The organism is Pseudomonas sp. SWRI179, assembly GCF_014268705.1.
GTDB classification, from domain to species: domain Bacteria; phylum Pseudomonadota; class Gammaproteobacteria; order Pseudomonadales; family Pseudomonadaceae; genus Aquipseudomonas; species Aquipseudomonas zanjanensis.
In genome coordinates this window covers 1-57,078 of sequence record NZ_JABWRA010000034.1, presented here as the reverse complement: position 1 = coordinate 57,078, position 57,078 = coordinate 1, and the positions used below count along the sequence as shown (strand labels likewise).

52 protein-coding genes (1 of these 52 only partly in view) are annotated in these 57,078 nt (G+C 60.8%); 20 read left to right on the top strand and 32 right to left on the bottom strand.

The features are described 5' to 3' along the window. Positions 1-532, top strand: partial view of a hydrolase gene (locus tag HU767_RS19155; RefSeq protein WP_186730234.1) — the 3' portion only. 467 nt of this gene lie to the left of the window's left edge; 532 of the gene's 999 nt are visible here — the last part of the coding sequence; its start codon lies beyond the left edge, outside the window; it ends in the stop codon at positions 530-532. 188 nt (positions 533-720) lie between these two features. Here HU767_RS19155 and HU767_RS19150 read toward each other — a convergent pair whose 3' ends face one another. Beyond that, on the bottom strand, positions 721-1,575 hold the full coding sequence (locus tag HU767_RS19150) for a sulfurtransferase (RefSeq protein WP_186730233.1): 855 nt from the start codon (positions 1,573-1,575) through the stop codon (positions 721-723). 34 nt (positions 1,576-1,609) lie between these two features. Continuing rightward, positions 1,610-2,281 carry a TetR/AcrR family transcriptional regulator gene (locus HU767_RS19145; RefSeq protein ID WP_060740184.1) on the bottom strand — a complete coding sequence of 224 codons (672 nt, stop codon included), beginning with the start codon at positions 2,279-2,281 and terminating at the stop codon, positions 1,610-1,612. Between the two features lie 149 nt (positions 2,282-2,430). On the opposite strand from HU767_RS19145, the gene HU767_RS19140 reads away from it, so the two are divergent. The 5 genes from HU767_RS19140 to HU767_RS19120 all read left to right on the top strand — a co-directional run bounded on the left by HU767_RS19140 (position 2,431) and on the right by HU767_RS19120 (position 7,282). Further along, complete coding sequence (locus tag HU767_RS19140) at positions 2,431-3,861, top strand: coniferyl aldehyde dehydrogenase (protein ID WP_186730232.1); 1,431 nt, start codon at positions 2,431-2,433, stop codon at positions 3,859-3,861. 27 nt (positions 3,862-3,888) lie between these two features. Further along, the gene (locus tag HU767_RS19135) at positions 3,889-4,434 is read left to right on the top strand and encodes a twin-arginine translocation pathway signal protein (protein ID WP_186730231.1); all 546 of its coding nucleotides are present in this window, start codon (positions 3,889-3,891) and stop codon (positions 4,432-4,434) included. 148 nt (positions 4,435-4,582) lie between these two features. Next, positions 4,583-6,178, top strand: coding sequence for a GMC family oxidoreductase (locus HU767_RS19130; protein ID WP_186730230.1), 1,596 nt, complete (start codon positions 4,583-4,585; stop codon positions 6,176-6,178). 239 nt (positions 6,179-6,417) lie between these two features. After that, on the top strand, positions 6,418-6,897 hold the full coding sequence (gene coaD, locus HU767_RS19125) for a pantetheine-phosphate adenylyltransferase (RefSeq protein ID WP_003177462.1): 480 nt from the start codon (positions 6,418-6,420) through the stop codon (positions 6,895-6,897). Between the two features lie 133 nt (positions 6,898-7,030). Next, positions 7,031-7,282 carry a YfhL family 4Fe-4S dicluster ferredoxin gene (locus HU767_RS19120; protein WP_003195146.1) on the top strand — a complete coding sequence of 84 codons (252 nt, stop codon included), beginning with the start codon at positions 7,031-7,033 and terminating at the stop codon, positions 7,280-7,282. A 163-nt stretch (positions 7,283-7,445) separates the two neighbouring features. On the opposite strand, the gene HU767_RS19115 is transcribed toward HU767_RS19120, so the two are convergent. The 3 genes from HU767_RS19115 to HU767_RS19105 are packed head-to-tail and all read right to left on the bottom strand — an operon-like array spanning position 7,446 to position 9,478. Then, complete coding sequence (locus HU767_RS19115; protein ID WP_186707546.1) at positions 7,446-7,766, bottom strand: multidrug transporter; 321 nt, start codon at positions 7,764-7,766, stop codon at positions 7,446-7,448. A 53-nt stretch (positions 7,767-7,819) separates the two neighbouring features. Continuing rightward, positions 7,820-8,632 carry a bifunctional DNA-formamidopyrimidine glycosylase/DNA-(apurinic or apyrimidinic site) lyase gene (gene mutM / locus HU767_RS19110; RefSeq protein WP_186707547.1) on the bottom strand — a complete coding sequence of 271 codons (813 nt, stop codon included), beginning with the start codon at positions 8,630-8,632 and terminating at the stop codon, positions 7,820-7,822. A 30-nt stretch (positions 8,633-8,662) separates the two neighbouring features. Further along, a complete protein-coding gene (locus tag HU767_RS19105; protein ID WP_186730240.1) occupies positions 8,663-9,478 on the bottom strand; it encodes an HDOD domain-containing protein in 816 nt (271 codons plus the stop codon). Positions 9,479-9,879: 401 nt separating this feature from the next. Between HU767_RS19105 and HU767_RS19100 the strand changes: the two genes are divergently transcribed. The 3 genes from HU767_RS19100 to ilvD all read left to right on the top strand — a co-directional run bounded on the left by HU767_RS19100 (position 9,880) and on the right by ilvD (position 14,601). Beyond that, positions 9,880-11,076 carry a class I SAM-dependent rRNA methyltransferase gene (locus HU767_RS19100; protein ID WP_003206543.1) on the top strand — a complete coding sequence of 399 codons (1,197 nt, stop codon included), beginning with the start codon at positions 9,880-9,882 and terminating at the stop codon, positions 11,074-11,076. A 211-nt stretch (positions 11,077-11,287) separates the two neighbouring features. Further along, entirely contained in the window at positions 11,288-12,493 is a 1,206-nt protein-coding gene (locus HU767_RS19095; protein ID WP_186730229.1) for an MFS transporter, read from the top strand. 266 nt (positions 12,494-12,759) lie between these two features. After that, positions 12,760-14,601, top strand: a complete 1,842-nt coding sequence (ilvD, locus tag HU767_RS19090) for a dihydroxy-acid dehydratase (RefSeq protein WP_186707549.1) — start codon at positions 12,760-12,762, stop codon at positions 14,599-14,601. A 235-nt stretch (positions 14,602-14,836) separates the two neighbouring features. Here the strand turns inward: ilvD and HU767_RS19085 are convergent, their stop codons facing one another. Continuing rightward, a complete protein-coding gene (locus HU767_RS19085; RefSeq protein WP_186730228.1) occupies positions 14,837-15,892 on the bottom strand; it encodes a haloacid dehalogenase-like hydrolase in 1,056 nt (351 codons plus the stop codon). 242 nt (positions 15,893-16,134) lie between these two features. Between HU767_RS19085 and HU767_RS19080 the strand changes: the two genes are divergently transcribed. Then, positions 16,135-17,526: an L-cystine transporter gene (locus tag HU767_RS19080; RefSeq protein WP_186730227.1), complete on the top strand. Its 1,392-nt coding sequence runs from the start codon at positions 16,135-16,137 to the stop codon at positions 17,524-17,526. 114 nt (positions 17,527-17,640) lie between these two features. On the opposite strand, the gene HU767_RS19075 is transcribed toward HU767_RS19080, so the two are convergent. Continuing rightward, positions 17,641-18,153, bottom strand: a complete 513-nt coding sequence (locus HU767_RS19075) for a dihydrofolate reductase (protein ID WP_186730226.1) — start codon at positions 18,151-18,153, stop codon at positions 17,641-17,643. Positions 18,154-18,239: 86 nt separating this feature from the next. Between HU767_RS19075 and HU767_RS19070 the strand changes: the two genes are divergently transcribed. Together HU767_RS19070 and HU767_RS19065 are read left to right on the top strand one after the other, a co-directional pair. Further along, positions 18,240-19,607, top strand: a complete 1,368-nt coding sequence (locus HU767_RS19070) for a DUF2868 domain-containing protein (RefSeq protein ID WP_186730225.1) — start codon at positions 18,240-18,242, stop codon at positions 19,605-19,607. Then, on the top strand, positions 19,600-20,973 hold the full coding sequence (locus HU767_RS19065) for a GTPase/DUF3482 domain-containing protein (protein WP_186730224.1): 1,374 nt from the start codon (positions 19,600-19,602) through the stop codon (positions 20,971-20,973). Before HU767_RS19070 ends, HU767_RS19065 begins: the two co-directional genes overlap by 8 nt. Before the next feature lie 197 nt (positions 20,974-21,170). On the opposite strand, the gene HU767_RS19060 is transcribed toward HU767_RS19065, so the two are convergent. Together HU767_RS19060 and HU767_RS19055 are read right to left on the bottom strand one after the other, a co-directional pair. Beyond that, complete coding sequence (locus HU767_RS19060; protein WP_186730223.1) at positions 21,171-21,662, bottom strand: DUF523 domain-containing protein; 492 nt, start codon at positions 21,660-21,662, stop codon at positions 21,171-21,173. Between the two features lie 2 nt (positions 21,663-21,664). Next, positions 21,665-22,297: a 2OG-Fe(II) oxygenase gene (locus HU767_RS19055; RefSeq protein ID WP_186730222.1), complete on the bottom strand. Its 633-nt coding sequence runs from the start codon at positions 22,295-22,297 to the stop codon at positions 21,665-21,667. A gap of 153 nt (positions 22,298-22,450) precedes the next feature. On the opposite strand from HU767_RS19055, the gene HU767_RS19050 reads away from it, so the two are divergent. Continuing rightward, positions 22,451-23,194 carry a DUF2059 domain-containing protein gene (locus HU767_RS19050; RefSeq protein ID WP_186707557.1) on the top strand — a complete coding sequence of 248 codons (744 nt, stop codon included), beginning with the start codon at positions 22,451-22,453 and terminating at the stop codon, positions 23,192-23,194. A gap of 131 nt (positions 23,195-23,325) precedes the next feature. Here HU767_RS19050 and HU767_RS19045 read toward each other — a convergent pair whose 3' ends face one another. Continuing rightward, a complete protein-coding gene (locus HU767_RS19045) occupies positions 23,326-24,273 on the bottom strand; it encodes an alpha/beta hydrolase (protein WP_186730221.1) in 948 nt (315 codons plus the stop codon). A 108-nt stretch (positions 24,274-24,381) separates the two neighbouring features. On the opposite strand from HU767_RS19045, the gene HU767_RS19040 reads away from it, so the two are divergent. Then, complete coding sequence (locus tag HU767_RS19040; RefSeq protein ID WP_186730220.1) at positions 24,382-24,960, top strand: DUF6436 domain-containing protein; 579 nt, start codon at positions 24,382-24,384, stop codon at positions 24,958-24,960. Between the two features lie 40 nt (positions 24,961-25,000). On the opposite strand, the gene serS is transcribed toward HU767_RS19040, so the two are convergent. Genes serS through HU767_RS19020 form a run of 4 tightly spaced genes read right to left on the bottom strand, consistent with a single transcriptional unit; the run spans position 25,001 to position 29,093 of the window. Continuing rightward, a complete protein-coding gene (gene serS, locus HU767_RS19035) occupies positions 25,001-26,302 on the bottom strand; it encodes a serine--tRNA ligase (protein WP_186730219.1) in 1,302 nt (433 codons plus the stop codon). Between the two features lie 44 nt (positions 26,303-26,346). Beyond that, a complete protein-coding gene (locus HU767_RS19030) occupies positions 26,347-27,363 on the bottom strand; it encodes an AEC family transporter (RefSeq protein WP_186730218.1) in 1,017 nt (338 codons plus the stop codon). A 31-nt stretch (positions 27,364-27,394) separates the two neighbouring features. Continuing rightward, complete coding sequence (locus HU767_RS19025; protein ID WP_186707562.1) at positions 27,395-28,384, bottom strand: KpsF/GutQ family sugar-phosphate isomerase; 990 nt, start codon at positions 28,382-28,384, stop codon at positions 27,395-27,397. Further along, complete coding sequence (locus tag HU767_RS19020; protein WP_186730217.1) at positions 28,377-29,093, bottom strand: hypothetical protein; 717 nt, start codon at positions 29,091-29,093, stop codon at positions 28,377-28,379. Before HU767_RS19020 ends, HU767_RS19025 begins: the two co-directional genes overlap by 8 nt. Positions 29,094-29,347: 254 nt before the next feature. Between HU767_RS19020 and HU767_RS19015 the strand changes: the two genes are divergently transcribed. Further along, positions 29,348-31,753 (top strand): penicillin acylase family protein, encoded by a 2,406-nt coding sequence (locus HU767_RS19015; protein ID WP_186730216.1) that lies wholly within the window; start codon positions 29,348-29,350, stop codon positions 31,751-31,753. Positions 31,754-31,857: 104 nt separating this feature from the next. After that, positions 31,858-32,199, top strand: coding sequence for a carboxymuconolactone decarboxylase family protein (locus tag HU767_RS19010; RefSeq protein WP_014340738.1), 342 nt, complete (start codon positions 31,858-31,860; stop codon positions 32,197-32,199). Positions 32,200-32,535: 336 nt separating this feature from the next. Here the strand turns inward: HU767_RS19010 and HU767_RS19005 are convergent, their stop codons facing one another. The 8 genes from HU767_RS19005 to HU767_RS18970 all read right to left on the bottom strand — a co-directional run bounded on the left by HU767_RS19005 (position 32,536) and on the right by HU767_RS18970 (position 41,700). Beyond that, complete coding sequence (locus HU767_RS19005) at positions 32,536-33,423, bottom strand: ABC transporter permease subunit (RefSeq protein WP_186707565.1); 888 nt, start codon at positions 33,421-33,423, stop codon at positions 32,536-32,538. Continuing rightward, a complete protein-coding gene (locus tag HU767_RS19000; RefSeq protein WP_186707566.1) occupies positions 33,420-34,340 on the bottom strand; it encodes an ABC transporter permease subunit in 921 nt (306 codons plus the stop codon). The genes HU767_RS19005 and HU767_RS19000 overlap by 4 nt, the downstream gene beginning before the upstream one ends. Continuing rightward, positions 34,337-35,479, bottom strand: a complete 1,143-nt coding sequence (gene potA / locus HU767_RS18995) for a polyamine ABC transporter ATP-binding protein (RefSeq protein ID WP_030138093.1) — start codon at positions 35,477-35,479, stop codon at positions 34,337-34,339. Before potA ends, HU767_RS19000 begins: the two co-directional genes overlap by 4 nt. Positions 35,480-35,539: 60 nt before the next feature. Continuing rightward, the gene (locus tag HU767_RS18990) at positions 35,540-36,637 is read right to left on the bottom strand and encodes an extracellular solute-binding protein (RefSeq protein WP_186730215.1); all 1,098 of its coding nucleotides are present in this window, start codon (positions 36,635-36,637) and stop codon (positions 35,540-35,542) included. Positions 36,638-36,822: 185 nt separating this feature from the next. Then, entirely contained in the window at positions 36,823-37,920 is a 1,098-nt protein-coding gene (locus tag HU767_RS18985) for a polyamine ABC transporter substrate-binding protein (protein WP_186707600.1), read from the bottom strand. Positions 37,921-38,101: 181 nt separating this feature from the next. Further along, positions 38,102-39,466 carry an aspartate aminotransferase family protein gene (locus HU767_RS18980; protein WP_186730214.1) on the bottom strand — a complete coding sequence of 455 codons (1,365 nt, stop codon included), beginning with the start codon at positions 39,464-39,466 and terminating at the stop codon, positions 38,102-38,104. A 58-nt stretch (positions 39,467-39,524) separates the two neighbouring features. Next, entirely contained in the window at positions 39,525-40,883 is a 1,359-nt protein-coding gene (locus HU767_RS18975; protein ID WP_053126367.1) for a glutamine synthetase family protein, read from the bottom strand. 40 nt (positions 40,884-40,923) lie between these two features. Next, positions 40,924-41,700 carry a gamma-glutamyl-gamma-aminobutyrate hydrolase family protein gene (locus tag HU767_RS18970; protein WP_186707569.1) on the bottom strand — a complete coding sequence of 259 codons (777 nt, stop codon included), beginning with the start codon at positions 41,698-41,700 and terminating at the stop codon, positions 40,924-40,926. Positions 41,701-41,978: 278 nt separating this feature from the next. Between HU767_RS18970 and HU767_RS18965 the strand changes: the two genes are divergently transcribed. Further along, positions 41,979-43,355 carry a glutamine synthetase family protein gene (locus tag HU767_RS18965; RefSeq protein ID WP_014340747.1) on the top strand — a complete coding sequence of 459 codons (1,377 nt, stop codon included), beginning with the start codon at positions 41,979-41,981 and terminating at the stop codon, positions 43,353-43,355. Positions 43,356-43,641: 286 nt separating this feature from the next. Next, positions 43,642-44,277, top strand: a complete 636-nt coding sequence (locus tag HU767_RS18960) for a TetR/AcrR family transcriptional regulator (RefSeq protein WP_186730213.1) — start codon at positions 43,642-43,644, stop codon at positions 44,275-44,277. A 227-nt stretch (positions 44,278-44,504) separates the two neighbouring features. Here the strand turns inward: HU767_RS18960 and HU767_RS18955 are convergent, their stop codons facing one another. From HU767_RS18955 to HU767_RS18925, 7 genes are all read right to left on the bottom strand, one after another. Further along, on the bottom strand, positions 44,505-44,720 hold the full coding sequence (locus tag HU767_RS18955; protein WP_003177394.1) for a TOBE domain-containing protein: 216 nt from the start codon (positions 44,718-44,720) through the stop codon (positions 44,505-44,507). A 25-nt stretch (positions 44,721-44,745) separates the two neighbouring features. Then, on the bottom strand, positions 44,746-45,552 hold the full coding sequence (ssuB, locus tag HU767_RS18950; RefSeq protein WP_186730212.1) for an aliphatic sulfonates ABC transporter ATP-binding protein: 807 nt from the start codon (positions 45,550-45,552) through the stop codon (positions 44,746-44,748). After that, a complete protein-coding gene (gene ssuC, locus HU767_RS18945; protein ID WP_186707572.1) occupies positions 45,549-46,331 on the bottom strand; it encodes an aliphatic sulfonate ABC transporter permease SsuC in 783 nt (260 codons plus the stop codon). The genes ssuB and ssuC overlap by 4 nt, the downstream gene beginning before the upstream one ends. 7 nt (positions 46,332-46,338) lie before the next feature. Then, entirely contained in the window at positions 46,339-47,487 is a 1,149-nt protein-coding gene (ssuD, locus tag HU767_RS18940) for an FMNH2-dependent alkanesulfonate monooxygenase (protein ID WP_186707573.1), read from the bottom strand. 24 nt (positions 47,488-47,511) lie between these two features. Next, entirely contained in the window at positions 47,512-48,477 is a 966-nt protein-coding gene (locus HU767_RS18935) for a sulfonate ABC transporter substrate-binding protein (protein ID WP_186730211.1), read from the bottom strand. An 89-nt stretch (positions 48,478-48,566) separates the two neighbouring features. Then, positions 48,567-49,160, bottom strand: coding sequence for an NADPH-dependent FMN reductase (ssuE, locus tag HU767_RS18930; protein WP_186707575.1), 594 nt, complete (start codon positions 49,158-49,160; stop codon positions 48,567-48,569). Between the two features lie 325 nt (positions 49,161-49,485). Then, positions 49,486-50,124 carry a peroxiredoxin gene (locus HU767_RS18925; protein WP_046063206.1) on the bottom strand — a complete coding sequence of 213 codons (639 nt, stop codon included), beginning with the start codon at positions 50,122-50,124 and terminating at the stop codon, positions 49,486-49,488. A 334-nt stretch (positions 50,125-50,458) separates the two neighbouring features. Here HU767_RS18925 and HU767_RS18920 point away from each other — a divergent pair, with 334 nt between their 5' ends. Then, the gene (locus tag HU767_RS18920; protein WP_186730210.1) at positions 50,459-50,854 is read left to right on the top strand and encodes a nucleotidyltransferase domain-containing protein; all 396 of its coding nucleotides are present in this window, start codon (positions 50,459-50,461) and stop codon (positions 50,852-50,854) included. Between the two features lie 142 nt (positions 50,855-50,996). On the opposite strand, the gene HU767_RS18915 is transcribed toward HU767_RS18920, so the two are convergent. From HU767_RS18915 to argE, 3 genes are all read right to left on the bottom strand, one after another. Then, on the bottom strand, positions 50,997-52,319 hold the full coding sequence (locus HU767_RS18915) for an OprD family porin (RefSeq protein WP_186730209.1): 1,323 nt from the start codon (positions 52,317-52,319) through the stop codon (positions 50,997-50,999). Between the two features lie 459 nt (positions 52,320-52,778). Beyond that, the gene (gene argA, locus HU767_RS18910; protein ID WP_053126389.1) at positions 52,779-54,077 is read right to left on the bottom strand and encodes an amino-acid N-acetyltransferase; all 1,299 of its coding nucleotides are present in this window, start codon (positions 54,075-54,077) and stop codon (positions 52,779-52,781) included. Positions 54,078-54,214: 137 nt separating this feature from the next. After that, positions 54,215-55,372, bottom strand: a complete 1,158-nt coding sequence (argE, locus tag HU767_RS18905) for an acetylornithine deacetylase (protein ID WP_186730208.1) — start codon at positions 55,370-55,372, stop codon at positions 54,215-54,217. 147 nt (positions 55,373-55,519) lie between these two features. Here argE and HU767_RS18900 point away from each other — a divergent pair, with 147 nt between their 5' ends. Further along, on the top strand, positions 55,520-56,887 hold the full coding sequence (locus HU767_RS18900; protein WP_186707579.1) for a CYTH domain-containing protein: 1,368 nt from the start codon (positions 55,520-55,522) through the stop codon (positions 56,885-56,887). Positions 56,888-57,078 lie beyond the last annotated feature (191 nt).

The window sequence follows — 57,078 nt, the reverse complement described above, 5'->3', positions numbered from 1 at the left end:
CGACAGCCAGTTGCAAGGGGCGGTGGCGGTCTCGGTACCGTTTCGCCTCGACCAGTGCGCCGATCGCATTGGCCAGGGATTCTCCAAGCTCTACCAGGCGCATTTCATGCGACAACTGGTGGCCTATGTGCGCAACAAGCAACGCCAGTTTCTGCACGACGGACGTCACGAAGGCCTGGCGACCCTGGCGGCGCTGGGTCCGCTGGAGAACATGCGCACCTTCTGGGACTTTGACGGCCGGGTAACGGCGCCGCTGCATGGGTTCTCCGATGCAGCGGATTACTACCGCCGCGCCTCCAGCCGCTATTTCATGGCAGCTATCAGCACGCCGACCCTGGTCATCCAGGCCGCCGACGATCCTTTTGTCTTCCCCCACAGCCTGCCCGAACCGGGCGAATTATCGGCCTCGACCCGGATTGAATTGCACGCCCGGGGTGGGCATGTGGGGTTTGTCGACGGAACCTTGCGCCGCCCCGGGTATTACCTGGAGCGGCGGATTCCCCATTGGCTGGCCAGCCTGGGCCACCGCTGAGCGTGGCAAGGGCAGTAAAAGGATCTGCAGACAAAACGAATCCCTGTGGGAGCGGGCTTGCTCGCGAAAGCGGTGGGTCAGATTGCATTAATGTTGGATGTACCGCCGTCTTCGCGAGCAAGCCCGCTCCCACAGTTTTTGGGATGTTCACCAGTCTGGTGTTCACCCATATTGATTCCGGGTGTTCGTTATTCGCCCTTCGCCACGCCCCGCTGTGGATCATTGATCCACTCACTCCACGAGCCGGCATACAGCCGTCCCAACGGATAGCCTGCCAGGCACAAGGCAAACAGGTTATGACACGCCGTCACGCCGGAGCCGCAGTACGCCACCAGTTCGGTGGGCGAACGCTCGCCCAGTTTTTCGGCGAAGCGTTGCTTGAGCTGTTCGGCCGGCAGGAAGCGGCCATCGGCGCCCAGGTTGTCGGTGAACGCTGCGCACTGGGCGCCCGGGATATGCCCGGCTATCGGGTCGATTGGCTCGACTTCGCCCTTGAAGCGCGGCAAGGCCCGGGCATCCAGCAAAGTCATGGCCGGCTCGCCAAGGCGTTGTTGCAGGGCTTGCGCATCGATCAACAAACTCGCGTCCGGCGCACCGCTGAAGGTCCCACGACCGTTCTGCGGCGGATCAAGACTCAGGGGCAAGCCGGCGGCATGCCAGGCCTTGAGCCCACCGTCGAGGATGTACACGCCGTCGCGCTTGCCCAGCCAGGCCAGCAACCACCAGGCCCGCGCGGCATAGGCGCCGGGACCGTCGTCGTACAGCACGACCTCGCTGTCGTTATCCAGCCCCCAAGTCTTGAGACGCTCGATCAACGCCTCGGGCTCGGGCAACGGATGACGCCCGGCCACGCCCTGGGTCACCGCTCCACTCAAGTCGCGCTCAAGGTCTGCGAACGACGCCCCGGCAATGTGGCCCTCGGCATAACTGCGCTGACCGTAATCCGGGTCTTCCAGGGCGAAACGGCAATCGAGGATCACCAGCCCGGGCTGGGATCGCCGCTGTTCGAGGGCTTGGGGGCTGATGAGTTGCGCGATGGGCATGGTGAGCTCCTGTGACTGAATCGGGGATCGATTCCTACTGCCCTTCCTCCAGGGTCTGGGCCAGCGGGACGTAATATTCCTTGAACAGTGCATCCACCGCCTCGCGGGCCTGGTCGGTCACGAAACCGGCCTCCAGCACCAGCACCTGATAGACGCCGCGCTTGATGGCCTGCTCGCTCAGGTGGCTGAAATTTTCCCGCGTGGTGCACAAGAACCGCACCCAGGACGTGAGGATGATCCAGGCGTTGAGGGTCAGGGATTCGATCTGCACCCGGTCCATCTTCAGGATACCGGCGGCAACGAAGCCCTCGTAGATCGCGGTGCCGTGGATCAGGCAGCGCTGGGAAAACCGCCGATAGCGGGCCGCAAGGTCCGGATCGCTGTCGAGCAGATGCTCCAGGTCCCGGTGCAGGAAGCGATACCGCCACATGGCCGCCAGCAGTTCCTGCAGGTAAAAGCGTTTGTCATCCACTGTGGCCGCCCGGCCCTGGGGCGGACGCAGGAAACTGTCCACCAGGTTCTCGTACTCACTGAACAGCACGGCGATGATCGCCTGCTTGTTGGGGAAGTGGTAATAGAGATTGCCCGGGGACATGTCCATGTGGGCGGCGATGTGATTGGTGCTGACGCTACGCTCACCCTGTTGGTTGAACAGCTCGAGGCTGTTTTGCACGATGCGCTCGCTGGTTTTCATTCGTGGGGCCATGGTTTGGGCTTTAATTCGACGAAAGCATTGAACGGCATCTTACGACCTATCCGCCACAGGAAAAACCCAAAGCCGCTAAGTGATGTCATTGACTTTTTAGAGTATAAGCTCTAAAAAACACCCACTCTAATAATATCTGGTGCCTGACGATGCCTGCCGACGTGGCCTACCTGCACGAGTCTCAACAACAACTGGACGAGCTGCGGTCGCGCTTCGATGCCCAGCGCCAGGCCTACGCCGCCCACCCGATGCCACCGGCCGTACAGCGCCGCCAATGGCTCAAGGCACTGCGGGAGGTATTAAGCAACGAACGCCAAGCCTTGATCGACGCCATCAGCCAGGACTTCAGCCACCGCAGCGCCGACGAAACACTGCTGGCCGAGCTGATGCCGAGCCTGCATGGCATTCATTACGCCAGCCGTCACCTCCAGGGTTGGATGAAGCCCTCCCGGCGCAAGGTGGGCATGGCCTTTCAACCGGCGTCCGCCAAAGTGATCTATCAGCCGTTGGGCGTGGTCGGGGTCATCGTCCCGTGGAATTACCCACTGTTCCTCGCCATCGGGCCGCTGGTAGGGGCACTGGCGGCGGGCAATCGGGTGATGCTCAAGCTCAGCGAATCGACACCGGCGACCGGCTTGCTGCTCAAGCAATTGCTGGCCCGGGTCTTCCCCCAGGACCTGGTGTGCGTGGTGCTGGGCGAGGCGGACGTGGGCATGGCGTTTTCCAAGTTGCCCTTCGATCACCTGTTGTTCACCGGCGCCACCAGCATTGGCAAGCATGTCATGCGCGCCGCTGCGGAAAACCTGACGCCGGTCACCCTTGAGCTGGGTGGGAAATCGCCGGCCATCGTGTCGGTCGATGTACCGATCAAGGACGCCGCCGAACGCATTGCCTTCGGCAAAACCCTGAATGCCGGGCAAACCTGTGTCGCCCCGGACTATGTGCTAGTGCCGCAGAACCGCGTCGGCGAGTTCGTCGAGGCCTATCGCGAGGCGGTTCGAGGGTTTTATCCGACCCTGGCGGACAACCCGGACTACACCGCCGTCATCAACGAACGACAACTGGCGCGGCTCAACGGCTACATCGGCGACGCTACCAGCAAAGGCGCGTTGCTGATCGAGCTGTTCGAGCAAGGCCAGGGTCGCCGCATGGCCCACAGCCTGCTGCTCAACGTCAACGATGAGATGACCGTCATGCAGGACGAGATCTTCGGCCCGCTGCTGCCCATCGTGCCCTATGACAATCTGGACCAGGCGTTTGCCTACATCAATCAGCGACCCCGCCCGCTGGCGCTCTACTACTTCGGCTACAACAAGGCCGAACAGCATCGCGTGCTCCACGAAACCCATTCCGGCGGCGTCTGCCTGAACGACACGTTGCTGCATGTCGCCCAGGATGACATGCCATTCGGCGGCATCGGGCCCTCGGGAATGGGGCACTACCACGGGCATGAGGGTTTCCTGACCTTCAGCAAGGCCAAGGGCGTGCTGACCAAACAGCGGTTCAACGCGGCGAAGCTGATTTATCCACCCTATGGCAAGCCGTTGCAGAAACTGATCCAGAAGCTGTTTGTCCGCTGACGCGTCTCTTGCCGGGTAATAACAATAATGAACCCAAGCCTCATCGATGCCCCCGCGCTGTCACGGCGCGGCCTGCTGAAATTCAGCCTCGGCGCCAGCGCCTTCCTGGCCACCGTCGGGCTCGGCGTCAGCCTGAGCGGTTGCTCGCCAAGCCAACCGGCCGCGGGCTTGATTGCCCTGCGCGACAGCGACCTGCCATTTCTACGCAGCGTCATCCCCGTGATGCTGGAGGGCGCAGTGACCCCCGAACGAATCCCTGCCGCCACTGACGAAACCCTGAAAAGCCTGGACAACGGCCTGGCCCACTTGTCCCCCGCCATGCTCAAGCTCACGCATCAGCTGTTCGATGTGCTCACCCTTGGCATTACCCGTGGACCACTGACCGGGGTCTGGGGCACGTGGGAGAACGCCAGCGCCGATGACATCCGCCAATTCCTCGCCCGGTGGGAAAACAGTTCTCTGGACCTGCTGCGCCAAGGCCACAGTTCATTGCTGCAACTGGTGATGATGGCCTGGTACAGCCGCCCCGAGTCCTGGGCGCGTTGCGGGTATCCAGGACCGCCCAAGATTTGAAAGCCAGTGAGATCCTGTGGGAGCGGGCTTGCTCGCGAAGGCGGTGTGTCAGCTTGCATAAATGTTGAATGTACAGCCGCCTTCGCGAGCAAGCCCGCTCCCACAGGGTTCCTCATCGTCGACACATAACAATAAGAGAGCCCCGAACATGCCCGTACCCGATCCCTTCCGCGAAGGCCTCGCCCGTGGCTGGACCACCTACAACGGCGCGCAGTTGTCCCAGGACCTTACCCTGGAAGCGGACGTGGCCATCGTCGGCAGCGGTGCCGGTGGCGGGACCACGGCGGAAATCCTCAGTGCCGCCGGCTACCGTGTGTTGCTGATCGAGGAAGGGCCGCTCAAGACCAGCCATGACTTCAAGCTGCTCGAAGACCAGGCCTACAGCAGCCTGTACCAGGAAGGCCTCGGGCGCATGAGCAAGGACGGCGCCATTATCATTCTCCAGGGCCGGGCCGTCGGCGGCACGACGCTGATCAATTGGACCTCCAGCTTCCGCACGCCCGACCAGACCCTCGACCATTGGGCCGCCGAGCACAACGTCAAGGGTCACGGCCGCGCTGACATGGCACCCTGGTTTGCGCAGATGGAACAACGCCTGGGCGTGGCGCCGTGGCTCGTTCCGCCCAACGCCAACAACGACGTGATCCGCAAAGGCTGTGAACAACTGGGCTACGCCTGGCACGTCATCCCGCGCAACGTCCGCGGTTGCTGGAACCTGGGTTATTGCGGCATGGGCTGCCCGACCAACGCCAAGCAGTCGATGCTGGTCACCACCATCCCGGCCACGCTGGACAAGGGTGGCGCGCTGCTTTACCTGGCGCGGGCCGAGCGCCTGACGATCAAGAACGACGCCGTGGTCGGCATCGAGTGCCAAGCCATGGACGAACGTTGCGTGGCGCCGACCGGGCGGCGCATCACCGTCAAGGCGCGGCACTACGTGCTGGCGGGTGGTGGCATCAACAGCCCGGGCCTGCTGTTGCGCTCCGAGGCGCCAGACCCGCACGAACGCGTGGGCAAGCGCACCTTCCTGCACTTGGTAAACATGTCCGTCGGGCAATTCGACGAGGTCATCAATCCGTTCTACGGCGCGCCGCAATCGATTTATTCGGATCATTTCCAATGGCAGGACGGGACCACCGGCAAGATGGCCTACAAGCTCGAAGTCCCGCCCCTGCACCCGGCCCTCGCCACCACGTTATTGGGCGGGTTCGGCGCCGAGAACGCCGTGCACATGGCCCAACTGCCCCATACCCACGCCATGCTGGCGCTGTTGCGCGATGGTTTTCACCCGGACAGTCCCGGCGGCAGCGTCGAGTTGCGCAGCGACGGCACGCCCGTGCTCGACTACCCCGTTTCGCCGTATACCTGGGATGGCCTGCGCCGGGCTTTCCACAGCATGGCCGAAATACAATTCGCCGGCGGCGCCAAGGCGGTCATGCCCGCCCATAGCGATGCCCACTACGTGAAGACCCTGGCCGAAGCCCGCACACTGATCGACGGACTCGACCTGGCCTTGTATCGCACGCGCCTGGGCAGTGCCCACGTGATGGGTGGCTGCGCCATGGGCGAAGACCCGAAAACCGCTGTCGCCGACAGCCTGGGCCGCCACCACCAACTGGGCAACCTGTCGATCCATGACGGCTCGCTGTTCCCCACCAGCATCGGCGCCAACCCGCAGTTGTCGGTGTACGGGCTGACCGCACAACTGGCGACGGCCTTGGCCGAACGCCTGAAAACCCCATGAACCCTGTATTGAAACCGTGGCGAGGGAGCTTGCTCCCGCTTGAGCGCGAAGCGCTCACAAAATGGGTCTGCTGCGCAGCCCAGCGGGAGCAAGCTCCCTCGCCACAGGCTTACCGAACGTCTGGATATCCGGGTTATTCGCAGCGTCTATAGTGCTTTCTTACGCAACAGCCGACTTGGCCGACCGAGAAGGCTGCGATACCATCCGACTCCCCAACGGACTCCCGCCAGGACGACGCGATGAACCGAGTGTTGTACCCAGGTACCTTCGACCCTATTACCAAGGGCCATGGCGATCTGGTCGAACGCGCCGCGCGCCTGTTCGACCATGTGATCATTGCCGTCGCCGCCAGCCCGAAGAAAAATCCGCTGTTCCCGCTGGAACAACGTGTGGAGCTGGCCCGCGAGGTCACCAAGCACCTGCCCAACGTGGAAGTGGTCGGCTTCTCGACGCTTCTGGCCCACTTTGCCAAGGAAAAGAACGCCAACGTGTTCCTGCGCGGCCTGCGCGCGGTCTCGGACTTCGAGTATGAGTTCCAACTGGCCAACATGAACCGCCAGCTGGCACCAGACGTCGAAAGCCTGTTCCTGACGCCGTCGGAACGCTACTCGTTCATTTCCTCGACCCTGGTACGGGAAATTGCGGCGTTGGGCGGTGATATCACCAAGTTCGTCCACCCGGCCGTGGCCGATGCACTGACCCTGCGCTTCAAGAAATAGCTGGCGGGTGCTGCGAGCCGCCTCGCAGCACAGCGCAGTCCATCGCGCCCGCGTGCACTGCGCTCGCCAATGCGGCACAATTGCGCCCATACGTTTTCAGATGCCCGGGCCCAACGCCCCGGCAGGAGCCTGCATGTCCCTGATCATCACCGACGACTGCATCAATTGCGACGTCTGCGAACCCGAGTGCCCGAACGCCGCCATTTCCCAAGGTGAGGAAATCTACGTCATCGACCCGAACCTGTGCACCCAGTGCGTCGGCCATTACGACGAACCCCAGTGCCAGCAGGTTTGCCCAGTGGATTGCATTCCGCTGGACGAGGCTCATCCGGAGACGGAAGAGCAGTTGATGGAGAAATATCGCAAGATCACTGGCAAGGCTTGAGCCAGGTGGTTTTCTAGCGTCTGTACCGACGTCTTCGCGAGCAAGCCCGCTCCCATAGAAATCGACTGTGTTCACATGATTTGTGTCATAAGCACATCCCTTGTGGGAGCGGGCTTGCTCGCGAAGAGGCCCTCAGCAACCACCCAGATATAACTGTCGACCTTCACTCCTGCCGCTCAAACCCCTCCCCCACACACCCCAGGCATCGCACAAACGTGGCTTTCGCCGGGTCCACCACCAGCGCCTTCCCCGCATCGCCGACCCCACCGCCCAGCGCGGTAAAGGGCAACGACACCACGAACGCCCCCGCCCCGATCACCGTGGCGGCGAGCAGCAGTGGGCGGGCGATCAGCAGATCACCGATCATGGCAAAAGCCGGCGGATTCTGGATGGTGTAGCGCGGGTCGCCGCTGCCACTGTTGGCCTGGGCAGGCAAACCAACACTCAGCAGCAGCGCTAAAGCGACAGGTCGAAGCAATTTCATCGGGCGATCCTTCGGCTAAATCAGTTAATACTGACTATAGACCGTAGGACCGATCAGCTCTGGCAGCGAGGGCACCAGACGCTGGCGCGCTGGCCCAGGCGGATTTCCCGCAGCCCCGTGCCGCAGACCTTGCACAGTTCCCCGCCCCGGCCATAGACAAACAGCTCCTGCTGGAAATAGCCCGGCTGGCCGTCCCCACCGATGAAGTCCCGCAACGTGGTGCCACCGCGCTCGATGGCATGGGCGAGGATGCGCTTGATCTCGATCGCCAGCTTCAGGTAACGCGCCCGGGAAATGCCTCCGGCTGACCGGCGCGGGTCGATCCCGGCGGCGAACAGCGCCTCGGTCGCGTAGATATTGCCCACGCCCACCACCACTGCGTTGTCCATGATGAACGGCTTGACGGCCATGGAGCGCCCTCGCGAAAGCTGGAACAACCGCTCGCCATCGAACAGGTCGGTCAACGGCTCGGGACCGAGGCGAATCAACAACTCGTGATTAAGCGGGTCGAGGCTCCAGAGCATCGCGCCGAAACGCCGAGGGTCGGTGTAGCGCAAGGCCAGGCCCGACTCCAGCTCGATGTCCACGTGCTCATGCTTGAGGGCGGGCATGCCGACCTCCACCAGGCGCAAGTTGCCGGACATGCCCAGGTGGCTGATCAACGTGCCGACCTCGGCATTGATCAACAGGTATTTGGCCCGCCGCTCCACTTGCACGATGCGCTGGCCCGAGAGCCGCACGTCGAGATCTTCCGGGATCGGCCAGCGCAGGCGGCGGTCACGGACCACCACGCGACTGACCCGCTGGCCTTCAAGATGGGGCGCGATGCCGCGACGGGTGGTTTCGACTTCCGGCAGTTCTGGCATGGGGTTCTCGCGTCAGGCGAAGCCGCGCGCTCAACGGGAGGCGAGGTCGCGAATTTCCTGTTTTTGGGTCTGGAAGTCGTATTCCGACAAACCGATGTAGTCGAGCACCAGGCCCCCGACGCTCTCCCACTCGTGGTCTTCGGCCTGGTTGCCCAGCACCCGGTGGGAGGCACAGATGTTCTCGGACATCTTCAGGATCGCCAGCAGGTTTTTCAGCGGGCTGTTGTTGCGTGAAGACTCGTCGCTGAACACCGCCAGGGCATTGTGGTGGTTGGCAATGGCCTGGCTGACGTGATCCGGCAGGCGCCAGGACTTGGACGTGTAGTAACCGACCACCGCATGGTTGGTGTTGAACACGCGGTTCTCGGTGTCCACCACCCGGCACTCGGCGCTGGCACTGGCGTAGGCCTCTTCCAGCACGCTCATGTAGTTGGGAAACTGCTTGAGCATCAACGGCACGCCACAATCGTGGAACAGCCCCAGGGCATAGGCTTCGTCACCATTTTCCAGGCCGACGCGCTTGGCCAGGGTCAGGCAGGTCATCGCCACGTCCTGGGCCGTATCCCAAAAGCGGTTCAGGGTGACGATGGCGTCGTCGTGCAGCTCGCCCTTGATCGACTGCGCATTGATCAGGTTGATGATCGAACGGCTGCCCAGCAGGTTCACCGCGCGCTGGATCGAAGTGATCTTGTTGCGCAGGCCGTAATACGGCGAGTTGACGATCTTGAGCAAGGCCCCGGAAAGGCCCGGGTCCTGAGAAATCAGTTTGGCGATGGTCTCCAGGTCCGGGTCGGGCATGTACTGCTCCATCTGCAGATCCACCATGATCTGCGGCTGGGGCGGCACGCTGATGCCTTGCAAGGACTGTTGGATCTGTTCGGCAGTAAGCTCTTTGGACATGAGTACACACTCTGGGTCAGGCGGGGATTCTAACCCTTAAAGATGGATCCGATACACCGCAAGGAAGATCGGCGGAACTTTGCTTGAGGTATCGGCTTGCGCGTGAGGCCCGCGCTCTGTAGGAGCTGGCGAAGCCTGCGATCTTTTGATTTTGATCTTGATCTTTCGCTCGCGACTCAATGGGCAGTGGAAAAGATCGCAGCCTCGTTGCACTCGACAGCTCCTACACAGCTCCTACACAGTTTCTACGGCCAAGGGAGAAGGTGTCCCCCTCACCACATGTCCACCGCAAGCCCCGCCAGGGTTGCAACACGGTATACTCCCGCTCTTTTTTCCGGAGCGACGTCATGTCCCTGCCTAGCCTGCGCCTCAAAGCCAACGCCGACCGTCGCCTGCGCGCCGGCCACCTGTGGGTCTACAGCAACGAAATCGATGTAGCCGCCACGCCCCTGCACGGCTTCAAGGCCGGCGACCAGGCCATCCTCGAAGCCGCCGGCGGCAAGCCGTTGGGCATCGTTGCGATGAGCCCCAACAACCTGATCTGCGCCCGGCTGCTGTCTCGTGACGTGAAGCTGCCGCTGGACAAATCCCTGCTGGTGCATCGCCTCAACGTGGCGTTGTCCCTGCGCGAGCGGCTGTTCGACAAGCCGTTCTATCGCCTGGTCTACGGCGACTCCGACCTGCTGCCAGGCCTGGTGGTCGACCGCTTCGGCGACATCCTGGTGGTGCAGATCGCCTCGGCCACCATGGAAGCCCACAAGGACGACGTGATCGCCGCCCTGACTCAAGTGCTCAAGCCCAGCGGCATCCTGTTCAAGAACGACTCCGCCGCCCGTGACGCCGAAGGCCTGAACCGCTACGTCGAGACCGTGTTCGGCCTGGTGCCGGAATGGGTCGCCCTGGAAGAGAACGGCGTGAAGTTCGAAGCGCCAGTCATGGAAGGCCAGAAAACCGGCTGGTTCTACGACCACCGCATGAACCGCGCACGCCTGGCCCCGTACGCCAAGGGCAAGCGCGTGCTGGACCTGTTCAGCTACATCGGCGGATGGGGCGTGCAAGCCGCGGCGTTCGGCGCCAGTGAGGTGTTCTGCGTCGATGCCTCGGCCTTCGCCCTCGACGGTGTCGAGCGCAACGCCGCGCTGAACGGCTTCGCCGAGAAACTGACCTGCATCGAAGGCGACGTCTTCGAAGCCCTGAAGGAACTCAAGGCCAGCGAAGAGCGTTTCGACGTGATCGTCGCCGACCCACCGGCCTTCATCAAGCGCAAGAAAGACCTGAAGAATGGCGAAGGCGCCTATCGCCGCCTCAACGAGCAAGCCATGCGCCTGCTCAGCAAGGACGGCATCCTGGTCAGCGCATCGTGCTCGATGCACCTGCCCGAAGACGACCTGCAAAATATCCTGCTGACCAGCGCCCGTCACCTGGACCGCAACATCCAACTGCTCGAACGCGGCGGCCAGGGGCCCGACCACCCGGTACACCCGGCCATCGCCGAAACCCGCTACATCAAGAGCATCACCTGCCGGTTGCTACCCAACAGCTGAAGCAGGGCGGGGCCAGTGCCGTAGCGCTGCGCCCCGCACACTCGAATTGCATGCTGATCGCGGCCTTGGCTGCGATTTTTTTCGCGCCTGAATAAGTTTGTAGGAGAACCCCCACGCAATTACCAGAACCGTCCTACTCAATCTCCCCGTGACTGGCGGACATGACGCATTAGGATTGAAAGCTCCCCTCGGGTAAGCCTTGGAGCGCCTCATGACTGATCCGCAAAACCGCCTGGCGGCCCGTAAACCGGCCACCGTCGGCTTGTTGCTGACGCTGACGCTGCTCGGCGTCTTTCCAATCGATGTCGTGCTGCCCTCGTTCCCCGCCCTGTCTGAGCATTTTGAACGCCCATCGTCGGACATTGCCCTGTCCGTCAGCCTGTTCGCGGTGGGTATCGCCCTTTCGCAACTGCTCGTCGGTCCGCTTTCCGACGTCATGGGGCGCAAAAACCTGCTGTTGATCGGAATCACCGTTTCCGCCGTTGGCGCAGCAGGTTGCGTGGTTGCAGACGGTTATTGGTCTTTTTTGGGGTTCCGGATTGTCCAGGCTTTGGGGTGTGGTTTTTTTGTGTTGTCCCAAGCGCTGATCCAAGACCTGTTCACCGGCCAGGAACAGCAGCGACTGCGGATCTTCCTGGTCACCTGCGGCGGGATTTTCATTTCCGTTTCGCCCCTGGCCGGCACCGGGCTGCAAAGCTGGATGGGCTGGCGTGGCAGTTTCCTGGTGTTCATCGCCCTGGCCATCGCTGCTTTCATCACTGCCAGTCGTTTACTTCAACACCCTGCGGCAGGCAACCCACCCAAGCGCCTGGATTTCATCGCCGCCTATGGAAAGGTCTGCGGCGACTTCAGCTTCATGGCTTATTGGCTAACCTCGGCGCTGGCTTTTTCCTGCCATTTTTCGTTCATCGTCATTTCACCGCTGGTCCTGATCGACCAGTTGCACCTCTCCCCCGAAGCTTTTTCGTTGGCGCTGCTGGGCTATGGGCTGGCCTATATCGGCGGGGGCGCGGTAGCGTCCGTGCTGAGCCATCGAATCGATCCCCAAGCACAGATCATCGTGGGCCTGGGCCTGATCCTCGCCGCAGGCCTGCTGATGCTGGGGCTCGCCAATCACCTGGGCTTGTCAGTCACCACGCTGTTGCTGCCCATGATCGTCTGCACCACCGGAACGACCATCGCCCGCGCGGCCGCCCACACCCAAGCCATGAATCGATTCCCCGGGCAGGCCGGCACATCCGCTTCGGCCGGCAGCGTGCTGATCTTCATCGTCGGCGGGCTGACCAGCGCCGCGATCAGCCTCACCCCGCTGGACTTACAGCTGGCCCTGGCCCTCTGCCTGATCCTGCTCAGCCTGCTGGGGCTGGCACTCAATGCCCTGGTCCGGCTGCGCGATAGGGTGTTGTTAGCCGGCTGAACCCTGCCAGTCGTCATCCCGCGCACGACATTGGCGTCCGATCAGCGCTTTGCGTCATTTCATCCTGGCGCCAGCGGTGTAGAATCGTGGCATTCATCGCCATTCATCCCCGGCGGGTTTATGAGCTCATGCCGAGGCGCGCAGCGATCCTGCAAAGTCATCGGCCACTTCCGGACACACGGCCAAACCCGGGTGTTCCAGACGTCGACAGAAGCTCACTCCCATTGATACCTGATAAGTACCTGATTAGCCGCCCGGAGTGCTCCATGCCTGATTACCGCTCGAAAACATCCACCCATGGCCGCAACATGGCCGGCGCCCGTGCCTTGTGGCGCGCCACGGGGATGAAGGATGACGACTTCAAGAAGCCGATCATCGCCATTGCCAACTCCTTCACCCAGTTCGTACCGGGCCACGTGCACCTCAAGGACCTCGGCCAACTGGTTGCCCGGGAAATCGAACGCGTCGGCGGCGTTGCCAAGGAATTCAACACCATCGCCGTGGACGACGGCATCGCCATGGGCCACGACGGCATGCTTTATTCGCTGCCGAGCCGCGAGATCATCGCCGACTCCGTCGAATACATGGTCAACGCCCACTGCGCCGACGCCATCGTGTGCATTTCCAACTGCGACAAGATCACCCCCGGCATGCTTATGGCCGCCCTGCGCCTGAACATCCCGGTGATCTTCGTCTCCGGCGGTCCGATGGAAGCCGGCAAGACCAAGCTCGCCAGCCACGGCCTGGACCTGGTCGACGCCATGGTGATCGCCGCCGACTCCAGCGCTTCTGACGAGAAGGTTGCCGAGTATGAGCGCAGCGCTTGCCCGACTTGCGGTTCGTGCTCCGGCATGTTCACCGCCAACTCGATGAACTGCCTGACCGAAGCCCTGGGCCTGGCCCTGCCGGGCAACGGTTCGACCCTGGCCACCCACAGCGACCGCGAACAGTTGTTCCTGCAGGCCGGCCGGACCATCGTCGAGCTGTGCAAGCGCTACTACGGCGAGAACGACGAGTCGGTGTTGCCGCGCAACATCGCCAACTTCAAGGCGTTCGAAAACGCCATGACCCTGGACATCGCCATGGGCGGTTCCACCAACACCATCCTGCACTTGCTGGCCGCGGCCCAGGAAGCCGAGATCGATTTCGACCTGCGCGACATCGACCGCCTGTCCCGTCACGTACCGCAGCTGTGCAAGGTCGCGCCGAACATCCAGAAGTACCACATGGAAGACGTGCACCGTGCCGGCGGGATCTTCAGCATCCTCGGCTCCCTGGCCCGTGGCGGCCTGTTGCATACCGACCTGCCGACCGTGCACAGCAAGACCATGGCCGAGGCCATCGCCAAGTGGGACATCACCCAGACCACCGACGAGGCCGTGCATCACTTCTTCAAGGCCGGCCCGGCGGGCATCCCGACGCAAACCGCGTTCAGCCAGTCGACCCGCTGGGAAACCCTGGACGACGACCGTGAAAACGGCTGCATCCGCAGCGTCGAACACGCTTACTCCCAGGAAGGCGGCCTGGCCGTGCTGTACGGCAACATCGCCCTGGACGGCTGCGTGGTGAAAACCGCCGGCGTCGACGAGTCGATCCATGTGTTCGAAGGCAACGCGAAGATTTTCGAAAGCCAGGACAGCGCCGTGCGCGGCATCCTCGCCGACGAAGTGAAGGCCGGCGACATCGTGATCATTCGCTACGAAGGCCCGAAAGGCGGCCCGGGCATGCAGGAAATGCTCTACCCGACGTCCTACCTGAAATCCAAGGGCCTGGGCAAAGCCTGCGCCTTGCTGACCGATGGCCGCTTCTCCGGCGGCACCTCGGGCCTGTCCATCGGCCACGCTTCGCCGGAAGCGGCGGCGGGCGGCGCCATCGGCCTGGTGCGCGATGGCGACAAGGTCCTGATCGACATTCCGAACCGCTCGATCAACCTGTTGATCAGCGACGAAGAACTGGCCGGGCGCCGCATCGAACAGGACAACAAGGGCTGGAAACCGGTGGAAGTGCGTCCGCGCAAAGTCACTACGGCCCTCAAGGCCTACGCCCTGCTCGCCACCAGCGCCGACAAGGGCGCGGTGCGTAACAAGGCGATGCTTGACGGCCTGTAAGCGCTGCCCATAAAAAAGCCCCGCCAAGTGCGGGGCATTTTTTTGGGCTTCAGTTCGACCCTTTGAGCCAAGTCATCTTTCGTGGCGAGGGAGCTTGCTCCCGCTGGGTCGCGAAGCGGCCCCAAAAATTCGTCCCTCACCTCAATGCGTGGGCTGACTTTAGGGCTGCTACGCAGCCCAGCGGGAGCAAGCTCCCTCGCCACAGGGTTCCTTGGTATCCCTGTGGGACGGGGGTTTATTGGATGTCTTCAGGCTTGACGATCACCCAGTTCTTGTCCGCCGTCACTGGCAGTCCTTCCTTGGCTTGGGCCGCGGCGTGCTTGGCCATCATGCCGTTGATCTGGGTCATGTACTTGTCCTTGCGGTTGACCCACAGGTGAATCCCGCCCTTGGCCACGTCCACGTCGTGGAACAGCATGTAGCCGTCACTGGTCGGTGTGTCACCCGCCACCAGCACCGGTTTTTTCCATTCGTCGATGTACGTCAGGATCGCCGCGTGCTTGCCGGCCATCCAGGTTGCCGGGGTCCACAGGTACGGCGTGTATTCCAGGCCAAGGTTGGCTTTCTCGTCATATTTGCCCGCGGTGATCTGCTTGCGGGCGGTGGTCAGCTCGCCGGTCTTGCGGTCCTTGAGCAGCGTGGTCACGCCGATCACGTTCTGCGGCTTGAGGTTGTAGCCGTATTTCGGGTCCGCGGCGACCATGCGCACCAGTTCTTCGGAAGCGGCGGTCATGACATAGACCTCGATGCCGTTTTCCATCAGTTTGTTGTACAGCTCGGCCTGGCCGGTGAAGATCTTCGGTGGATTGACGTTGTACTGGACCACCTTGTCGCCATCGTAATAAGTGGTCGGCACCGGCTTGCCGGACGCCATCAGCTCATCGACGTAGCCCTTGAGCTCCTTGAGCGTGAAGCCCGAGAACACCTGGGCCACCCACGGGTAACAGACCATGTCGTCCACTTCGCACAAACGGTAGTAATAGCTGAACAGGCTTTCCTTATGGTCGGCCGTGTCCTTGAACGGCATCAACTTCAAGGACGGGTCGAGGGTTTCCCGGGTGATGAGGCCCTTGTTCTCCATGAACGGCAGCAACGATTCCTCAAGGTCGTAGCGGTAACTGGTGTTGTCCATGTCGAACACCGCGTAGTTACCCTTGTTGGCGTTGGCGGCGATCATCGCGTCCAAGGCCTTGGCCTGCTCCGCTGGCCAGTGCTTGAGTTCGGTGGCAAGTGCCTGGCCGACGAGGCCAAGACTCAAGGCGACAGCGAGAAAACGAGGTGCGAGTTTCATCGGCATTTCTCCCGGGTTCAAAGAACTCGACGCTAACAAATGCGTGTGACAGTCCTCGCCCAGCCGCGACCGCTTGCGTCCTGATCACGCCAGCGACGTACCCGCAAACGCCAAGTCCTTATTCCATAAACGACAATCAACATGCCTTTTTAGTATTAATTCATTAGATATCAGGCTGTTAGGCTTCCCGGCTCACAGTCGCGGCCTCGGGCGACTGGCACGTCTTATCGGAGTCTCTTTTGATGAATCTGCCGCTGATCCTCAACTTGCTGGTGTTCCTCGCCTTGCTGTTCGGCCTGGCGCAAACCCGTCACCGCACCTGGAGCCTGGCCAAGAAAGTGCTGCTGGCGCTGGTATTGGGCGTGGTGTTCGGTATCGCCCTGCACACGATTTATGGCACCGGCAATCCGGTGCTCAAGGCCTCGATCGGCTGGTTCGACCTGGTGGGCAACGGCTACGTGCAGTTGCTGCAGATGATCGTGATCCCACTGGTCTTCGCCTCGATCCTCAGCGCCGTGGCCCGCCTGCATAACGCCTCGTCCCTGGGCAAGATCAGCTTCCTGACCATTGGCACGCTGCTGTTCACCACCGCCATCGCCGCGCTGATCGGCATTGGCCTGACCAACCTGTTCGGCCTCACCGCCGAAGGCCTGGTGGCCGGCACCCAGGAGCTGGCGCGCCTGCAAGTGATCCAGAGCGACTACGCCGGCAAGGTCGCCGACCTGAACATCCCGCAACTGCTGCTTTCGTTCATTCCGCAGAACCCTTTTGCCGACCTGGCGCGAGCCAAGCCGACGTCGATCATCAGCGTGGTGATCTTCGCCGCGTTCCTCGGTGTCGCGGCGTTGCAGTTGCTCAAGGATGACGTGGAGAAAGGCCAGAAAGTGATCAACGCGATCGACACCCTGCAAAGCTGGGTGACGCGCCTGGTGCGCCTGGTGATGAAGCTGACGCCATACGGTGTGTTGGCGTTGATGACCAAGGTGGTGGCCGGTTCCAACCTGCAGGACATCATCAAGCTCGGCAGCTTTGTCGTGGTTTCGTACCTCGGGCTGGGCCTGATGTTCGTGGTTCATGGCCTACTGGTGTCCGCTGCAGGCATCAACCCATTGCGCTTCTTCCGCAAGATCTGGCCAGTGTTGACCTTCGCTTTCACCAGCCGCTCCAGCGCGGCCACCATCCCGTTGAGCATCGAAGCCCAGACCAGCCGCCTCGGCATTCCCCGGGCGATTGCCAGCTTCAGCGCCTCGTTCGGCGCCACCATCGGCCAGAACGGTTGTGCCGGCCTTTACCCGGCCATGCTGGCGGTGATGGTCGCACCGACCGTGGGCATCAACCCGCTGGACCCGGTGTGGATCGCAACACTGGTGGCGATCGTGACGTTGAGTTCGGCCGGGGTGGCCGGGGTCGGAGGCGGCGCGACGTTCGCCGCGCTGATCGTGCTGCCGGCCATGGGCTTGCCGGTGTCGCTGGTGGCTTTGCTGATTTCCGTCGAACCGCTGATCGACATGGGGCGTACGGCGTTGAACGTCAGCGGCTCGATCACCGCCGGGGCGATTACCAGCCAGGTGATGCAGCAGACGGACAAGGCGTTGCTTGATGCCCAGGAGCATGGGGAGTTGGTGCACGCTTGATGGGTGGCGCCTGATCAATCGCCTTCGCGAGCAAGCCCGCTCCCACAGTTAACCGAGTTGTGCCAGGAAAAATCGGTCGACTGTGGGAGCGGGCTTGCTCGCGAAGCTTTTGCTTTAAAGCTTTTCCCACACCTCAAAGCTATAGGCCGGCTTGTCGCCTTCAGCCGGGTTCGGCTGGTTCGAGACCCGTTTCCACTGGCTCGGATCGAACTCAGGAAACCACGCATCTCCCTCAGGGCTCAGCGCCACGCGGGTCAGGTACAGTCGATCCGCCTGTTCCAGGGCCTGGGCATAGAGCTGGGCGCCGCCGATCAACATCAATTCGTCGATACCCTGCTCCAGCGCCCAGGCCTCGGCCCGCGCCACGGCGGCTTCCAAGGTGGAAAACACCTCGGCACCTTCCAGCACCAGACCCGGCTGGCGACTGACGACGATGTTCAGCCGCCCCGGCAGCGGTCGACCGAGGGAGTCCCAGGTCTTGCGCCCCATGATGATCGGCTTGCCCAAGGTGGTGGCCTTGAAGTATTTGAAATCCCCCGGCAGGTGCCAGGGCATGCTGTTGTCGACGCCGATCACACGGTTTTCACCGAGGGCTGCGATCAGGCTTAGGGGGAGAGTTTTGTTCATGGCCGCGAGGATACCAGAGGCCCGGCGTACCCCGACAGGCATCACAGCGGTTATGCTCAACCCTCATTCGAGCAACGGAAGCCCCCGTGACAGTACTGCAGAACCTCTGGTTGACCGAGACGATCCGCCTGCGTGAAGAGCACGCCGGCCCGCTCCAAGACCAGGAAGCCAATCGCCTGGCCCGTGCGTCAGGCGGCGATCTATCCGCCCGCATCCATCAGCGCGCCCGTTGGCTGGCCGAGCGCGATGGCCTCACGCAAGCCCTGCGCCATTGGCTGCAAGGGGCGCGCCTGGCGCTGATTGCCTTGGCGCTGCTCGCCGTCCTCAGCGGCGCCGGCCTCGGGTTGGCCGCCCTCGGTGACGGCCAGGCACCGGTCAATGTGTTCTGGGCCTTGGGCAGCCTGTTGGGGTTGAATCTGGTGCTGCTCATCGGTTGGGTCCTGGGCCTGGTCTTCGCCGGTGAGCAAGGTGCCGCACTGGGACGCCTGTGGCTGTGGCTCAGCGAAAAACTCGCCCGCGACGCCAAGGCCGCCCAACTGGCGCCGGCCCTGCTGCTGTTGCTGCAACGGCACAAACTCAGTCGCTGGGCCCTCGGTGTGTTGGTCAATGGCCTGTGGCTGCTGGCGATGCTCAGCGCGCTGGTCATCGTCCTGCTGCTGATGGCGACCCGGCGCTATGGCTTCGTCTGGGAAACCACCCTGCTGGGCAGCGAAACCTTCGTCGCCATGACCCAGGCCCTCGGCACGCTGCCGGCACTGCTGGGCTTCAGCGTGCCGACCGAGGACATGATCCGCGCCAGTGGCGACGCCGCGCTGGACATCGAAAGTGCCCGCCAGGCCTGGGCCGCCTGGCTGGTCGGCGTGCTGCTGGTCTATGGCCTGCTGCCGCGCCTGGGCCTGGCGTTGCTGTGCCTGTGGCGCTGGCGACGCGGTCGCGCCACGCTGCGCCTGGATTTGAACCTGCCGGGCTACGCACAGCTACGTGAGCGCCTAATGCCCAGCAGCGAACGCCTGGGCGTCAACGACGCCGCTCCCGCGCACTTGCATCGAGTCGAAAGTGCCGTCAGTGCGATGGACAGCGACGGCGCGCTGTTGGTGGCGATCGAACTGGACGATCGGCCCTGGCCGCCCAAGCTGCCCGAAACCGTGAAGAGCGCCGGCATCCTCGACAGCCGCGAGTCACGCCACAAACTCCTCGAACAGCTGTCGCGTTTTCCACCGGCACGCCTGGCGATTGCCTGCGACCCACGTCGCTCGCCGGACCGTGGCAGCCTGGCGCTGATCGCCGAGTTGGCCCGCAGCGCCAGCGTCACCCGCGTCTGGCTGTTGCAGGCGCCGCCCGGCGAAGCGCTGGACGCCGAGCGCCTGGGGGACTGGCACAGCGCGTTGCAACAGTTGCAGTTGCCGTTCGCCGATTGCATGCCCTTGAACTGGCTGGAGAGCGGCCATGACTGACCCCGTGAAGCCGCTGAAACTGGCCGTGGTCGGCCACACCAACGTGGGCAAGACCTCGTTGCTGCGGACCTTGACCCGCGACGTCGGCTTCGGCGAGGTGTCCCACCGCCCAAGCACCACCCGGCATGTCGAGGGTGCGCGCCTGTCGGTGGACGGTGAAGCGTTGCTGGAGCTGTACGACACGCCGGGCCTGGAAGACGCCATCGCCCTGCTCGATTACCTCGAGCGCCTGGAGCGTCCTGGCGAACGCCTCGACGGCCCGGCGCGCCTGGCTCGTTTCCTCGAGGGTAGCGAGGCGCGACAACGCTTCGAACAGGAAGCCAAGGTGCTGCGGCAATTGCTCGCCAGCGACGCCGGTTTGTATGTGATCGATGCCCGGGAACCGGTGCTGGCCAAGTACCGCGATGAATTGGAAGCCCTCGCCAGTTGTGGCAAACCGCTGCTGCCGGTGTTGAATTTCGTCAGCAGCGCCCAGCATCGTGAACCCGACTGGCGCGAAGCCCTGGCGCGATTGGGGTTGCACGCCCTGGTGCGCTTTGACAGCGTCGCCCCGCCCGAGGACGGCGAGCGACGCCTGTATGAAAGCCTCGCGTTGTTGCTGGAAGGCGCCCGTGGGCAACTGGAGCGACTGGTCGCCGACCAGCAGGCCCAACGCCTGGCCCGCCAGCAGAGCGCGGCGCGCTTGATCGCCGAACTGCTGATCGACTGCGCCGCCTGCCGACGCAGCGTCGCCAGCGATACCGAACTGGAACGCCAGGCCATTGGCGAATTGCGCAACGCGGTACGTCAACGCGAACAGCGTTGTGTCGAAGCCCTGCTCCAGCTCTACGCGTTCCGCCCCCAGGACGCCGCCGCCGGCGACCTGCCGCTGCTCGACGGGCGCTGGGGCGATGACCTGTTCAACCCCGAAACCCTCAAGCAATTGGGTGTACGCGTCGGCGGCGGGATCGCGGCGGGCGCGGCGGCCGGTGCCGGGGTGGACTTGCTGGTAGGTGGCCTGACCCTCGGCGCCGCCGCCCTGGCCGGGGCGATTGTCGGCGGCACCCTGCAAACCGCCCGCAGCTACGGCAACCGGCTGATGGGCAAACTCAAGGGGCAGCGGGAACTGACGGTCGACGACAGCGTGCTGCGCCTGCTGGCCCTGCGCCAAGGACAGTTGCTGCAAGCCCTCAACCTGCGCGGCCACGCGGCGCTGGACAGCATCCGCATCGCCACGCCCCAGGACAAGACTTGGCGCGAGGGCAAGCTGCCCGAAGCCCTGAACAAGGCGCGGGCGCATCCGCAATGGTCATCGCTCAACCCCCAGCCGCGGCTGAGCCAGGCGGAGCGGCAGGAGCAGATCGAGCAGTTGGCCGAGCAGCTCTGAGCGACACAAGGTTCTGGCCAAGTACCCTTTGGCAGTACACAAAACCTGTGGCGAGGGAGCTTGCTCCCGCTGGGCTGCGAAGCGGCCCCAAAATGCCGGAACGCGGTTGGCCTGACACACCGGGGTGTCAGGTTTCAGGACCGCTTCGCGGCCCAGCGGGAGCAAGCTCCCTCGCCACAAAAGCGGTCAGCCAGAAGTTATTCGTGGCTCAAGGCCTTCAGGGCCGCCGACGCTTCAGGCAGTTCCAGCTCACTGAACACTTGTACGCCATGGCGCTTGAGCAACGCCGCCGTCACCCCTTCGCCGCTGACCTTCACACCGCTGAACGTCCCGTCATAGGTCAGCAGGTTGCCGCACGACGGGCTGTTGGCCTTGAGCACCGCGATGCGGATGCCGTGTACTCGCACCTGCTCCAGCGCTTGATACGCGCCTGACAGAAATTGCGCGCTCACCTCTTCGCCGTCAGTGGTGATCACCGCGGCCTGACCGTCAAGCACTTGCCCGCCCTGCCCCCCTGGAATCTCCGCCGCCGCACGCGGGGTGGGCAAGCCGCCAGCGACTTCCGGGCACAGCGGTACGACCCGGCCTTGGTCGAGCCATTGCTGGAGTTGATCGAACGGGCCGCTGGCACCGCCGTCGTAGCGCACGCGATGGCCAAGGAGGCAGCGGCTGACCAGGATCTTTTCCATATTCAGAACAACTCGTTGCCGCGACGGCGGAACCAACCGGTCAAGGACAGGCGATCCCGGGTGGCCGGCAGCACTTCGTGAGGGATGTCCCCCGACAGGAACACCACCAGGCAACCGCCGACGGGCACCACGTCACGCTCCACGCCGTCCTCCAGGTACATGCGCAACTGGCCGCCGTGTTCCGGCAACCAATCGTCGTTGAGATAAAGCACCGCCGACACCATCCGCCGGTCGTCGTCGCGAAAGCGGTCGACATGCTTGAGGTAGAACGCGCCGGGTGGATACAGGGCAAAATGACTTTCGAAGTCTTCCAGACCCAAGAACAGCCCGCGATTCATCGCCTCGCGCAGGCTGTCCATCAATGTCAGGTATTGATCGCAGGCTTGCGCCTGGCCGGGCTCGATCCACTGAATGCGATCACCCCGGATCCCTTCGCGAATCTCCGAGAACGGCCCGCGTCCGACCGCCGCCGGGGCCAGCTCACCCTCGGCGGCACGCTGGCGGCATTCGGCCGCCAGGGCACGGGTCAGCGCGTCCGGCAGGAAGAGGTTCTGCTGCGACCAGCCGCGCTCGGCCAGGTCGTCGACGATACGTAACAGCAGCGGGTGATCAGAAGGTATTTGCATGGCGCGCATAGTATGCCGGCGCCTGCAAAACCGACAGCGCCACGCAGCGGGTTCGCTGCGTCGGTTCTTTACCTCCAAGAGCACCGCCGTACGAACTTGATACGAATTCTCGACAAGACCCCACACCCCACGGAGAATAGTCGGCTGCTGACAGGAGTCCCTATGCGCCGTTTGCTTTTCTCACTGTTGATGTTCTGCGTTTTGCCCGCCTGGGCAGACAGCTACGACCAGTTGTACAAGGTCGCCGGCTGGCCGGAACAGCGGGCGCATTTCAACGATGCCTTGAGCGCCGCCCAGCAACGCTACCAGAGCAGCCTGCCGCCGGCGGTGTTCCAGGCGCTGGTCAACAACAGCAATCAACGTTTTTCTCCCCAGGCCATGGACCAGCGGGCCGAGGCGCAGATACGCAGCAAGCTTCGCGACCCGAACCCGGCCCTGGCCTTTTTCCAGTCGCCCCTGGGCCGCAAGGTCGTGGCGGCCGAATTGCTGGCGACCCGGCGCGACCAATTGGCGAAAAACGCCAAGGGCCTGCCGAAGATGCAAGCCAGCGACAACCGCCTGTTGATCATCGGCCACCTGGCCCAGGCCCTCCCCGCCCGCGAGGCCGGCGCCGAAGTCAGCCTGGCGATCGCCGGCGTGGCGGCCGACAGCCTGAGCTCGATGATCCCGGGACTCTTGGGTGCCGGCCAGGCCCAAGGCATGCTCAACGGCCAGCGCCAGCGCCTGATGGAACAGATCGGCGCGGACCTGAACAACACGCTGCTGTACGTCTACCGTGACCTGACGGATACCGAGCTGGAAGAATTCGCCACCTTCGCCGAATCGACCGAGGGCCAGGCTTATTATCAAGCGGCCCTGGCGGCGATTCGGGCGGGGTTGGCGGTGGGGCAGGATCTCGGGCAGTAGATAGATCTTCAGCGCCGGCTATACCGCTTTCGCGAGCAAGCCCGCTCCCACAGGGGTTTGCGACGGTCGCAGAACCTAAGTTCACTCAAGACCCTGTGGGAGCGGGCTTGCTCGCGAAGGCAATTAATCAGTCACCGCCTGACTCTGCTCATCCGCTTCGTCAAGAACCCAAACATCTCCTGCCGCATCGCCAGCGCCTCGTTCGCCAGATGATGCCGCCCCTCAGGCAACATCAACACCTGCGGCCGGTCGAACTTGCTGCGCAGCACGTTCAGGTTGTGCACCCAATCCACCGTCATGTCCGCCTCCCCCTGCACGATCAAGGGCTGGCGCGGGCTGCTCGGGGCGGCTTCGATACGCTTGATCCATTGCCCCAACGCGCCCACCCACGCAGTAGGCAGGCGCAGCGGTTGCAACGGGTCGGCTTGCAAGAAAGGCAGGAACTGCGGGTCGGTGGAGTTCTCGCTGAAACGCCGGGCGATGCCGGTCACGAAGGGCTTGAGCAGGTAATAACTCAGGCGCGACCAGCCCCAGGCCCGCGGCCGCACCAGGGGCGACAGCAGGATGACCTGGCCCTGGGCCGGGCTCTGCGCGCCGTGGTTGAGCACGTGATCGACCACGATGGCGCCGCCAGTGCTTTGCCCACACAAGTGCCAGGGATGCGGCAGGTCCAGCGTCGCGGCCTCGGCCAACAGGCCCTGCAAGGTGGCCTGGTACTCGGCGAAATCGCCGATGCTGGCGCGTTCGCCGCTGGACAGGCCATGGCCCGGCAGGTCGCAGGCGATCACCGCGAATTTCTGCTCCAAGGCCCACTCGATCAAGTGCCGGTACAGCCCCATGTGATCGTAGTAACCGTGGAACACAAACATCGTCGCCACGGCTTTTTCCGGCCACCAGACCTGGCTGACCACTTCATACCCGCCCCCCTCGAAACGCCCTAATCCCTTGCGCGCACTGCGCTGGGGGAAATCCAGCCCATAGAACCGCTGGTAGGCCCGGGCTTGCTCGGACAGGGCTTGCCACTGGGCCAGCGGTTGCAGACTGGCACGCAGGAGATCGGGATCAAAAGTGGCAGGCATCAAGGCTTCCAGACAAGGGCGCAGCGCGCGAAACAGACTTTACAGGCCTGCGATATTCATCTGTCGCGGCAAGCATGGCAAGCTACGCGGCTTCAGAGGATCGACTCCATGCGCCCGTCACACCGCACGACCTTGCTTGCCAGCCTGCTCGCCCTCGGATGCGCCGTCGTATTGTGGGTGGCCTACGACTGGTTCCAAGGCCGTTTCCTGCGGGCCTTCAGCCAACACACCGCGATATTTTCCGGCGACCCTCTGCGCCTGCCCGCCGACCTGGCCGGCCCCGGCGCGATCCGCCTGGTGCATTTCTGGGACCCGGCGTGCCCGTGCAACGTCGGCAATCAGCAACACCTTTCCGAACTGGTGGATAAATACGTACCGCAAGGCGTCGAGTTCTATGCGGTACAAAAGCCCGGTAGCCAGGGTCAGTTACCGGCCACCCTGAACAACCTCAAGCCGCTCCCAAGCCTGCCCGGCTCCAGCCAGATCCCCGCCAGCCCGGCCGTGGCGATCTGGGATCGCAGCGGCCAGCTCGCGTATTTCGGCCCCTACAGCGAAGGCCTGACCTGTAATTCGAGCAACAGCTTCATCGAGCCGATTCTTGAAGCGTTGAGCGGCGGTCGGGCGGTCAATGCGACGCATACGATGGCGGTGGGTTGTTATTGTCCTTGGGCTGCGCCGGGCAAATGAGCAAACCATCTCAAATAAGATGGGTTTGCTCCGCTCCGGCTTATGCTCTACGTGAATCGTTGACCACTGGAGCAATCTGGTCAAAGTCGAGGTAGCGCTTCAACGCTTCAGGCATTTTCACCGAGCCATCAGCACACTGATAATTCTCTAAAATAGCCACCATCGTTCTGCCCAATGCGGATGCAGTACCGTTAAGGGTATGAACATACCGATTACTTTTTGAAGCAGAATCTCTGTACTTGATATTCAGTCGCCGAGCCTGGTAATCCGTACAGTTACTGGCGGAGGTAATCTCACCGTACTCCCCCGAGATGCCCTTCCCTGGCATCCAGGCTTCAATATCGTACTTCTTATACGCAGGCGCCCCCAAATCACCCGTGCAGTTTATAACGACCTTATAGGGAATTCCCAGTTCACTATAGATTTCCTCTTGCAGCTCAAGAATCTTGTCATGGTATTTAACGCTATCCTCTGGCTTACATATTACGAACAGCTCCAACTTCTCGAACTGATGCACCCTATACAGTCCTTTACTGGACCTTCCCGACGCGCCGGCTTCACGTCTAAAACAATGACTTTCGGCAATGTAGAGCAAAGGCAATCTAGATTCATCAATAATGTCCCCAGCGTGCATGCCGGCAACACAAATTTCAGCCGTAGCAATAAGGCTCTTATCAAGTCCATCCAAACCATACGTATTGCTTTCCTCACCCTTTGGAGCGAACCCGACCCCCTCCAAAATATGGTTGTAAGAGATATCCGGCGTTTGTAATGGCGTAAACCCGGCTTTCACTGCCTTATTAAAAATGAACCCTTTAAGTGCATGCTGGAGAAAAACCGCTTGATTTTTCAAAAAATAAAATTTCGCACCGGACACCTTCGTGCCCGAATCAAAATCGATCAAATCCAGCTCTTGGCCTAGTTGAACATGGTCCTTATGGCAGAACCCAAACTTTGGCGCCTGGCCTTTGAACTTGACAGTTAAATTATCTTCATCACTTTGGCCTACAGGCACATCGGGGGAGGTCCAATTGGGTAGCTGGCGCGAAAGCAAATCAAATTCCTCAAGGAGCACATTGTAAGACTCCTTGGCGCGTAGGATATTCCCCTTCAGCGTCGAGGCCTCAGAATGCTCATATTGAAACTCATCCTTCAACGGATCATCTCTTATAGTTTTTGAAATCGCATTTAACTCGCGCTGCATTTCTTCCAGGCTCTGCTTTTGCGATTTCACTGTGTCGTACAAACAAAGAAACTGATCCAAATCAAAACGCACCCCCCGTGCGGACAAGTTAGACTTCATTCCTGCAACGCCTTCTAAAACTTGTTTGACATTGATCATCTACCCTCTCCGCATTAAGTTTACCACCCGATTTACGCACAACCTCAGACCACATGAGGAAGAAAAAAATATCCAGCCACATTAACCACAAAAAAAGAAACACACGTGGTAGCCAGAAGTATTAGATTAAACTTCTGCACCGACACACCATAGGCTTGCGCAAAGATGAAAGTATTTTTTGGAGAAGGCATTGCCGATATCAGTATCAATGCAAACAACAGCAACCCAGACAATCCAAAAATGTACTGTCCCACCACGAAAGAAATCGCGGGGTGCAAAAAATTCTTTATAAACACACCCAGCACTATTTCATTACAGTCGTTTCTCATGGTTGACGTTACGCGACCAGCATAGAACGAAGTACCCAATGCTATTAGTGCAATAGGCGCCGCGGTATCAGCAATCATGTCCATGCTCTCGATAATAAAAAAATCTGTATCGATCATGTGCGGGAGCTTAATTTGCGAAATGAGCGACCCCGTCAACGCGGAAATGATCAATGGATTTTTGAACACGACCAGCAGGGCTTTCTTTAGAAAAGCGCTCAAAGAACCAATTTGCGAGAAAGAGGAAACCTCCATGACAAATACCGAAATGCTCGTAAGAACAACGGACTGAAAAATAATTATTGGCACAACCAAAGCCGAGTCTCCCAACAGCAATATGAAGATAGGCACTGCCAAAAAAGCGGTATTGGTTTGCCCAACAGCAATAAAATTTAAACCCACTTCCACCAGACTCTTCTTGAGGCAAACTTTATATATAATATAAATCATGATCCACAATACAAAGATACCTAAACCATACGCCTGAACATAAGCATCTACATTGACGTCTGGCGTGTAGTCGGACCTCAGCGTCGTCAAAAAAATCTCTACGGGGAGCGCAACATAAAAAACATAGTCACTCAGTACTTCATCAGCACCGCGACGCACGAGACCAGCAAACGAAAGCAAACAACCTAACAATATCAAAACAAATATTGACAACGTTGAGCTCAGCGACAACATCAACATAAGTAGTCCACCCTGCCGTTCAGCAACAACCAAACGAACGAACACACCCAATAAAATCCATTATTCTTCCGACGACTTACAAAGCAATAGACGCGACAAGATCATGCTTGTGCGAAACACCTAAAAGTTTTCCCTTGTGGTCAACGACCAAAATTGCAGACACATCAATACCTATACAGTCTGCAATCAGCTCGCCCTCATGCACGCATCTTAAATTAACCTCCATAACATCCGAAATTTTAAGACCAGCAACACTATCATTCCCCTTGAACACTCGAGCCATATCCCCATCTGTAAACACTCCCAAAGGCCGAGAGAAGGTATCTACCACGACGACAAATCCAAGGCGCTTATTCGCCATATAACTAACCGCATCCAAGAACAATGTATCAGGCGGTAGCGCAGGGACTTTATCCCCCCTCACCATCACGTCACGAACTTTCACCGTCAGCACCTTGCCTAGATTTCCGGCGGGATGATTCCTTGAGAACTCTTCCTTCGTGAAGCGCTTGATTTTCATCAGCACCATAGCAATGGCATCTCCGACACCTAATGTGGCGCTAGAACTTACGGTTGGCGCAAGATTATACGGACAGGCTTCCCTATCAACTTTTAACGCCACATGCGCATTTGTCTTACATGCCAATTCCGAATTTGAGAAATTTGTCAACGCTACGGTATTCACACCCAGATCATGAAGATATGGAAGCAGAGACAAAACCTCCTCACTTCTACCGCTATAAGATATTAGTACTGCGAGGTCATGCGCCGTAATCATGCCCAAGTCCCCATGCTTAGCCTCGGATGGGTGTATAAAAAAGCTGGGCGTCCCCGTAGAGGCTAGACTTGCCGCAATTTTCTTACCGACATGGCCACTTTTTCCAACACCAAGAATCACCACGTGTCCCTTGCAGGCCAATATAAGTCGAACCACATCGACAAAACCGTTACCCTCCAACTCATCGGAAAGTTTTATCAATGCCCGCCCCTCACTGATTAACACCTCTCTCCCCAAGGTTAGTAGATGCCTGTCAGACCCCATTTCTGACAACGATTCATCATTCATGGATTCTTATCTCCTTACGGTCGACATTCGGATCATTGACCAACAGAGCTCCATCCCTGTAATGACTTCTTCGATAAAATGTCACGAAAAGACTATTTCTCTCATAAGAAACACTGGGATGGTGTGCAGCGCCATGCCAGCTATCGTCTGATCTCAAAAAAGCAAACGCCACATTAGGCTCATAAGGAATTTTTCTAAACTCTTCAAAGCCACCTTCACTTTTTACAAACAGACCAAGCCCTGATTCTTTATAATCCGCACTTTCTGGCAAATACCATCCAAATGTCATTGCCTTTTCAACAATATCCGTATGCGGAGGCAAATCAAAACCGGCAAAATCTTTATACAAATGCGGATAAGGTGTCACATCAAGATCACAGCCAAACTTTCCCAGCAAAAGACGCTTGAATGGTTCACTGCAAAGAAGCTCAACAACATCAATAGCAACTTTGGACCTCGAAAAAACCTTACCAAGATCAATCGAAATTCCTTCCAGAGACAAAGGCAATTCAAAACGCGTCGAACTCCCATTTTTCAAGGTGCTTTTATGCATCAACGGCTTGTATAAATCCAACGCTGGCAAGCTGGAGATAAACTCCCTGTACAACTCTGCTGGAACAAAGTCCTTTACTTCAAAAAAACTGAACGGATCACTCACCAGTTCTGCGCCTGTTACTTTTTGAGAAACATACTCCATGAGTCCGGACACACCCACCTCCATACGGCTTTTTCGAGATCCATCTCAACCTGAATGAAACATTTAACCACCCGTATCTTTTATAAGCTTCGCCCTCACACCCAGCAACGGAATTCTTGTAGTTAAATTCCCAAAAAATCGAAGGAAACTTCTTACACTCAATTTGTTTTAGTAGGAATCAAGTCGCGGGCCGGGTTATTATTTTTTCAAGATCAATGCCCTACGCTGTTTATCGATACCCATCGGTATTTAGGAAAAGGACTTTTATGAAACGCACCCTCATCGCCTTCCTCTCACTGATCGTCACCACGATCATCGTCGCGGGCGGCTACCTCTACAGCAAGCAGCCCACCCGCCAAGGCACGATGCAGGTGCAAGGGCTGCAGGGCTCGGTGACGGTGCGCTACGACGAGCGCGGTGTGCCGCATATTCGCGCCGAGAACGAAGCCGACCTGTACCGCGCCCTCGGTTATGTCCATGCCCAGGATCGGCTGTTCCAGATGGAGATCATGCGCCGCCTCGCCCGGGGCGAGCTGGCCGAGGTGCTGGGGCCGAAGCTGCTGGACACCGACAAGCTGATGCGCAGCCTGCGCATCCGCGAGCGTGCCGCGACCTACATCACCGAGCAGGACCCGCAATCCCCCGCCTGGGTCGCCATGCAGGCTTACCTGGACGGTATCAACGCCTACCAGGACAGCCACACCCGTCCCGTGGAGTTCGACGTGCTGGGCATTCCCAAGCGCCCCTTCACCGCCGAAGACACCGTGAGCGTCACCGGCTACATGGCCTACAGCTTCGCCGCGGCCTTTCGCACCGAACCCCTGCTGACCTATGTGCGCGATGTGCTGGGTGCCAACTACCTGAATATTTTCGACCTCGATTGGCAGCCCCAGGGCGTACTGGCCGAAGGGCGCAAGGTCGGCCTGCCCCTGGCCGCCGCCGACTGGAAGGACCTCAACGCCCTGGCCCGCCTGAGCGAGCAGGCCCTGGCCGACAATGGCTTGCCGCAGTTCGAAGGCAGCAACGCCTGGGCGGTCGCCGGCAGCCGTACCCGCAGCGGCAAGCCGTTGCTGGCGGGCGACCCGCACATTCGTTTTTCCACGCCGTCGGTGTGGTACGAGGCGCACCTGTCGGCCCCCGGCTTTGAGCTCTACGGGCAATACCAGGCATTGCTGCCCTTTGCGACGCTGGGCATGAGCAAGGATTTCGGCTGGAGCGTCACCATGTTCCAGAACGACGACCTGGACCTGATCGCCGAGAAGGTCAACCCGGACAATCCCGAGCAGGTCTGGTATCGCGACCAATGGGTGGACATGACCCGCAGCGAGCAGCAGATCGCGGTCAAGGGCCAGGCGCCGGTGACGCTGGTGCTGCGCCAGTCGCCCCACGGTCCGATCGTCAACGATGCCCTCGGCGCGAACGCCGGCAAGACTCCGGTCGCCATGTGGTGGGGATTCCTGGAAAGCCGCAACCCGATCCTCGACGCCTTCTACCAGCTCAACCGCGCCGACACCCTCGCCAAGGCCCGCGGCGCTTCGGCCAAGATCCACGCACCGGGGCTGAACGTGGTCTGGGCCAATGCCAAGGGGGACATCGGCTGGTGGGCCGCTGCGCAATTGCCCAAGCGCCCCGCCGGCGTGAAGCCTGGCTTCATTCTCGATGGCAGCAGCCCGGAGGCGGAAAAGGAAGGTTTCTATCCGTTCAGCAGCAACCCGCAGGAAGAAAATCCGGCGCGGGGCTACATCGTCTCGGCCAATTTCCAACCGGTGCCGGCCAGCGGCATCGAGATCCCCGGCTACTACAACCTTGCCGACCGTGGCCAGCAACTCAACCACCAGCTCAGCGACAAGCAGGCGAAGTGGGACCTGGAAAGCACCCAGAAACTGCAGTTGGGCACCACCACCGCCTACGGTCCTCGCCTGCTTGCACCGCTGGTGCCGGTGCTGCGTGAGGTGGTCAGTGACCCACAGAAACGCAAATGGGTGGAACAATTGGCCCAGTGGCCGGGCGATTATCCCCTGGACTCCCTCAGCGCCACGCTGTTCAACCAGTTCCTGTTCAACCTGGCCGATGCCGCCCTGCACGATGAACTGGGCGACGGGTTCTTCGAAACGGCCCTGTCGACCCGGGTGATCGACGCGGCCCTGCCACGCCTGGCAGCCGCAGAGGACTCACCGTGGTGGGACGACCGCACGACCCTCGGCACCGAGACCCGTGCCGACACCGTTAAAAAGGCCTGGGACAAGAGCCTCGCCCATCTGAAGGCCACCCTCGGCGAAGACGCCACGCAATGGCAATGGGGCAAGGCCCACACCCTGACCCACGGCCACCCGCTGGGCCTGCAAAAGCCCCTGGACCGGATCTTCAACGTCGGCCCGTTCGCCGCGCCCGGCATCCACGAAGTGCCCAACAATCTCTCCGCCCGGATCGGCCCGGCGCCTTGGCCGGTGACCTACGGGCCTTCGACCCGGCGCATCATCGACTTCGCCGACCCGAGCCACAGCGTCACCGTCAACCCGGTAGGCCAGAGCGGCGTGCCTTTCGACAAGCATTACGAGGATCAGGCCGAGGCGTACATCGAGGGGCTGTATCACCAGGCGCACCTGGCCGAGGAAGAAGTGACGGCCAACACCCATGGCACCTTGAAGCTGTTGCCGGCCCGGACGCCCTGAATCGGGTGCGCCGGTATTTTTTCATCCTTTACCGGGCTTGATCGTCATGGATGGTCAAGACTACAGGGGCACACTTGCCCGTCTCTTCCACAGGAGTCAACGCTATGTTCAACAACTGGTCCGAGCTGCTGCCCACCATCAAGAGCGCCTTTGGTGCCCTGGGCAAAAGCAATCCGAAGATGGTCAAGGCCTACATGGCCCTGGACGAAGCCGCGGCGGAGAACAATGTGCTCGATGCCAAGACCCGGGAACTGATCTCCATCGCCGTCGCCATCACCACTCGCTGTGACGGCTGCATCGGCGTACACACCGACGCCGCCATCAAGGCCGGCGCCACCCGCGAAGAAATCGCCGCCACCCTGGCCACCGCGGTGTCCCTCAACGCGGGCGCGGCGTACATCTACTCCCTGCGAGCGCTGGAGGCTCATGACGCGTTGAAGAAGTGACGGGCCAATAACCCCACAGGTCGCTATCGTCGGATCGCCGCCCGGAGCAAGCTCGCTCCCACAGGATTTACTGGTGATCAATCCATGGTGTGATGATTTGGAAGCTTTTGTGGCGAGGGAGCTTGCTCCCGCTGGGTCGCGCAGCGACCCCAAAAAAAAGCGATGAGCGCTGCGCACTCAAGCGGGAGCAAGCTCCCTCGCCACAGGACCGTGGCGTTCCCAAAAACTTGTGGGAGCGGGCTTGCTCGCGAAAGCGGTGTATCAGCCAACATGAATGTTGAATGTACCTCCGTCTTCGCGAGCAAGCCCGCTCCCACATTGGGTGCCAGTATCGGGTCAGACCGGCGCGGTCTCGGCCCGGCGGACTTCCGGTTGTTTCCAGGAATCGGCGGCGCTTTCTTCGATGGCTTGCTGGATCGCGCGCTTGCGATTTTCTTCGGCGCGGCGGCTGAAGTACCAGACCAGGAAGGTCACCAGCGACACCGCCAGCAGGATCAGGCTCGCCACGGCGTTGATTTCCGGTTTCACCCCCAGGCGCACGGCCGAGAACACTTCCATCGGCAAGGTCGTCGAACCAGGACCGGAGACGAAGCTCGCCAGCACCAGGTCGTCCAGGGACAATGCGAAGGACATCATGCCCCCCGCCGCCAGCGATGGCGCGATCATCGGGATGGTGATCAGGAAGAACACCTTCCACGGCCGCGCACCGAGGTCCATGGCCGCCTCTTCGATGGACAGGTCCAGCTCACGCAAGCGTGCCGAGACCACCACCGCCACATAGGCCGCACAGAAAGTGGTGTGGGCGATCCAGATCGTGACGATGCCACGCTCCTGGGGCCAGCCGATCATCTGCGCCATGGCCACGAACAGCAGCAACAACGACAGGCCGGTGATCACTTCCGGCATCACCAGCGGCGCGGTGACCAGGCCGCCGAACAGCGTGCGGCCCTTGAAGTGGGTGATGCGGGTCAGCACGAAGGCCGCCAACGTCCCCAGGGCCACCGCGGCAATCGCCGTGTAGCAGGCGATTTCCAGCGAGCGCATCACCGAGCCCATCAACTGGCTGTTGTCCAGCAGACCGACGTACCACTTGACCGACCAGCCGCCCCACACCGTCACCAGTTTCGAGGCGTTGAACGAGTAGATCACCAGAATCAGCATTGGCGCGTAGATGAACAGCAAACCCAGCACCAGCATCAGGCTTGAAAAACTGAAGCGCTTCATTCCTTGCCCTCCATTTCTTTGGCCTGACTGCGGTTGAACAGGATGATGGGCACGATCAGGATCGCCAGCATCACCACCGCCAGGGCGGACGCCACCGGCCAGTCACGGTTGTTGAAGAATTCCTGCCACAGCACTTTGCCGATCATCAGGGTTTCCGGGCCACCCAGCAGTTCCGGGATCACGAACTCGCCCACCACAGGGATGAACACCAGCATTGCGCCTGCGATGATGCCGTTCTTGGACAGCGGCACGGTGATTTTCCAGAAGCTGTTGAAGGTGCTCGAACCCAGGTCGGAGGCGGCCTCCAGCAGGCTTTGGTCGTGTTTGACCAGGTTGGCGTACAACGGCAGGATCATGAACGGCAGATAGGAGTAGACGACCCCGATATACACCGCCAGGTTGGTGTTGAGGATCTGCAGAGGCTCGCTGATCCAGCCCATGCTCATCAGGAAGCCGTTGAGCAAGCCGTTGTTGCTGAGGATGCCCATCCACGCATAGACGCGGATCAGGATCGCGGTCCAGGTCGGCATCATGATCAGCAGCACCAGCACCGTCTGCATCTCTTTGCGGGCATTGGCGATGCCGTAGGCCATCGGATAACCGATCAGCAGGCACAGGACCGTGCTGATCAAGGCCATCTTCAGCGAGCCGAGGTAGGCGGCGATGTACAACTCGTCCTCGCTCAGCATCACGTAGTTGGCAAGGTTGAGCAGCACCTGCAGCTTCTGGTCGACGTAGCTGTAGATCTCGGTGTAGGGCGGAATGGCCACGTCGGCTTCGGCGAAGCTGATCTTCAGGACGATGAAGAACGGCAGCATGAAGAACAGGAACAGCCAGATGAAAGGCACCCCGATGACCAGTTGGCGACCACCGGGCGTTATTCGATCGAGTCGGCGTTTGAGTTTGCGCATGTTCATGAGCGAAGCACCACGCCGCTGTCGTCTTCCCACCAGACGAACACCTGGTCGCCCCAGGTCGGGCGCTGGCCACGGCGTTCGGCGTTGGCGACGAAGGATTGCACGAGCTTGCCGCTCGGCAGCTCGACATAGAACACCGAGTGACCGCCCAGGTAGGCGATGTCATGGACCTTGCCGCTGGACCAGTTGTGCTCGCAGGTCGGCTGCTCGGAGGTGACCAGCAGTTTTTCCGGGCGAATGGCGTAGGTTACGGACTTGTCCTGCACCGAGGTGCTGATGCCGTGGCCTACGTAGATGCTGCGGTCCAGGTCCTTGCAGGTCAGCACCGCGTGGCCTTCGGCGTCGTCCACCACTTCCGTCTCGAAGATGTTGACGTTGCCGATGAATTCGCAGACCAGGCGGCTGGTCGGGGTTTCGTAGATGTCGATCGGGCTGCCGATCTGGGCGATCCAGCCCAGGTGCATGATCGCGATGCGCTCGGCCATGGTCATGGCCTCTTCCTGGTCGTGGGTCACCATGACGCAGGTCACGCCGACCCGCTCGATGATCTCCACCAGCTCAAGCTGCATTTGCGAACGCAGCTTCTTGTCCAGGGCGCCCATCGGCTCGTCGAGCAGCAACAGCTTGGGCCGCTTGGCCAGGGAACGGGCCAAGGCCACACGCTGGCGCTGGCCGCCGGACAGTTGGTGCGGCTTGCGCTTGGCGTACTGGCTCATCTGCACCAGCTTGAGCATCTCCGCCACGCGGGCATCGATCTCGGCTTTCGGAATCTTGTCCTGTTGCAGGCCGAAGGCGATGTTCTGCGCCACGGTCATGTGGGGGAACAAGGCGTAGGACTGGAACATCATGTTGATCGGCCGCTCGTAGGGCGGCATGTCGGTGATGTCCACGCCGTCGAGGAAAATCCGTCCCTCGGTGGGCCGCTCGAAACCGGCCAGCATGCGCAGCAAGGTGGATTTGCCCGATCCCGAACCGCCGAGCAAGGCGAAGATCTCGCCTTTCTTGATTTCCAGGGACACATCGTCCACGGCAATCGTCTCGTCGAACTTCTTCGTGACCCGGTCGATTTTGACCAGCACCTGCTTGGGTGTCTGGTCGCCCTCGAGGGCTTTCTTATAGGCGCCGGAGGCAACTGCCATTTACGAAACTCCCACAGAATTTGCAGTTCGCCCCAAGGAGGCGAACAAGAGTGTTGACGTTTATTTACCCGACTTGACCTTGGTCCAGCTGCGGGTCATGAGTCGTTGGATCTTGGGCGGCAACTCGGAGTTGACGTAGAGCTTGTCGACGACCGCTTGCGGTGGATAAACCGCTTCATCGGTGCGTACTTTCTGGTCCATCAGTTCGCCAGCCTTGGGGTTCGGGTTGGCATAACCGACAACGTCGCTGACCTGGGCGATGACCTCAGGCTTGAGCACATAGTTGATGAAGGCATGGGCTTGCTTGACGTTGCCGGCATCACGGGGAATCGCCAGCATGTCGAACCAGAGGTTGCCGCCTTCCTTGGGAATCACGTAGGCAATGTCGACGCCCTTGCCGGCTTCGCTGGCACGTTCGCGGGCCTGGAAGATGTCCCCGGAAAAACCGGCGGCCACGCAGATCTCGCCATTGGCCAGGTCGGAGATGTATTTGGAGGAGTTGAAGTAGGTCACGTAAGGCCGGATCTTGAGGAGTTGGGCCTCGGCCTTCTTGTAGTCTTCAGGGTCTTCGCTGTTGGGGTTCAGGCCCAGGTAGTTGAGCATCGCCGGAATCATCTCGTCACCCGAATCGAGGAACGAAACGCCGCAGCTGGACAGTTTCTTGATGTTTTCCGGCTCGAACAGCATGGCCCACGAATCGATCTTGTCGACACCCAGGACTGCCTTGATTTTCTCGACGTTATAGCCGATGCCGTTGGTGCCCCACAGGTAAGGCACGGCGTACTGGTTGCCCGGGTCGTTCTTTTCCAGGCGCTTGAGCAGCACCGGGTCGAGGTTGGCGTAATTGGGCAACTGCGCCTTGTCGAGCTTCTGGAACGCCCCGGCCTTGATCTGCTTGCCCAGGAAGTGGTTGGACGGCACGACCACGTCGTAACCGGTGCGCCCGGCCAGCAACTTGCCTTCCAGGGTTTCGTTGGAGTCAAACACGTCATACACCGGCTTGATGCCCGTGGCTTTTTCGAAATCCGCCAGGGTGGTCTCGCCGATGTAGTCCGACCAATTATAAATATGCACAGTGGAGGCAGCCTGGGCACTGACGGCGAGCGTCAGGCCGGCGCCCACCAGCAAGGTGTTGCGTAACAAAGAAAAGACTGGCACGTGGAGGTCCTCTTAAATAGTTGGGCCCAAGTTGCCCCCGTTACGTGACCCTTGCTGGGGCCCTGCAACAAAACCGGCGCGCAACTTACCCTCGATAAACCGATCCCGCAAAACTTTTAGTTATTTTGGGTTCCTGTTGCCGCCGCCGCGCTGGCCGCGACAACAGGAGGGTGCTTCAGGCCGGCTTATTTACCGGATTTGATCTTGGTCCAGCTGCGGGTCAGGATCCGCTGGGTCGCGGCTGGCAGGTCGGCGATGGCGTACAGCTTGGCCTTCACTTCGTCCGATGGATAAATGCTCGGGTCACCGGAGATTTCCTTGTCCACCAGAGCGGTGGCGGCCTTGTTGCCGTTAGGGAAACGCACGTTGTCGGTGATCTCCGCCATGACTTCCGGCTGCATGATGAAGTTCATCCACTTATAAGCGGCCTCGACGTTTTCGGCATCCTTGGGAATGGCGACCATGTCATAGAACGAACCGGCACCTTCCTTCGGAATGGTGTAGGCCACTTTCACTTTGCCGCCAGCTTCGGCAGCACGGCTCTTGGATTGCTCGATATCACCCGAGTAACCCACGGCGACGCAGATGTTGCCGTTGGCCAGGTCGGAAATGTACTTGGACGAGTGGAAGTAACCGATCGATGGACGCAACTTGAGGAACAGCGCCTCGGCCTCGGCCAGTTGCTTCTTGTCTTGGCTGTCGGTCGGATAACCGAGGTAATGCAGGGCCACCGGAATCATTTCGGTTGGCGAATCGAGGAAGCTCACACCGCAGCTCTTGAGCTTGGCGATGTTCTCGGGCTTGAGCAGGGTGTCCCAGGAGTCGATCTTGTCGACGCCCAATGCGGCCTTGACCTTCTCGGGGTTGTAACCGATGCCGATGGTGCCCCACATGTAAGGGAAGGCATGTTTGTTGCCCTGGTCGCTGGCATCGCCGACGGCCTTGAGCAGGTCGGTGTCCAGGTTCTTCCAGTTAGGCAGCTTGGACTTGTCCAGCTCCTGGTAGACGCCGGCCTTGATCTGCTTGGCCAGGAAGTTGTTCGACGGCACCACGATGTCATAACCGGATTTGCCAGCCAGCAACTTGGCTTCCAGGGTTTCGTTGCTGTCGAACACGTCGTAGACAACTTTGATCCCCGTTTCCTTTTCGAACTTGGCAACGGTGTCCGGCGCAATGTAGTCGGACCAGTTATAGACGTGCAGCACTTTGTCGTCTGCCTGGACGGCGCCCGCCATCACGCCCATCAGGGACATGGCGAGGAGGGTCTTGCCAGCTATCTTCATACCTAATGCCTTCATGAAAAAATGCTCCAGTTATTCTTCTTAGCCACGTTCAGTAGCCGGCTCGCGGGCAACTTGAACAGCCGGTAGTCTGGCAAGTTACAGGGCAGGCTTTCAACACAAGCCCAGCCTTTTATTCTCGCTGGGCGAGGCCCTTGCAGGCACCTCGCTCAGAGCCTAGCACTTAGCCTTGCAACGCACTGAGGGTCAGGTCCAGGCACTGCCGTGCCTTGGTCACCAACTCATCGATCTCGGCCTTGCTGATCACCAGCGGCGGCGCAATGATCATGGTGTCGCCCACCGCGCGCATGATCAGCCCGTTATCGAAGCAGAACTGCCGGCAGATCATGCCCACACCCTTGCCTTCGTAGCGCTTGCGCGTGGCCTTGTCCTGGACCAGTTCGATCGCCCCCAGCAAACCGACCCCACGTACTTCACCCACCAGCGGATGATCGTTCAGTTCCCGTAAGCGTTGTTGCAAATAGGGTGCCGTTTCGCTGTGGACACGCTCGATGATCTTCTCGTCGCGCAGGATGCGGATGTTTTCCAGGGCCACCGCCGCGGCCACCGGGTGACCGGAGTAGGTAAAGCCGTGGTTGAAGTCGCCGCCTTCGTTGAGCACCGCGACCACGTCGTCGCGCACGATCAGCCCACCCATGGGGATGTAGCCGGAGGTCAGGCCCTTGGCGATGGTCATCATGTGCGGTTTCAACCCGTAATGGTCGGTACCGAACCACTCACCGGTACGGCCAAAGCCACAGATCACTTCGTCGGCCACGAACAGGATGTCGTACTTGGCGAGGATTTCCTTCATGCGCGGCCAGTAGCTGTCCGGCGGCACGATCACGCCACCAGCGCCCTGGATCGGCTCGGCGATGAACGCACCGACATTGTCCACGCCGATCTCCAGGATTTTTTCTTCCAACTGGTTGGCCGCCCACACGCCGAACTCTTCGGGGCTCATGTCGCCGCCTTCACCGAACCAGTAAGGCTGGGCGATGTGGACAATGCCCGGGATCGGCAGGTCGCCCTGCTCGTGCATATAAGTCATGCCGCCCAGGCTCGCGCCCGCGACGGTCGAGCCGTGATAACCGTTCTTGCGGCTGATGATGACTTTTTTGTTTGGCTGGCCCTTGATCGCCCAATAGTGGCGGACCATCCGCAACATGGTGTCGTTGCCCTCGGAGCCGGAGCCGGTGAAGAACACATGATTCATGCCTTCAGGGGCGATGTCGGCGATGGCTTTGGACAGTTCCAGCACCGGCGGGTGGGCCGTCTGGAAGAACAGGTTGTAGTACGGCAGTTCGCGCATCTGTTGGCTGGCGGCATCGGCCAGCTCCGCGCGACCGTAACCGACGGCCACGCACCAGAGGCCCGCCATGCCGTCGAGGATCTTGTTGCCTTCACTGTCCCAGAGGTAGACGCCCTTGGCGTGGGTGATGATGCGCGGGCCTTTCTCTTTGAGCTGCTTGAAGTCGCTGAACGGCGCCAGGTGGTGATCGTTGCTCAGGGCCTGCCATTCACGGGTTTGCGGGTTATTGCGGGTCATGCGAATTCTCCTGTTATCGGTGAGGGCGAAGCTGCCTGAAGCAGCCCCGCCCGGCGCTTCAGACGGCAAAGAGCAGGAATTCCCGCTCCCACGAACTGATGACGCGCTTGAAGTTTTCATGCTCGGCCCGCTTGACCGCGACGTAGCCTGTGATGAATTTCTTGCCCAGGTATTTCTCGATAGTGGTGCTGTTTTCCATGCGTTCCAGGGCGTCTTCGATGGTCAACGGCAAACGCAGGTTGCGGCGTTCGTAGCCGCGGCCCACCACCGGCGCGCTCGGGCTGATGCCTTCGACCATGCCGATGAAGCCACACAGCAGGCTGGCGGCAATCGCCAGGTACGGGTTGGCGTCGGCGCCCGGCAAGCGGTTTTCCACCCGACGGTTCTGCGGCCCGGCATCCGGCACGCGCAGGCCCACGGTGCGGTTCTCTTCGCCCCACTCCACGTTCACCGGCGCCGACGTATCCGGCAGGAAGCGGCGGAACGAGTTGACGTTGGGAGCGAACAGCGGCAACAGCTCGGGGATGAATTTCTGCAGGCCACCGATGTGGTGCAGGAACAGATCGCTCATGGTCCCGTCTTCATTGGAGAAGACGTTCTTGCCGGTTTCCTTGTCGATGATGCTCTGGTGCAGGTGCATCGCACTGCCCGGCTCGCCGGTCATGGGCTTGGCCATGAACGTGGCGGCCACGTCGTGCTTGAGTGCCGCCTCGCGCATGGTGCGCTTGAACACCAGGATCTGGTCGGCCAGGGACAAGGCATCGCCGTGACGGAAGTTGATTTCCATCTGCGCCGTGCCGTCCTCATGGATCAGGGTATCGAGGTCCAGCTCCTGCAATTCGCACCAGTCGTAGACGTCTTCGAACAGTGGGTCGAATTCGTTGGCCGCTTCGATCGAGAAGGACTGGCGACCGGTCTCCGGGCGGCCGGAGCGGCCAATGGGCGGCTGCAACGGGAAGTCCGGGTCGTCGCTGCGCTTGGTCAGGTAGAACTCCATTTCCGGCGCGACGATGGGCTGCCAGCCTTTGTCGGCGTAGAGCTTGAGCACTTTCTTGAGCACGTTGCGCGGCGACAGCTCGATGGGGTTGCCCTGCTTGTCGTAGGCGTCGTGGATGACCTGGGCGGTGGGCTCGATGGCCCAAGGCACAAGGAACACGGCGTTCTCGTCCGGGCGGCAGATCATGTCGATGTCAGCCGGGTCGAGCAGTTCGTAATAGATGTCGTCTTCGACATAGTCGCCCGTCACGGTCTGGAGCAGCACGCTCTCGGGCAGGCGCATGCCTTTTTCGGCGATGAACTTGTTGGTCGGCGAGATCTTGCCCCGGGTGATACCGGTCAGGTCGCCAATCATGCATTCGACTTCTGTGATCTTGTGGTCTTTCAACCAATCGGTGAGCTGGTCGAGGTTGTTACTCATAAATGCCTCTAGGCGTGAGTTTCCTGACTGCTATTAATCGTCAGGCGTTGTTTGACGCATCCGCGTCGCGTTGTGTTGCCCTTGCTCGGCAGGCATCGCCAAATGCCTGGAAAATCGCAAGGTAGTACGGGTTAGAGCTTACCTCCCATTCGGGGTGCCATTGCACACCTAAAGCAAAAGCCTTGCCTTCTGACACCGAAACCGCCTCGATCAAGCCATCCGGCGCCACCGCTTCGGCCCGCAGCCCAGGCGCCAGGCGCTCGATGCCTTGGCTGTGGATCGAATTGACGTCAATCACCGCCGGCAGGCCCAGGCCCGCCAGGATGCCATCGGGTTGGATCCGCACGACGTGAGCCGGGCCGTACTGGATATCCACCGACTGAGTGTCGTCTTCACGATGATCGATAAAGGTTCCGACTTCATGAACCTTCTGATGCAGGCTGCCGCCGAACGCGACGTTCATTTCCTGGAAACCGCGGCAAATGCCAAATATCGGCACCCCGGTCGCCACCGCGGCACGCAGCAGCGGCAGGGTCAACGCATCCCGTGCAGGGTCGTGGGCAGTGCCCGGCGCGCTGGCAGGTCCGCTATAGTGAAAAGGTTCGACGTTGGAAGGAGAGCCGGTAAACACAATACCGTCCAGGGCGTCCAGAATATCGGACGTTCCAAGCTCATCGGCCATGGACGGAATAATCAGGGGCAAGCCCTTGGCGGCCGTGGCGACAGCCCGCAGGTACTTGTCATAGGTAGCGTGGTAGACATGCAAACCGATCTGCTTGGTGCAGGCGGTGACGCCGATTAACGGCAGGCGAGACATGAAGCACCCCGGTATTATTGCTGTTATGGGTTTGAATCGAGCTTAGCCTTGTTCATTTTTTTACACAACACCCCCGTAAAAAATACAACACGGCCCGCTCAAGCCTGCGGGCGCCAAGGCCCCTAAAGGGAAAAAAACGCCCTAAATTGCCCCAAAAAAGCCTCGCAGGTGCTTTTTTAGGGCAAAAAAGGCCCTGCTTGACTTCGGCATGCCGTTCGGGTTGACTGGCTTTCGAAGAGATCAATGATTGATATTTTTAACAACAAAGGTGTTGCATCATGTCGGTACCCCCGCGTGCCGTTCAGCTTAACGAAGCGAACGCGTTCCTTAAGGAACATCCTGAGGTTCTGTACGTTGACCTTCTGATTGCGGATATGAATGGTGTGGTGCGCGGCAAGCGCATAGAACGCACCAGCCTCCACAAGGTTTACGAGAAAGGCATCAACCTGCCGGCCTCTCTATTTGCTCTGGATATCAATGGCTCCACGGTGGAAAGCACCGGCCTGGGCCTGGACATCGGTGATGCCGACCGGATCTGCTATCCAATCCCTGACACCCTGTGCAATGAGCCTTGGCAGAAGCGCCCTACCGCGCAACTGTTGATGACCATGCACGAACTCGAAGGCGAACCTTTCTTCGCCGACCCGCGCGAAGTCCTGCGCCAGGTCGTGACCAAGTTCGATGAACTGGGCCTGACCATCTGCGCCGCGTTCGAGCTGGAGTTCTACCTGATCGACCAGGAGAACGTGAATGGACGCCCTCAACCGCCCCGCTCGCCGATTTCCGGCAAACGCCCGCATTCGACCCAGGTCTACCTGATCGATGACCTCGACGAATACGTCGATTGCCTTCAGGACATTCTGGAAGGGGCCAAGGAGCAAGGCATTCCCGCCGACGCCATCGTCAAGGAAAGTGCCCCGGCGCAGTTCGAAGTGAACCTGCACCACGTGGCCGATCCGATCAAGGCGTGCGACTACGCGGTCCTGCTCAAGCGCCTGATCAAGAACATCGCCTACGACCATGAAATGGACACCACCTTCATGGCCAAGCCGTATCCGGGCCAGGCAGGCAATGGTTTGCACGTCCACATTTCGATCCTGGATAAAGACGGCAAGAATATCTTTGCCAGCGAGGATCCCGAGCAGAACGCCGCATTGCGTCACGCGATCGGCGGTGTGCTCGAGACCCTGCCCGCGCAGATGGCTTTCCTCTGCCCGAACGTCAACTCCTACCGTCGTTTCGGCGCACAGTTCTACGTGCCGAACTCGCCGACCTGGGGCCTGGACAACCGCACCGTGGCCTTGCGCGTGCCGACCGGCTCGGCCGATGCCGTGCGCCTGGAACACCGCGTCGCCGGTGCCGATGCCAACCCGTACCTGCTGATGGCCTCCGTGCTGGCAGGGGTGCACCATGGCCTGGTCAACAAGATCGAGCCCGGTGCGCCGGTGGAAGGCAACAGCTACGAGCAGAACGAGCAAAGCCTGCCGAACAACTTGCGCGATGCCCTGCGCGAGCTGGACGACAGTGAAGTCATGGCCAAGTACATCGACCCGAAATACATCGATATCTTCGTGGCCTGCAAGGAAAGCGAGCTGGAGGAGTTCGAACACTCCATCTCCGACCTTGAGTACAACTGGTACCTGCATACCGTGTAAGCGGTTACGTTCAAAAAGAAACGCCGCAGGCCTTATGGCCTGCGGCGTTTTTTTATGTCTGCCGCCGAACATTGTGGCGAGGGAGCTTGCTCCCGCTGGGCTGCGCAGCAGCCCCAAAAATGCTGAAGCGGTCAACCTGAACCACGGCGGCGACTGGTTTCGGGGTTGCTTCGCAGCCCAGCGGGAGCAAGCTCCCTCGCCACAGGAGTTGCTCTGCTCACAAGTCCGGGTATGGACCATCCGCTCGCTCTGCGTACAATGCCCGGCAGCCCCGCAGGAGACGTCCATGACGCGCATCGCCACACCCCGCAAACCCCGCGCACGCAGCCAGGCCCGGATCGACACCATTCTCGATGCCGCCCGTACGCTGCTTGCCGCCGAAGGCGTGGCCAGCCTGTCGATCTACAGCGTCGCCGAGCGCGCCGGGATCCCGCCCTCTTCCGTGTACCACTTCTTCGCCAGCGTCCCGGCCCTGCTCGAAGCCCTGACCGCCGATGTCCACGCCGCCTTCCGCGCGGGCCTGCAAGCACCGATCAATCATGCCGCGCTGAACCATTGGCACGACCTGTCCCGGCTGGTGGAACAACGCATGCTCGCCATCTACAGCCAGGACGCCGCCGCTCGCCAGTTGATCCTGGCCCAGCACGGCCTGACCGAAGTCACCCAGGCCGACCGCCAGCACGACCTCGAGCTGAGCGACTTGCTGCACAAGGTCTTCGCTCACCATTTCGCCCTGCCGCCCCTGCCCGACGACGTCGATGTGTTCGCCCTGGCCATGGAACTGGGCGACCGCGTCTACGCCCGCTCGGTCCAACAACACGGCCAGATCACCCCACGCATGGCAGAAGAAGGCATGCGGGTATTCGATGCGTACCTGGGGCTGTACCTGCCGCCGTATCTGCCCAAGCGCGAAGCATCCTGATCCACGTGGCGAGGGGATTTATCCCCGCTGGGCTGCGCAGCGGCCCCCAAACCAGCTAACTCGATGTGCCAGGAAGATGAGTACACTGCTTTAGGGCTGCTGCGCAGCCCAGCGGGGATAAATCCCCTCGCCACAAAGCCCCCTCCTCACCTCAACAAAGTGAATGCGTGCGCAGCCCAAAAGCCCCGAAGGGCTCTCGCCGTCCGGGGCCGTGGGTCAAGCATCGTTCACAACTTGGCGATAGACACCTCGGTGGATTTGACGAAGGCAATCACTTCACTGCCGATCGCCAGTTCCAACTCCTTGACCGAACGGGTGGTGATGACCGACGTGACGATGCCGGAGGCGGTCTGCACGTCGATTTCCGACAGCACGTCGCCTTCGACGATTTCCTTGATGGTGCCTTTGAACTGGTTGCGTACGTTGATGGCTTTGATGGTCATGGTGTCGATTCCTGTCTGGATGAAGTTATTGCGCCCAACGCAATTGCGTAGGCAAGGGTGAAACGGGTTCGGGTTCCGGTGGTTGGCCGGGCAAGGACAGCACACGGTTGAGGACTTCGGTTTCCAGGCTCGCCAGGCGATGAGAGCCGCGAACCCGTGGGCGTGGCAGGTCGATGGGCAGGTCGAGGCCGACCTGGCCGTCCTCGATCAGGATCACCCGGTCGGCAATCGCCACCGCTTCGCTGACGTCGTGAGTCACCAGCAACACCGTGAAACCGTGCTGCTGCCAGAGGTTTTCGATCAGTTGCTGCATCTCGATACGGGTCAGGGCGTCCAATGCTCCCAAGGGTTCGTCGAGCAACAACAGCCGTGGCTGATGAATCAGCGCGCGGGCGAGGGCCACCCGTTGTTTCTGGCCGCCGGACAATGCCGCCGGCCACTCCTGGGCACGGTCGGCCAAGCCGACGGCTTCCAGTGCCTGCAAGGCCTGCGGACGCCAGTTGCCGTTGAGCCCGAGGCCAACGTTGTCGATGACTTTTTTCCACGGCAGCAGACGCGCTTCCTGGAACATCAACCGCGTGTCCTGTTGCGCCGCACTCAAGGCCGCCGAGCCCGCCAGCAGTTGGCCGTCGGTGGGTTGATCGAGGCCGGCCAGCAACCGCAGCAAGGTACTTTTGCCACAACCGCTGCGACCGACCACAGCCACGAATTGCCCGGCCGGGATATGCAGGTCGATGTCGCGCAATACCTGGCGCGTGCCAAAGGTTTTTTGCAGGTTGCGCACCGCCAGCGGGATGCCACGCAGCAGGCGCGGAGGTTGTTGGGCGGTCATGCGGCACCTCCCTTGTTCACTTGGTACGCCGGATGCCAGCGCAGCCAGACCCGCTCAAGCCCACGGGCGGCCAGGTCGGCCAACTTGCCCAGCACCGCGTACAGGAGAATCGCCAGCACCACCACATCGGTTTGCAGGAACTCACGGGCGTTCATCGCCAAGTAGCCGATGCCGGCGCTGGCCGAAATGGTTTCCGCCACGATCAACGTCAACCACATGAAGCCCAGGGCAAAGCGCACGCCCACCAGGATCGAAGGCAAGGCGCCCGGCAGGATCACCTGGCGAAACAGGCTGAAGCCGGACAAGCCGTAGCTGCGGGACATTTCCACCAGCGCCGGGTCGACGTTGCGGATGCCGTGGTAGGTGTTGAGGTAGATCGGAAACAACGTGCCCAGGGCCACCAGGAAAATCTTCGCCGACTCGTCGATGCCAAACCAAAGGATCACCAGCGGAATCAGCGCCAGATGCGGGACGTTGCGCACCATCTGCACGGAGCTGTCCAACAGGCGCTCGCCCCATTTCGACAAGCCAGTGATAAAGCCCAGGGCCAGGCCGATGCCGCCGCCGATCAGGAAGCCCACCGCTGCCCGCCAACCACTGATCGCCAGATGCGTCCAGATCTCACCGCTGCGCACCAGGTTGACGCCGGCTTCGATCACGGCCACGGGTGCCGGCAGGATCCGCGTGGACAACCAACCGGCCGACACCGACAGTTGCCAGACCGCCAGCAACAGCAGCGGCACCGCCCAGGGCGCGAGGTTGTGGATGATTTTATTCATGGCCGCCTCAGCTCTGGGACGCGGCTTTGGGCAGGATGTCGTTGGCCACCATTTCACCGAACGGGCTCACATAGCCCTGGCTTTTCGGCAACTCCGGGCGCTCCACATCCAAGTGCGGAAACAACAGTTCCGCCACGCGATAGGACTCTTCCAGGTGGGGATAACCGGAGAAGATAAAGGTGTCGATGCCAAGGTCGGCATACTCCTTGACCCGCGCCGCCACGGTCGGGCCATCGCCCACCAGCGCCGTGCCGGCACCGCCGCGTACCAGGCCGACACCGGCCCAGAGGTTGGGGCTGACTTCCAGCTTGTCGCGACTGCCGCCGTGCAGGGCGGCCATGCGTTGCTGGCCCACCGAATCGAAGCGCGCCAGGGAGGCCTGGGCCCGGGCGATGGTGTCGTCGTCCAGGTGAGAAATCAGCCGGTCGGCCGCTCGCCAGGCTTCGGCGTTGGTTTCCCGCACGATCACATGCAGGCGGATGCCGAAGCGCACGGTACGTCCGAGCTTCGCAGCCTTGGCCCGCACCTGCTCGATTTTTTGCGCGACGGCTGCGGGCGGCTCGCCCCAGGTCAGCACCATTTCCACTTGTTCGGCCGCCAGGTCCTGGGCAGCTTCCGACGAGCCGCCAAAATACAGCGGCGGACGCGGTTGCTGGATCGGCGGATAGAGCAGCTTGGCGCCCTTCACGCTGATGTGCTCACCGTCGTAATCCACCGTCTCGCCTTCCAGCACCCGGCGCCAGATGCGGGTGAATTCCACCGAGGCCTGGTAGCGTTGTTCGTGGTCGAGGAACAGCCCATCACCGGCCAATTCATCGGGGTCGCCGCCGGTCACCAGGTTGAACAGCGCCCGCCCGCCGGACAACCGGTCGAGGGTCGCGGCCTGACGCGCCGCCACCGTTGGGGAAATAATCCCGGGGCGCAGGGCCACGAGGAATTTCAGGCGCTGGGTCACGGGAATCAACGAAGCGGCCACCAGCCAGGAGTCCTCGCAGGAACGTCCGGTGGGGATCAGCACGCCGCCGAAACCCAATCGATCCGCCGCCTGGGCGACCTGCTGCAAGTAACCGTGATCGACGGCGCGGGCGCCTTCGGCAGTGCCAAGGTAATGGCCGTCGCCATGGGTAGGCAGGAACCAGAAAATATTGAGGCTCATGGAGTGGTCTCCTAAGGGATCGAATTACTGCGCGTTCGCAACGGCCGCCGGCGGCGTCCAGATCACGTCCTTGATGCTCAAGGGCTTGGGAATCAATTTGAGCTGGTAGAAGCTGTCGGCGATTTTCTGCTGCGCCCCCACCACCTCCGGCGTGAGGAACAGCGCCCCGTAGCCTTGGCGTTTCACCGACGTCAGGGTGATGTCCGCCGGCAGGCCGAGCAGCGGCGAGACCTGTTTGGTCACGTCTTCAGGATTGGCCTTGGACCACTCCCCCACTGCCCGCACTTCTTCCACCAGGGCGGTAATGACTTGGGGATTCTTTTGCGCATAGGGCTTGGTGGCGAGGTAGAACTGGTGGTTATCGACGATGCCTTTGCCGTCACGCAGGGTGCGAGCCTGCAACTGTTGTTCGGCGGCCGCCTGGTACGGGTCCCAGATCACCCAGGCATCTACGCTGCCCCGTTCGAACGCGGCACGGGCATCGGCTGGCGGCAGGAAAACGGTTTGAATGTCGGAATACTTCAGGCCAGCATCTTCCAACGCCCGCACCAGCAGGTAGTGGACGTTGGAGCCTTTGTTCAGCACGACCTTCTTGCCCTTGAGGTCTTGCACCGATTGGATGGCCGAGCCTTTCGGCACCAGGATGGCCTCGCTGGTGGGCGCCGGCGGCTCGTAAGCAACGTAAAGCAGGTCGGCGCCCGCGGCCTGGGCAAACACCGGCGGCGTTTCACCGGTCACGCCGAAGTCGATGGAACCGACGTTCAAGCCTTCCAGCAGCTGCGGACCTCCGGGGAACTCGGTCCATTGCACGTCCACGCCTTGGGCGGCGAGGCGTTTTTCCAACGAGCCCTTGGCCTTGAGCAGCACCAGGGTGCCGTATTTCTGATAACCGATCCGCAAGGTCTCGGCTTGAGCTTGGGTGATGACGCCGAGGGACACAGCCGCAGCAAACAGAGCGACCAGCCCGCGACGCAAAATGACAGTGCGCATGGCGCCTCTCCTTTTTGCTGTGGGTTTTGGCTGCACCTGCTGGGCCGTTGGCGGCTGAGTAAGGTGAGTTGAATCAGGGGTGTTCGGGTTCAAATGCTCCAGCGAGCACTCAACAAACGTTCGTTCAATACACTGGGGTCCAACGGCCGGGGCCGACGGGCCATGGCGCTGTAAAACTGTTCCAGCGCCTCGTCCAGCCGCTGCTGCAGGGCCGGCGCCAATTGCGCCTGGGCGCTGCCTTCGCCATAAGCGATCTGACTGTCTTCGGCAAAAATCCCATGGAGCATTTCTTGGGCCTTGAGCGCCGACAACACTGGTTTAAGGGCGTAATCCACCGCCAGCATGTGGGCGATGCTGCCACCGGTAGCCATGGGCAACACCACTTTGTGAGCCAGGGCCCGCTCAGGCAGCAGGTCCAGCACGGTCTTCAGCGCACCGGAAAAAGACGCCTTGTACACCGGCGTGGCGATCACCAGGCCGTCAGCGTTTTCGATCTGCTGGAGCAGGTCGACGACCTTCGGGCTGTCGAAACGGGCATGGAGCAGATCTTCGGCCGGGAAATCGCGCACCTGATAGCTCACCACCTCCACACCTTGCTGTTGCAACCAACGTTGCGAGCGTTCCAGCAGCACCCCGGAGCGGGAGCGTTGGCTGGGACTGCCACCAAGTGAGACGACCAACATGCCTACCCTTCCTTAACTGTCACGTGCGATTCGCGGCGGGCGATCTCGCTGCATGGGCAAACCATAACAGGGGATTTATATATCTTTAAATCATATTTATTCATTTGGTTATGCATTTAAGAGATATACAATTCAATTTCCTTGGCGCAATAAAAAAGGCCGTCGAAACGGCCAAAACCTGTTTATGGAAGTATCTAATCCGAGTCCCGCGCAGACCGAAAGTCAGCCTTCGCGAGCAAGCCCGCTCCCACATTGGAATGCGTACTCCTGTGGGAGCGGGCTTGCTCGCGAAGGCGATTGCAGCCATTACAGAAAATCCAAAGCCCTACTTGTTAGGCTGCGGTGTGAGGCGCAGGTAAGGTTTCACGGCACGATAGCCCTTGGGGAAACGCTGCTTGAGTTCTTCTTCATCCTTGAGCGACGGCACGATCACCACTTCATCGCCGTCCTGCCAGTTGGCCGGGGTGGCGACCTTGTAGTTATCGGTCAGTTGCAGGGAATCGATCACCCGCAGGATCTCGTTGAAATTGCGCCCAGTGCTGGCGGGATAGGTGATGGTCAGGCGAATCTTCTTGTTCGGGTCGATCACGAACAATGAGCGCACGGTCAAGGTGTCGCTGGCGTTGGGGTGGATGAGGTCGTACAGGTCAGAGACCTTGCGGTCGGCATCGGCCAGGATCGGAAAGTTGACCACGGCGTTCTGGGTCTCGTTGATGTCCTCGATCCACTTGTGGTGCGAGTCCACCGGGTCCACCGAGAGGGCAATGGCCTTGACCCCACGCTGGGCGAACTCGTCCTTGAGCTTGGCCGTAAGGCCCAATTCGGTGGTGCATACCGGCGTGAAATCCGCCGGGTGGGAAAACAGTACACCCCAACTGTCACCGAGCCATTCGTGGAAGCGAATCTTGCCGGCGCTGGAATCCTGTTCGAAGTCGGGGGCGATGTCGCCGAGTCTGAGGCTCATGGTGCGGCTCCTGGATGAATTGTTGTGAGCCCAAACTTTGCACCGGTTTCGATTGCTTTAAAAAGAATGAATATCCATTTATCTAGATCATTAGTGAATATAAAAAACTGTTCACTGGCGCCATTTCGCATACCGGCACAAGATCGTCAGCGAGGTTCGAGAAGGCCTCGAGTTGCTGAAAAGAGGAGAAATTCGAGGAAGGCTACAGGGGTGGGCCCTACTCGAAAACGCAAAGCCCCGCCCGGCGTATTGCCGGGCGGGGCTTTTTTTGTTTTGTACCCACACTACGGAAATTATTGACGCGATTTCAGGACGAGCGGCTAGGATAGGCAGCATGAACACTCAAGCCTTGCTGACTCATCTGCAAAACCACCTGCCAAGACTGCTGGCGGTTTACCTGTTCGGCAGCCATGCACAGGGCACCGCCGGGCCTGACAGTGATGTCGATTTGGCTGTTCTCTGGTCCGGTCAGGTCGACCCCGTGTTGTTATGGCAACTTTCCGGAGACTTGGCGGATATAGCCGGATGCCCAGTGGATCTGCTTGATTTACGGGCGGCAACGACGGTAATGCAGTACCAGATCCTGACCCGTGGTCGGAGGCTTTGGGCCAGAGACGTACAGGCGGGGTTGTTCGAATGTTTTATCCTCAGCGAAAAAACCGCTCTCGACGAGGCTCGAGCGGGATTGCTCAAGGATATTCAGAAGGAAGGCAGCGTGTATGGCCGATGATGTATTGATCAACAAGGCAGCGAGTATCGTGCGTTACGTCGCCAGTAGGCGGGAAGAATCCCTTACATGACCCGAAAACATAAAAAAGCCCCGCCCGGCGTATTACCGGGCGGGGCTTTTTTTCGTCAGGCGAGCGCGTTGCTTACAGCAGCGGGATCGAGTAGCTGACGATCAGGCGGTTTTCATCCTGGTCGCGCTGACCAGGGATGTCGTTGCGCCAGGTAGCGTTTTTCCACATGACGCCAACGTTCTTCAGCGGACCTTCCGGTACGACGTAGCCAACAGTGATGTCACGTTCCCACTCGGTCTTGTCACCGGTGGCGTGGTCGATGTTGTCGCCGCGCAGGTAGATGACACCTGCGGTCAGGCCAGGAACACCGAGCTTGGCGAAGTCGTACGAGTAGCGACCCTGCCAGGTGCGTTCACCGGCACGGGCGAATTTGGCGATTTGCATGTCGGTGGTCAGGTAAGCCGACGAACCGTCACCCTGGTTCAGCCAAGGGAAATCGCTGTCGCCGTTGCTGGCCTGGTAGCCACCGCCAAAGGTGTGACCGGCAACGGTGTACAGGAACAGGCCGCTGTACAGGTTGTTGTCGACTTTGCCCTTGGTGACGCTGCCGCCATAGTAGCCAGTGGTGTAGTAGGTGGAATCATGACCGTTGGCGCCGTCGCTGCGGCTGTTGAAATAACGCAGGTCGGACTTCAGCACGCCAGGACCGATGGACCAGTTGTGCACCAGGCCCAGGAAGTGTTGCTTGTAGAAATCTTCCAGGTTGCCGTAGTAGTACTGGGCAGTCAGGTCCTTGGTGATTTTATAGTCACCGCCACCGTAGATGAACTTGTTGCTGTCGCGACCGCTGGCGGTACGACCGTTCGCACCGGCAATGGACAACTCCTCGTTGTTGCTGGAGTTACGGCCCTTGGCGTGCTCGATCTGGCCGCCGACGAGCGTCAGGTCCTTGATCTCGTTCGAGGTGATCTGGCCACCTTGGAAGGTTTGCGGCAGCAGACGACCATCGTTGGTCACGATGACCGGCAGTTTTGGCTGCAGGGTGCCCAGCTTCAGCTCGGTCTGGGAGATCTTCGCCTTGGCGGTCAGGCCCAGGCTGGAGAAGTTATCCACTGCTTCGCCGTTGGACTTGCTCGGGAAAACCGTGCCGCCATAGCTGTTATTGGACGCGCCGTTGGTACCGCCGCCCGAATCCAGTTTGACCCCCAGCAGGCCGATGGCGTCGATACCGAAGCCGACGGTGCCTTGGGTGTAACCGGAGGTGAAGCGCAGGTCAAAACCCTGGCCCCATTCTTCGTTTTTGTTCGTTGAAGCAGCCGAATCACGGTTATCCGTGTTGATGTAGAAGTTACGCAGACCCAAGGTAGCCTTGCTGTCCTCGATAAAACCGGCGGCGCCTGCCTGCTGCGCCAAAACCCCAACGGCCACAGCCAGGGCCAAGGTGGACTTGTTCATGCTTCGCTCCTCTCGTTTTTTAATTCTTGTGTGTCTTTGGTTCCGGATCGAACGCCCGGAATCCGCGGATGCGCGATTAGCGCCAGACCGTGACTGACAAGTCAATCGTAACCAATTGTGTCTACGACCATGGTCTAACCCCGCTACACGGCCCGCAGGATAATGGATTCTCTATAAATCCAAAAAGAATTGTTCTGCCAGTTTTCAGCTCTTTTCGACATATAGCTGCCATCAAAGCTTCATCAACCGTGGTCCGGCGTATCGGCCAGCCGGCGAATTACTGAATGGCTTTTTGCCGAGAAGCGCTCAGCGGGAAACCCCGGCGTAGAGGGATCCCTTGATCCTTTGGCGCCGGGGCTGCTTAAGATGGGAGCTTGATGGCTATGCGTCAGGCGATTCATTGTCTGAAATCAAAAAGACGCCCCCTGCGACACTCCCACGCAGGGAGCGCGCCAGGAGTTACAGGGCTTTTTCGAAGATTTTCGAATTACGCTGATAGTTGTAGAGCGAGGCTCGCGCGGCCGGCAGACGGTCGACGCTGCTGGGCTCGAAACCACGTTCGCGGAACCAGTGGGCGGTACGGGTCGTGAGTACGAACAGCGTCTTGAGTCCTTGGGCGCGGGCGCGGGTTTCGATCCGCTCCAGCAGTTCGTCGCCCCGGCCACCGTGGCGGTACTCCGGGTTCACCGCCAGGCAGGCCAGTTCCCCGGCATCCGAATCGGCGATCTGGTACAGCGCCGCGCAGGCGATGATCATGCCTTCGCGCTCGACCACGCTGAACTGTTCGATCTCGCGCTCCAGCACTTCGCGGGAGCGACGCACCAGAATCCCCTGCTCTTCCAGCGGACTGATCAGGTCCAGCAGGCCGCCGACATCTTCAATGGCCGCTTCGCGCACCACTTCGAATTGTTCCTGGGCCACCAACGTACCGCTGCCATCGCGGGTGAACAATTCGGCCAGCAGCGCGCCGTCCTCGGCATAACTGACGATGTGGCTGCGCGCAACGCCACCACGACAGGCCTGGGCCGCCGCGTCCAGCAGTTCGGCCTGATAGTCGCTGCCCAGGCGTTGCATGTGGCCTGGGACCTGTTGCGGACGTAATTCCCGCACCAGCCGTCCGTCCTCGCCGATAAGCCCCTGTTCGGCACCGAACAGCAGCAGCTTGTCGGCCGCCAGGTCGATGGCCGCCCGGGTGGCGACGTCTTCACAGGCCAGGTTGAAGATTTCTCCGGTGGGCGAATAACCCAACGGCGACAGCAACACGATGGAGCGCTCGTCCAGCAGCCGGTTGATGCCCTTGCGATCGACCCGGCGCACTTCGCCGGTGTGGTGGTAATCCACGCCTTCGAGCACGCCGATCGGCCGGGCGGTGACCAGGTTGCCGCTGGCGACCCGCAGCCGCGAGCCCTGCATGGGCGAGGACGCCATGTCCATGGACAGGCGCGCCTCGATGGCGATGCGCAACTGGCCGACCGCGTCGATCACGCACTCCAGGGTCGCCGCGTCGGTGATGCGCATGCCGTGGTGGTAGTGAGGCGTCAGGCCCCGCGCAGCGAGGCGAGTCTCGATCTGCGGGCGCGAACCATGGACCAGCACCAGGCGCACGCCGAGGCTGTGGAGCAGCACCAGGTCATGGACGATGTTGCCGAAATTAGGGTGTTCCACCCCGTCGCCGGGCAGCATGACGATGAAGGTGCAATCGCGGTGGGCGTTGATGTAGGGCGAAGCGTGACGAAGCCAATTGACGTATTCGGGCATGAACCTGGACCTGTAATAAATAACAGCCAAAAAAAGACGAAACAGAACGCACAACGGGCTGGTGGTTATCGTCGGAACAGGCTTGGCGACACGCGCGCTCTCCTCATGTGATGAATACGGGCCCGCAAGGGCGCAATTTAATCGGCCGTGGCCGACGTCAGGCAGTAATGGACGATCAACTGCCGCAACAGATCCACGGTAGGTTGCAAACGTGACATTTCAAGGTACTCGCCCGGTTGGTGGGCACAGGCGATATCGCCAGGACCGAGCACCAGGGTTTCACAGCCAAGGCGCTGAAGATAAGGCGCTTCGGTGCCGAACGCCACTGCTTCGGCACGATGGCCGGTCAGTCGTTCGGCCACGCGGACCAATTCGGCGTCCTCGGCCTGCTCGAACGGCGGCACTTCGGGGAACAGCGGCGCGTAGTCGATCTTGACTTGATGGCGCTCGGCGATGGGGTTGAGCTTCTGCTGGATCGCCGCCCGCAGCACTTGCGGGTCCATGCCTGGCAAAGGCCGCAGGTCAAATTCCATGGAGCATTGGCCGCAGATCCGGTTGGGGTTGTCGCCGCCGTGGATGCAGCCGAAATTCAGGGTCGGTTGCGGCACGCTGAACTGCGGGTTACGGAATTCACGCTGCCATTGCAGGCGCAGGCCGCGCAATTCGCCCATGGCATCGTGCATGGCCTCCAACGCGCTGTGGCCCAGGCGCGGATCGGACGAATGGCCGCTGCGTCCGAGAATGTCGATGCGCTCCATCATCACGCCTTTGTGCAGGCGAATCGGCCGCAGGCCGGTCGGCTCGCCGATCACCGCCGCGCGCCCCAATGGTCGGCCGGCATCGGCCAGGGCCCGGGCGCCGGACATGGAGCTTTCTTCATCACAGGTGGCGAGGATCAGCAGCGGTTGCTTGAACGGTTGGTCCAGCAGCGGCTTGACCGCTTCGATGGCCAGGGCGAAAAAACCCTTCATGTCACAACTGCCCAGGCCGACCCAACGGCCATCGACCTCAGTGAGCTTCAACGGATCGGTCTGCCACAAGGCGCCGTCGAACGGCACCGTGTCACTGTGGCCGGCCAGCACCAGGCCGCCGGGACCGCTGCCGAAACTGGCCAGCAGATTGAATTTGCCAGGGCTGACCTGCTGGATATCGCAGGAGAACCCCAGCTCAGTGAGCCAGCCGGCCAACAGCTCGATGACGGCGCTGTTGGACTGGTCGAGCCCAGGCTGGGTACAGCTGACCGAAGGCGTGGCGATCAGGGCAGCGAATTGATCTTTCATGGACGGCAAAGGCATCGCTGGCTCCGGGCATACAGATTGGCGTTCATCATAGAACCATCTGGACCCAGGAATAAACCTAGGGCGAGTCAGTCCTGTACACTGCACGGCCTTGGCAGCCACACCTTCCCCCGGCTGCGCACCCGATCCCTGGATTTTCCGGCCATGCAGAAAGAAACCGAAATCAAACTCCGCGTCAGCCGCGAGACCCTGGCAGCCTTGCGCGAGCATCCGCTGCTGAAAAAACGCAACAAGAGTGGCTGGGAACGCCACGAATTGATGAACCAGTATTTCGACACGCCAGAGCGTGACCTGGCCCGGGCCAAGGTCGCCCTGCGCCTGCGTCGCGACGGCGAAGAGGTGATCCAGACCCTCAAGACCCGCGGCCAGAGCGTCGCCGGCCTGTCCGAGCGCAACGAATACGACTGGCACCTGCCCAAGGCCAAGCTCGACCTGAAGAAGCTCGACGGCGAATGCTGGCCCGAGGCCTTGGCCGAACTGGACAAGAAAACCCTCAAGGCCATCTTCACCACCGATTTCGTTCGCGAACGCGCTGAAATCGCTTGGGGCCGTGGCAAAAGCAAAGTGGTCATCGAAGCCGCCCTGGACCTGGGCCACGTGGTGGTCGGCAAACAGAAGGAAGAAATCTGCGAACTGGAGCTGGAACTGCGCGAAGGCGAACCCGCCGCCCTGCTGGAACTGGCCGCCGAGCTGGCCATGACCCTGCCCCTGATGCCCTGCGACATCAGCAAGGCCGAGCGTGGCTATCGCCTGCATGACGCGGGCAGCTACGCCTTGAGCCTGCCAGCCCCGCAACTGACTGCCGAAACGCCGCTGGACGATGCCTTCGCCGCGCTGAGCTGGCATTTGCTCGGCAGCAGCCAGCGCCTGGCCGAGCAATACCGGTTCAACGGCCATTGGCGCCTGCTGCAGGACTGGGTGGAAAGCCTAGCCGAACTGCGCGCCCTGCTCAGCAGCCTCGGCCAGGCCGCGCCGCGCCAATCGACCCATGACTTGCGCCTGGCCCTGGACGCGTTGCTGGAAGACTGGCGCCCGCTGGTCCAGGCCGGCCTGGACGACGAAGACGTGCGCAAGGCCGCGCCGGAACAGTTCCTCGAAGAGCTGCAAGACCCGCGTTGGGGCCTGTTTTCCCTCAACACGTCACGCTGGCTGCTGGCCCGCAGCTGGGCCGTCGAGCGCAACACCCGCGGCAATCGCCAGGGCGCGGCGCAACTGGGCAGCTGGTTGCCACGCCTGTTGGGCGAAGAGTCCTCGTCCCTGCAATTGCAACGTTATCAACAGCAACCGGAAGACCTGGCCGAGCAACTGCCGCGCATCGAACGCATCCAGGCCTGGCTGCACCATGCCCGCCATGTGCTGGAGATCCCGGAAATGGATCGGCTCTACGGTGAGCTGAACAAGCTGGCACAACTGGCCAACCAACCGATCACCGACGAAACGCTGGATGCGCGCAAGCAGCAGGCGATTGCGGTGTATCAGAACCGGGCTTGGAAGACGTTGTTGCGCCTGTAACCGAAAGATCTTCTGCGTCTGGAGTACCGCTTTCGCGAGCAAGCCCGCTCCCACACTGGATCTTCAGCGAACACAACATGTGTGTACGGTGGAGGACCATTGTGGGAGCGGGCTTGCTCGCGAAGGGGCCGGCACATTCACCTCAGATCCAACTAGCGCACCACCGGCAAACTCGTCGTCGACTTGATCTC

Excerpts from the sequence above, each read along its gene's own strand:
- HU767_RS19040 (WP_186730220.1), top strand. The coding sequence starts at position 24,382 with ATGCGCCCGTCACACCGCACGACCTTGCTTGCCAGCCTGCTCGCCCTC.
- HU767_RS18900 (WP_186707579.1), top strand. The coding sequence starts at position 55,520 with ATGCAGAAAGAAACCGAAATCAAACTCCGCGTCAGCCGCGAGACCCTG.
- HU767_RS19010 (WP_014340738.1), top strand. The coding sequence starts at position 31,858 with ATGTTCAACAACTGGTCCGAGCTGCTGCCCACCATCAAGAGCGCCTTT.
- HU767_RS18965 (WP_014340747.1), top strand. The coding sequence starts at position 41,979 with ATGTCGGTACCCCCGCGTGCCGTTCAGCTTAACGAAGCGAACGCGTTC.
- HU767_RS19065 (WP_186730224.1), top strand. The coding sequence starts at position 19,600 with ATGACTGACCCCGTGAAGCCGCTGAAACTGGCCGTGGTCGGCCACACC.
- mutM (WP_186707547.1), bottom strand. The coding sequence starts at position 8,632 with ATGCCAGAACTGCCGGAAGTCGAAACCACCCGTCGCGGCATCGCGCCC.
- HU767_RS19050 (WP_186707557.1), top strand. The coding sequence starts at position 22,451 with ATGCGCCGTTTGCTTTTCTCACTGTTGATGTTCTGCGTTTTGCCCGCC.
- potA (WP_030138093.1), bottom strand. The coding sequence starts at position 35,479 with ATGGCAGTTGCCTCCGGCGCCTATAAGAAAGCCCTCGAGGGCGACCAG.
- HU767_RS19000 (WP_186707566.1), bottom strand. The coding sequence starts at position 34,340 with ATGAACATGCGCAAACTCAAACGCCGACTCGATCGAATAACGCCCGGT.
- HU767_RS19085 (WP_186730228.1), bottom strand. The coding sequence starts at position 15,892 with ATGAAACTCGCACCTCGTTTTCTCGCTGTCGCCTTGAGTCTTGGCCTC.
- HU767_RS18955 (WP_003177394.1), bottom strand. The coding sequence starts at position 44,720 with ATGACCATCAAAGCCATCAACGTACGCAACCAGTTCAAAGGCACCATC.
- HU767_RS19015 (WP_186730216.1), top strand. The coding sequence starts at position 29,348 with ATGAAACGCACCCTCATCGCCTTCCTCTCACTGATCGTCACCACGATC.
- HU767_RS18970 (WP_186707569.1), bottom strand. The coding sequence starts at position 41,700 with ATGTCTCGCCTGCCGTTAATCGGCGTCACCGCCTGCACCAAGCAGATC.
- ssuC (WP_186707572.1), bottom strand. The coding sequence starts at position 46,331 with ATGAATAAAATCATCCACAACCTCGCGCCCTGGGCGGTGCCGCTGCTG.
- HU767_RS19140 (WP_186730232.1), top strand. The coding sequence starts at position 2,431 with ATGCCTGCCGACGTGGCCTACCTGCACGAGTCTCAACAACAACTGGAC.
- HU767_RS19045 (WP_186730221.1), bottom strand. The coding sequence starts at position 24,273 with ATGCCTGCCACTTTTGATCCCGATCTCCTGCGTGCCAGTCTGCAACCG.
- ssuE (WP_186707575.1), bottom strand. The coding sequence starts at position 49,160 with ATGTTGGTCGTCTCACTTGGTGGCAGTCCCAGCCAACGCTCCCGCTCC.
- HU767_RS19145 (WP_060740184.1), bottom strand. The coding sequence starts at position 2,281 with ATGGCCCCACGAATGAAAACCAGCGAGCGCATCGTGCAAAACAGCCTC.
- HU767_RS19095 (WP_186730229.1), top strand. The coding sequence starts at position 11,288 with ATGACTGATCCGCAAAACCGCCTGGCGGCCCGTAAACCGGCCACCGTC.
- HU767_RS19055 (WP_186730222.1), bottom strand. The coding sequence starts at position 22,297 with ATGCGCGCCATGCAAATACCTTCTGATCACCCGCTGCTGTTACGTATC.
- HU767_RS19100 (WP_003206543.1), top strand. The coding sequence starts at position 9,880 with ATGTCCCTGCCTAGCCTGCGCCTCAAAGCCAACGCCGACCGTCGCCTG.
- HU767_RS19075 (WP_186730226.1), bottom strand. The coding sequence starts at position 18,153 with ATGAACAAAACTCTCCCCCTAAGCCTGATCGCAGCCCTCGGTGAAAAC.
- ssuB (WP_186730212.1), bottom strand. The coding sequence starts at position 45,552 with ATGACCGCCCAACAACCTCCGCGCCTGCTGCGTGGCATCCCGCTGGCG.
- HU767_RS18920 (WP_186730210.1), top strand. The coding sequence starts at position 50,459 with ATGAACACTCAAGCCTTGCTGACTCATCTGCAAAACCACCTGCCAAGA.
- HU767_RS19130 (WP_186730230.1), top strand. The coding sequence starts at position 4,583 with ATGCCCGTACCCGATCCCTTCCGCGAAGGCCTCGCCCGTGGCTGGACC.
- HU767_RS19080 (WP_186730227.1), top strand. The coding sequence starts at position 16,135 with ATGAATCTGCCGCTGATCCTCAACTTGCTGGTGTTCCTCGCCTTGCTG.
- ssuD (WP_186707573.1), bottom strand. The coding sequence starts at position 47,487 with ATGAGCCTCAATATTTTCTGGTTCCTGCCTACCCATGGCGACGGCCAT.
- ilvD (WP_186707549.1), top strand. The coding sequence starts at position 12,760 with ATGCCTGATTACCGCTCGAAAACATCCACCCATGGCCGCAACATGGCC.
- HU767_RS19025 (WP_186707562.1), bottom strand. The coding sequence starts at position 28,384 with ATGAATGATGAATCGTTGTCAGAAATGGGGTCTGACAGGCATCTACTA.
- HU767_RS18960 (WP_186730213.1), top strand. The coding sequence starts at position 43,642 with ATGACGCGCATCGCCACACCCCGCAAACCCCGCGCACGCAGCCAGGCC.
- HU767_RS18975 (WP_053126367.1), bottom strand. The coding sequence starts at position 40,883 with ATGAGTAACAACCTCGACCAGCTCACCGATTGGTTGAAAGACCACAAG.
- coaD (WP_003177462.1), top strand. The coding sequence starts at position 6,418 with ATGAACCGAGTGTTGTACCCAGGTACCTTCGACCCTATTACCAAGGGC.
- HU767_RS19005 (WP_186707565.1), bottom strand. The coding sequence starts at position 33,423 with ATGAAGCGCTTCAGTTTTTCAAGCCTGATGCTGGTGCTGGGTTTGCTG.
- HU767_RS18980 (WP_186730214.1), bottom strand. The coding sequence starts at position 39,466 with ATGACCCGCAATAACCCGCAAACCCGTGAATGGCAGGCCCTGAGCAAC.
- HU767_RS18935 (WP_186730211.1), bottom strand. The coding sequence starts at position 48,477 with ATGCGCACTGTCATTTTGCGTCGCGGGCTGGTCGCTCTGTTTGCTGCG.
- HU767_RS19150 (WP_186730233.1), bottom strand. The coding sequence starts at position 1,575 with ATGCCCATCGCGCAACTCATCAGCCCCCAAGCCCTCGAACAGCGGCGA.
- HU767_RS18925 (WP_046063206.1), bottom strand. The coding sequence starts at position 50,124 with ATGAGCCTCAGACTCGGCGACATCGCCCCCGACTTCGAACAGGATTCC.
- serS (WP_186730219.1), bottom strand. The coding sequence starts at position 26,302 with ATGATCAATGTCAAACAAGTTTTAGAAGGCGTTGCAGGAATGAAGTCT.
- HU767_RS19120 (WP_003195146.1), top strand. The coding sequence starts at position 7,031 with ATGTCCCTGATCATCACCGACGACTGCATCAATTGCGACGTCTGCGAA.
- HU767_RS19135 (WP_186730231.1), top strand. The coding sequence starts at position 3,889 with ATGAACCCAAGCCTCATCGATGCCCCCGCGCTGTCACGGCGCGGCCTG.
- HU767_RS19060 (WP_186730223.1), bottom strand. The coding sequence starts at position 21,662 with ATGGAAAAGATCCTGGTCAGCCGCTGCCTCCTTGGCCATCGCGTGCGC.
- HU767_RS18915 (WP_186730209.1), bottom strand. The coding sequence starts at position 52,319 with ATGAACAAGTCCACCTTGGCCCTGGCTGTGGCCGTTGGGGTTTTGGCG.
- HU767_RS18985 (WP_186707600.1), bottom strand. The coding sequence starts at position 37,920 with ATGAAGATAGCTGGCAAGACCCTCCTCGCCATGTCCCTGATGGGCGTG.
- argE (WP_186730208.1), bottom strand. The coding sequence starts at position 55,372 with ATGCCTTTGCCGTCCATGAAAGATCAATTCGCTGCCCTGATCGCCACG.
- HU767_RS19115 (WP_186707546.1), bottom strand. The coding sequence starts at position 7,766 with ATGAAATTGCTTCGACCTGTCGCTTTAGCGCTGCTGCTGAGTGTTGGT.
- argA (WP_053126389.1), bottom strand. The coding sequence starts at position 54,077 with ATGCCCGAATACGTCAATTGGCTTCGTCACGCTTCGCCCTACATCAAC.